Consider the following 57,257-nt stretch of genomic DNA (forward strand, 5'->3'; position numbering starts at 1 on the left):
TCATTGTAATTTAATATGCTGTTGGCAATTACAAGATCCTGTCCATGCGGGCCAAAAGCTCTGCCTTCTTTAAGATAACTCTCATATCGATTATCTTTTTTCGCATAGTATATTGCTCTGCTATTCATAACACCTAGGCCAAATCCCTGTATCTGCTCAGCTAAAAGCTTACCCTCTGCTGCCAGATAAGCCGCCTTACATAAAGGATCCACCGGATCTGATACCACAGCAAATAGGCCTTTAAAATCTTTATCTGCTGCAATCCTTGCATATTGATCTATAATTTTCTTATTACTTTCAAATTGAATCATCCTTACATCCTGCACCTTTTCGTCTACTGTTGGAACAGCTTTTGATGCACAAAATATAAAAATATCACAATCAAATAATTCTTCCATTGTAATAATTTTAACATCAGGAAATTTTATTGAATCAAATGGAAATGCGATTTGATTCATTTCCATCTCATATCGCTGGGACATTTGAGGGTTCATATCACAAATCCCTACACTTTCTACAATGTCACCGCCCATAAGCTTTAACCCTGTTAAAAGCATTCCTCCTACATCTCCTAATGCTAGAATATTAACTGTTTTTTTATCTTTTAATAAAAATGGTACATAACCCTTAAAGCTAGTTCGATTATCTAAATCCGTTAATTTATACACCTTTGCATACTCCTATCATTAAATAATGTTCTTCAGTCGCATTAATTTTTCAATATCATTAGATAAATATATAGATGGTGCCAAATTTTCATCATATCTAACACAATAACCCTTATCCGGGCATCTTGGAGAATTGATTACTTCACCTAATCTACTCAATGTAAGATTCTTTTCAAATGCCTTTTGAAATTCTTGCTCAAGTACCTCTAAAATCTTTTTTGTACTTTCTAAACAGGTTAATGAAAAGTCAAAAACCATCTTCTTATTTTCTTCAGCTAGAAATGAAGGTAGTGCATACGGTAATATCAAATTAATAGATGGCAGTAAATTTGCATTAAAAGAATATTCTCTCTCTACACTATCTCCTCCAATAAAAGGATACATTGCATCATCTACAAACCAGGTTTTGAGATTAGGAATAAAGTAAGCACTGTCTACATTTCTTCCCTGAATAGCCATTAAATCCTTTCCTCTGCCAGAAAGTACGCCTACAATTATTTTCTCTACCTTTACACCCTTTCGCTTAAAAATCGGGTCCAATTCTTTTAATCTATGTCCTTTATGAAGCAAATCATCTACTAACATAATCGGTCGGTTAAATGATTCTATGGTTCCTATCTGATTTTCTAAAGTTGTGTAGTTAGGATATTCTCTAATTTTAAAACCTTTTATTTCTGCATCAAACACCTTTTCAGTATGAAGCGTCTTGGTTACCGTATTGGGAACCGCTTTTCCATCAAGTATCTTGCCAAAAGGTACACACATATATGGTCCTAAATTTCGAATCTTCGTTGCTTCTCTAGGTACACCATTTACTTCTGTAATCATATCTACCAATTTATGATGCATAATAGCAGAATTAAATGACAAAACAAGATTGCCTTTATATATCTTTGTCAACGACTCCTGCATAATTTTATGCGCTTCTTTCAAAACTTGTAAAACTCTTTCGTTTTTATTAAAAGGACTCTTTATTCTCATCTCCATATTTTCAAATAATATGACCGGAGATTTCATATCTACAAAGTAAATATTTGAATTGCACTGATTTTCCGCTATTCTAAAGAATCCTTGGCGTTGCAAGACATCCTCTAGTTTTTTATTTTTTATACTTGACTTGCAAAATGCTGGATTATAAACTGCATACGTAAACCCTCTGCGTAAACAATTTGCAATAGTTTCTGTCAATAGTATCTGTTCTAACTCTTCAATTATATTTTTATCACTTATTATTACTGCTCCTAGTACGATTATTTTGCCAGAGGAGTGTTCTCTTATATAAGACGCTATTCCTGAATTGTTAAACTCACTGTACAGGTTCACCGTATCAAGTTCATGAAACAGAGCTATACCTAATACCTTGTTATTATCACTTCTATTCCTTATAACTATTGAATTTACTGATTTATACTCTAAATAGTTAAGCAGGTCATCCTTAATTTCTGAAATATCACCCATTACCTCTTTAACATCATAAAAAATCTCAGAATTGTTATTTTCTGTTATATCAAAACTTATAGAAGAAGATCTAATAATACTTTTGTATTGTGGTTCTCTTAAATATAAACTGTTCTTATAAATGTAATTCTGTGCCACAGTATCAATTAAATTAGAAATATCCCTGTTATTGTCTATATTCTCTCTAATTCTAGTAGAACTTATGTCTTCTAAGTGTATAGGCAGTTTTAGTTCTATAACCTTTCCCTTTATCTGTTCATATTGGTGAATTAAATCTTCTGCTTGAATGTTTCCTTCCTCTACACTTGCTCTTTTAAAAACAATATGATTCATATGATGGATTGAATATGGCTCTATTTCTTTCATGTAGGAAGATGCATTTACAATTACATCACTTCCCACCACCATATATAATTCCTTATTGGCAAATATTTCAGTTAGTTGCTTTAAATCATTAGGATTAGCAATATTCACAGAAATGTTGTCTGGGAATAAATAAACATCACTTTCATCTGCTATAGACATACTTACAATTTGTTTTCGAATGATACGGGGCTGCGTTTTTTTGGACCATGAAAATTCATCTAATGCCAAATAAACCTCAAATCCAAGCTTCTTAATTTCTTGCACAATGCCTTTGTGACTAAGAGAGAATGGGTCAAAAGTTCCTGGGAAAAAGGCAATTTTAGTGATATCCCTAAAATCAAAATCTCCATACTGCATAACATAATCTGAAATGAAACGGTATAAGTGATTTAAAGCTGCAGCATTATTATAAAATGCCAATTCATTTTCCTTCTTTTCTGCAATAATGGTTACTATTTTTTTATACGTTTTTTCAAAAACTGTCCTTTTATCTTCAAGTAACAATTCATTATTTCCAAAGATGCTCTGACCAATAACAAGGAATGCTTCCTGACTTACTATTTCGTCATAATTAGCCAACCCTCTAACCAGCATGCCCAGCATTAAATCTCTGCGTCTTTCATATGTCTCAATTGATTCTTCAAACCTATTTTTATAGGATGGGTACCTTCTAATCATTACAGCCAGTGTATCTAACGTTACAGAAGCAATTCTTCTGTTGGTACTATCCTCAAGCTTTTTTAAGTCATGTATCAGCTCCTCAAGTTCTCTTGGATGCAGGTACATAGCCAGTTCACCTAAATATTCTGGAATGTACTTTGAAAATTGATATTCTCCAATTTCAAGTCCCTTTGTAAGTTCTATAATGATTTCATTCCTTTGATCTAATGTTAAAAGTTTAATAACCTGTAGTAACCCTTTTCCGGCACTGTGTCTTACAGTAACCCGTTCGCTTACCTTGATTAAATTAGAAAAGTGAGTTGCAATATGAAGTTTTTCTTCATATCTGCCCATGCTTAATTTGTCTAATAAAAACTCAATATTTACTGCTTTAATAACCCAAGGTGTTCCCACTTTCAAGTTTTCTAAATATATATCAGATTCGATTTGATTTTCATTATATAAAGTCTGCCCATACCTGCTATAATCTTGTGTATATTCTCCTATAGCTGCTAATATTTTATATTTTAAATAAACTATTGAAACTAAATCCTCGCTTACATTATCCATGATTTTAACCGCATATGGCTTAATCTTGCTCATTATGCTTTTTTCAGAAAATGTAGTAACCGCATATTTTGCAAATCTTAAGGCACCTATCTTTATTTCTAAGGGTCCTCTTTTAGATAGTTCCGCACCAAAATTCATCAGCTTAACCAAACTATTTTCACTACAGTTATTTAGAGGTACAACTAAAACAGCAGCAAGCAGTGTAAACGCAGTACCATCATCAATACTAATATTTTCAAAATAAGAGAAGAACACGCTGAGATATTTTTCTCGTTCTCCTTCAGTTCTGCATTTTTCCAATAAAGTAGCAATGATAGATTTCAGACTATATCCAATCCAACGTTTGTGTTGTTCTGTTACTTTATAATCTGGAAATACAATCTCCTCTAAAAATTGTTTCCAAAGATCTAATGCTGTAAGTTCTCTAGTATCAATATGTGCATCTACAGGAAGTTCCTTTCTAAATTCCTCATCATAATTTACTATGATGGCAGCCATAATGCCAGCAGCCTGCCTTCTTATATCTCCCTCCCTGTTCATAAGCAATTCATACAAGAAATGCAAGGTAGAAAGTTTTTGCTTCTGGGTCATGTACGTGGAATATTCGCTGAATATATTTAAATATGCTCGTATATTTTTCCATTGTTTTTCACTTCTTGCCTTCTCTAAAAGATTTACAAATGAAGTTTCATTATTTAGTTTGCTCATTAATGAAATATTGTGTTCTATTGCAAGGAATTTCAATTTTTCAATAGTTTGTTGTGAACTTAAAAGAGGCGCTCCTGTTTGATTTACGCTTATTAGTGTATTTGAATCCATTTCAACAGAAACACCTAGACTTTTGATATATTTTTCAAAATCAGTTAGTTTCGAATATACTCGAATGTATCTCTGCCTCTTTGCTTCATCAACATTATCTAATTTGTTTAGAATCACATCAAAAGAAGCCTTAAGTGAATAAAAATTCACTATTTCATTTCCATTTTCATCTCTACTACTCTTAACTCTAAAGTCTGCATAAATTAATACAAGCGATTCTACAGAAAGGTTTTCCAACTCTAAATCCCATGTAGAATGATTTGCAGCAATATGTCCAATTATTGGCATATTATTTTCTTTAAACAACTGATTAGAGTAGTAGTAATGTAAATACGGTATTTTCTTAACTTCACTAGGTTTACACCCATATTTGCCTAAGTCATGTCCAGCCGCAGCTCCTGAAACAAGCGCTATATCGATTGGCACACAAAGTTGTTTAAGTTGTCTTGCTATATGCATTGCAAGAAAATGTACTCCTGCTATATGTCCGCCAGTATTAAAGGCTGTTAGTTCCTTAAAAATCAGCATAAATTCATAAATATACTTTTCTTCCCAGAACTTTATGAACTTATTATATTCATCCTTTATACTGCACTCTTGTAATTCGTCATCATTGAGAAATTCAAAATTTTTTGCAGGGTCAAATTTACTATTTTGATTTTGCCAATTTATAAAAATACGAATTATTCGAAGAAGCACTGCTGCTCCAATGCTCTTTTTTATTTCTTGTCCGGTTGGGAACAAGTTCTCTACTATACTGTTTTTAACAAACTCAAGCCACCCCTCACTAGGTGTTAATTCTATTGCTTCAAGAGTAGACTTACTAACCTCAAGTATTTCTTTGCAGGTTATTTCTTCTAAAGACATTAAATGACCAATATTATCCAGCCAGTTGTGCTCCTTTAGCAAAATAACCATTTTCTTTTTTGATAGCTCTATTTCTTTTAAAAAGGACTTGTCGGTTAATGACATTTCTAATTGTTTATATATTTCCATAATTGCTTTCTTAGGCATAGGCTCACCTCTTCTGCTCTTGTAATTCAAACGTTTTATTTAAATTATATTATAACACCATTCTGGTAATTGTACTACTATTGTCACATCTTTAAATATTGCGTTTTTTCTGAATATTGAAACTTTGCTTTTTGGTCACTTTTTAGGGATAATTTCGTTGACTACAAATTGCCGAAGTGCTATATTGAAACTAAGTTGAGTACTTAAATTATTAATGTGAGAAGAGGAGAAAAATTATGTCAAATTATGTTGAAAGAGTTATCGCCCAGTGTATTGAAAACAACCCTGGCGAAGTAGAGTTCCATCAGACAATTGAGGAAGTACTTTCTTCATTAAAACCTGTTATGGAACAGCATCCTGAATACGAAGCTGCTGGTCTTCTTGAAAGATTAGTAGAACCTGAAAGAGGAATTACTTTCAGAGTAGTATGGACAGACGATGCTGGTAAAGTACATGTTAACAAAGGATACAGATATCAGTTTAACAGTGCAATCGGACCTTACAAAGGTGGTTTAAGATTTGCACCAACTGTATATCCTGGAATCGTTAAATTCTTAGGTTTTGAGCAGATTTTCAAAAACAGTTTAACTGGTCTTCCTATTGGCGGTGGTAAAGGTGGTTCAGATTTTGATCCAAATGGAAAATCTGATGCTGAAGTCATGAGATTCTGTCAGGCATTTATGACTGAATTATATAGACATATCGGTGCTGAAACTGACGTTCCTGCTGGTGACCTTGGTGTTGGTGGTAGAGAAATTGGTTACATGTACGGTCAGTATAAGAGAATCGTAAATAGATCTGAAGGCGTTTTAACTGGTAAGGGATTATCTTACGGTGGATGCTTGGGAAGAACAGAAGCTACTGGTTTTGGTATTGTTTGGTATGCTGAAGAAATGCTAAAAGCAAATGGTGAAGACTTAAAGGGTAAGACCGTTGCTATTTCTGGTTTTGGTAATGTATCTTGGGGTACTGCTTGGAAGTTAAAGGATTTAGGCGCTAAATTAATCACTATCTCCGGTCCAGATGGATATATCCTTGATGAAGCTGGAATCAACACAGATGAAAAAATTGCTTTCCTTCTTGATTTAAGAGCATCTGGAAAGAATATCTGCGCACCTTATGCAGACAAGTTCCCAGGTTCTAAATTCTTCCCTGGTGAAAAACCTTGGGGTGTTAAGGCTGACTTATATATCCCTTGTGCAACTCAGAACGAAATTCGTAAGGAAGATGCAGAAGCGTTTGTTAAGAATGGTGTTAAGTTCGTTTGTGAGGGATCAAACATGTCTTCAACTAACGAAGCTATTAAGATTATGCAGGATGGCGGAATCATTGTTGGACCTTCAAAAGCTGCAAATGCAGGTGGTGTTGCTACATCTTGTATCGAAATGGGACAGAATGCTGGTCACACTGTATTTACAACTGAGCAGGTTTACGAACAGCTTCACAATATTATGGTTGGTATCCATAAAGCTTGTGAAGAAGCATCTCAGAAATACTATGGAAAGTATGACTTAGTAGCTGGTGCTAATATTGCTGGTTTCCAGAAAATTGCAGACGCTATGATGTCTCAGGGTTTAGTATAAACACTTTCAAACAAATAATATAAAAAAAGAAGTCTACGATTTGACTAAATCGTAGACTTTTTTTTTATAATTACTGTTAATAGGCAATTTTGAGGAGTTCTTTGTCAAATGGTGATATGAGAAGATTGACGCACATTCAAATGCACGAACGCAAATGAGCGTGCCCCATATAGAAGCACGCTCACATTTATTTTTATTTATAACTATTTAAGTTCTACAATCAATTCGCCTGCTTTTACCTGCTGGCCTTCTTTAACGTAAACTTTATCTACAGTTCCTTTCATTGGAGCTATAATGTTAGTTTCCATCTTCATAGCTTCAATAACTGCTACAGGCTGTTTCTCTTCAACCGCTTCGCCTTCCTTAACAAGAACCTTAATGATACTTCCAGGAATATTAGCACCGATCTGCGCAGGATTATCAGGATCAGCCATAGGCACTGATGCTTTAATCACACCCATATTTTCTAGATCCTTATCCTTAATTAAAACAGAATGTCTGTTACCATTCACTTCAAATACTACTTCTCTTAATCCTTCTGAATCAGGGCTCTTAACTTCCACTAGCTTTATAACAAGTATTTTACCTTCTGCAATCTTGATTTCACAAGTTTCACCCTCTGCAAGACCGTGGAAGAAAATGTCACTACCCATCATTCTGAAGTCGCCATCTTTTTTGATGCTGTTAATATAATCCACAAATACTTTTGGATATAAAGCATAGCTCATTACTTCCTGATCAGTACCTTCAAGACCAAGTTTTTCTACAAGACCTTTTCTTATATATTCAAAATCCTCTGGTGGTAAAAGTTCACCTGGTCTGCAAGTAATTGGCTTCTTATCCTTCAAAACAATCTTCTGTAACTTTTCTGGGAAGCCACCCTGAGGCTGACCCATCATACCTTCAAAGTAAGATACAATTGAATCAGGGAAGTCGATATCAGCAGCTTTCTCATAAATGTTTTCAGGCGTCAAATCATTTTGTACCATGAAGATTGCCATATCACCAACCGCCTTTGAAGAAGGAGTTACCTTAACGATATCCCCAAGCATTTCATTAACTGTCTTATACATATCCTTCACAGCTTCAAACTTATGCCCTAAACCAAAGCTTTCAACCTGAGGTTTAAGATTTGAATACTGACCACCAGGTATTTCATATTTATATATTTCAGCGGTACTTACCTTAAGATCTGATTCAAAACCATTGTATACTGGTCTTACTGCATTCCAGTAGTTTGAAATTTTCTGGATTCCATCAAGATCAATACCTGTACTTCTTTCCGTGTTTTCAAGTGCTGCAACTAAAGTATTAAGCGCTGGCTGGCTTGTAAGCCCTGCCATACTGTTAAATGCAGTGTCTACAATATCAACGCCCGCTAATGCTGCCATTAAGTTTGTAGCCCCACCATTACCACTTGTGTCATGTGTATGAAGATGAATTGGAATTTCAATTTCATTCTTAAGGCTTTCAATAAGCTTCTTAGCTGCCATTGGCTTTAACAAACCAGTCATATCCTTAATTCCTAAGATATGTGCGCCTCTCTTTTCAAGCTCTTTAGCCATATTTATATAGTACTTTAAGTTATATTTCTCTTTTGTTTCATCTAAGATGTCACCTGTGTAGCATATACAAGGTTCTGCAACCATACCCTGTTTAAGAACTTCATCTAGAGCAACTTCCATGCCTTCAATCCAGTTTAGTGAATCAAATATACGGAATACATCAATTCCTGCCTGAGCTGATTCTTTAACGAATTCACGGATTACATTGTCCGGATAGTTCTTGTATCCAACAGCATTAGCACCTCTAATCAGCATTTGGAATAAAATGTTAGGAACTTTTTCTCTTAGTGTCGCTAGTCTTTCCCATGGTGATTCTTTAAGGAATCTATAAGATGTATCAAAAGTAGCGCCACCCCACATTTCTAGTGAGAATAAATTCTGACCATACAGAGCAGTAGCTGGAGCAATCTTTTCCATGTCTATGGTTCTTACTCTTGTAGCCATCAGTGACTGCTGAGCATCTCTCATAGTTGTATCGGTTAAAAGAAGTTCTTTTCTTGAACTGATCCACTTAGCAAGCTTTTCAGGCCCTTCTTCATCTAGTCTCTGCTTTGTACCTCTTAATTCATTTATAACATCTGATTTTATCCTTGGGAATACTGGTACGTCAAACTGCGGTTTTTCACCCTTTGTTTCATTTACAAATTTATTTCCAAGGAAGTTTAATATCTTAAGCTCTGGATCATCACCATTAATTTCAAATAAATCTGGATTATCCGCAATAAAACCAGTATCACATTTACCTGCTCTGAAAGTTTCATGATTTAAAACGTTCATGATAAATCCTATATTGGTCTTTACACCCTTAATCTTAGCTTCATCAAGAGCTCTAAGTGCTTTAGCAATAGTATCCTCAAAAGTTCTTCCCAATGCAGTTACTTTTACAAGTAAGCTGTCATAGTAAGGTGTAATAGTAGCACCTGAGAAACCATTACCACCGTCAAGTCTGATACCAAAACCTGAACCAGTTCTGTAGATATCAATGACACCAGTATCAGGCGCAAAACCATTGTTTGGATCTTCAGTTGTAACTCTGCACTGAATTGCGTGACCTCTTGGCTGTATATCATCTTGACTCTTAATATTAATCTTATCTGAATCTAGTCTGTAACCTTCCGCTGCTAAAATCTGTGATTGAACCAAATCAATTCCTGTAACCATTTCTGTTACAGTGTGCTCTACCTGGATTCTTGGATTCATTTCAATAAAGTAATGCTGTCCAGTGCGATCTACTAAAAATTCAACTGTACCTGCACTTCTGTAATTTACTGCCTTTGCAATCTTAAGTGCATCTGAACAAATTTTTTCTCTCTGCTCTTGAGTAATACAAATAGCTGGTGTAAATTCTACAACCTTCTGGTGTCTTCTCTGAATAGAGCAGTCTCTTTCATGAAGATGAACTAAGTTTCCATAATTATCTCCAAAGACTTGCACTTCAATATGCTTTGGCTTTTCAAGGTATTTTTCAATGAAAATGTCATCAATCCCAAAAGCTTTCTTTGCTTCACTCTTTGCACTTCTAAATTCAGGTAACAGTTCTTCAGCAGTACGAACAATTCGCATACCTCTTCCACCGCCGCCTGCTGCTGCCTTAAGCATAACAGGGAAACCACATTCTTCTGCTATTTTCTTAGCTTCTTCCTCATTCTCAATGGCTTTTTCTACACCTGGAATAGTTGGAACACCAACTTCATGGGCAACAATTTTAGATTTGATTTTATCTCCAAGTCTGTCCATCATTTCATGTGTAGGCCCAATAAATATAATACCTTCTTCTTCGCACTTTCTTGCGAATTCAACATTTTCTGAAAGGAATCCATATCCTGGATGAATTGCGTCAACACCCTTTGCCTTAGCCAATTCAATAATCTCATTAATGCTTAGATAAACATCAACTGGTGATTTGCCTTTACCTATCTGATAAGCTTCATCTGCTTTCGTACGGAAAAGAGAATTTCTGTCTTCTTCCGAATAAATAGCTACTGTTCTAATGCCGAGTTCTTTACAAGCTCTAAATACTCTGATTGCAATTTCACCTCTGTTTGCAACCAAAACTCTTTTAAACTTCTGCTGCTGCATTCTAAAATCTCCTTATAACTAAATAACTCAAATAATTAATAACTTTATAATTTAGAAACAATTTGTGTAATATCACAACTTTTTCAATGTAAATCCTTTTATTTACATTATGTTTTTGTTTTATCTCACAATATTCCCTTAACATACAAACTAATTATACGAACTTTCGTATTCCCTTGTCAATGTATATTTATCATTAAACCAATCGTTTTTGCGTATATGTCGATAATTTTTTTCTATGGATGTCATAAAAAAACTTTATTTTTTGTAATGAACTTCTAATTGTGGATATGGAATTGAAATTCCGGCTTCATCAAAAGCTAATTTAACACTTTCTTCAAGAAAATATTTAACATTCCAATATTCTTCTGTTTTACACCAGACTCTTAAATCAATATTCACACAGTTATCTCCATGCCCTGAAACACCAACAAAAGGTTCCGGTTCTTTAAAAATTTCTGAATTTGCTTCAGCTACTGCCAGAAGCAATTCCTTTGCTCTCGATATATCATCATCGTACCCGATACCAAATTTGCAATCTACCCTTCTAGTCGCCTCCGATGAATAGTTTACCATAACTGCATTCGTAATTTTTCCATTGGGTACACTAACTACCTTATTATCAAAAGTTTTTAATATTGTATATAGCAAATCAATTTTCTCAACTATTCCTGCAACCTCTATAATATCAATATAATCTCCTCTTTTAAAAGGTTTTGTCACAAGAATAATAATTCCACCTGCAATATTCCCAAGACTGTCCTTTAATGCAAGTGCTATAGCCGCACCGCCTGCGCCTAAAACTGCTATAAATGTTGATGTAGGAATTCCCATTACTCCTAAAATTGTAACCAGTAAGATTACCCACAAAATAACTTTAGTGGAATTTTCAATAAATGTATGCAATGAAGAGTCCAAAGCTGTTTTATTCAGCGCACGTCTGGTTATACCAAGGGCAATTTTTATCAATACAAATCCGATTATCAAAACCAGTAATGCTTGTCCAAATAATTCTCCAAAATCAATCATTTTTTCTACTGCTTTTTCTGAAAACATAAACATCTCCTATATAATTGTAATCTGACACATCTTCATTGCCTCAATTGCATTATTATGGCTTTGCGGTGTCACTCCTGCACAACAAGCTGAATCTACAATAATGGGAGTCTCCCAAAATCTTGTCTTTAGGTTCATCGCATTACTTATCACACAAATATCTGTGCATAATCCAATTAAAGTAATGCTTTCTATAGAATCCTTCTGTTCTTCACCTATTATTTGTATTAATTCCATGGAACCAAATGTAGGTTTATCTATTACTATCACTTTTTTTCCTTCGCTGGCTGCCATTATTTCAGTTTTGATTCTCCAGCCATCCGTGTATTCGATACAATGTTTTACTGGCAAATTCTTACCCTCCATTGTTTCTAAATAATTTTCCTTATGGGTATCTCGTGTGTAATATATTTCACCATCAAAATCCCTTATTTTTTTCTCAACCTTACTTACTATAGCCTGAGCTTCTGAAGTCCCTAAAGCACCATCTATAAAATCGTTCTGCATATCCACGACTACAAGTATTTTTTTCATTACGAGATCTCCTATTTCATTAATTTTCTTGCTGTGTCCATAAAATCAAGGCTGCCAACTGTTTGTACTCTTCTTTTCCAGTTTTCTGGTATCAACATTGCCCCAGAATAGGCCCCGCAGATATTTCCACAAATCGCGCCATTGGTATCCGCATCATCGCCGCAGTTTACAGCAGCTGGTATGCCTTTTTTTGCATCTCCATCTACCGCATAGAATACTCCCAAAGCCAAAGGAACAGATTCATAAACATACATACTTGCTCCTATATACCCAACTAATTCATCTAAGATAAATTCAATTCCTTTATCTCTATTTTCATCCACAATTCTCTTTGCTAATAGTATTCTTTTTGACACCATAGGTGCCGTTATGTCTTTACCTATTTTTTCGCCATAAACAGCTGCATCATATGACATATCTATAACCTCTTCTGTAGTATAACCGCCATAGACGCCTGCCGCAACTGCTATTGCAACAGCACAGGCTCCTGCCACACAAGGTCTGCTCCCATGGCTTGGCATGGAAGACTCTGCTGCTGCCCTCATACAACCTTCTAAATCATTCCAATATTTTACACCAATAGGTGCAGCTCGCATGGCACTTCCATTAGTAGCACTGTCTCCTGATGTTTCCTCTGGATTCCTACCCTCAATTAATGCAGTTAAGTATCTTCTTGTAGAAGGACCGATAACCGTAGTTTCAAGCATTTTTTGCTCAATAGCCCATTGCTTCATAGCTTGATTAAAGGGGTCTATTTTAAAACTGCCATGATTTATTAATACATTACTAATAATAACACTTTCCATTGTGTCATCAGTAATTTCTCCTGCCTGTAACCCCCCATGATAACTTTGTTCTTTAGCCTCAGGGGCAATAAAATCATTAATATAACCATAAGTATCTTTCATTTTTTCTCTGGTAAAAAATGATGCAGGCATCCCCATTGCATCACCAATTGCTCCTCCTACCAAAGCTCCATAAGCTCTATCCAGCATCTAAGCCCTCCTTTTTATTCCAGATTACTTTTTTAGTATATCCTCTATATTCCAAAATCCATGTGGTCCATTTATTCCAACTGTTATTGCAGAAGTCTGACTTCCTAGCCTTACCGAGTCCTGCAAAGACCTTCCTTCTGCTAATCCAAACAGTACGCCTGCCGCAAAACTGTCTCCTGCACCAGTTGTATCAATTACATTTACCTTTATTGGCATATAATCAAAAGTGCAGTTCTTTTCATATACTGTTCCGCCATGTCCCCCCCGTTTAAGAATTACAATTTTTTCGTCATCGACCCATTCTTTGATTTCTTCAAATTCACTGCTATTTGGAGTGACTACGTTGCTTATATATACCATCCGCATTAAGATATCCTGATTGATACTTCCAACTAAAGGACTCGGGTCAAACAGGATAAATCCACCTCTTTTATGAAAATCCTCTAGAACCTGCATGATTTCCTCTACTTCGTCATTTAATAAAAAATACCCTGTTACCGCAGCATATTTAATATCTTTAAGTCCATCAGAGAGAATTTCTTTTGAAAAATCTAATTCCATTCCTGTCTTCGTGAGAAAAGTTCTCTCACCATCTGCTTCAAGGAGAACAATACAATATCCAGTAGTTCCTTCTTTCTGCATAACATATCGAGTAGACAATTGGTGCTCATTCATATATTTAATGATTGATTGTCCTATCTTATCTTTCCCTATGTACGAAACAATGTGCGCCTGCCCCCCAAGGTTATTAAAGGTAGCGGCCATATTTACTGAACAGCCTCCCACACATTCAAATTCATTGTTAATAAAACCATCCTGGCCTCTTTCTGGTAGTTCTTCTAGTTCCAAATACTTATCCAAAAGTAACCCACCAAATATTACACATTCAATCATAATTATGCCTCCAGTGAAATTTGTGCTAATTCATCCCAGCCAATATATACAGTATCACCTTTATTAATCTGGCCCTTTTCCGAAGTGTTTTGCTGCTGCGCTATTATTACTTTATCTTCTACTTGTATTGTATAACTAGTAATGCTGCCTGAATAAGTTATAAAGCTTACCCTCCCTATTTTCTTTGTATTATCCATTCTCTCCTTTGATACGCTTACCTTTTCAGGTCTTACTGCATACAATTTCTGATTTCTCTCAAAGAAATTAGCCTTTCCTAAAAAGCTTGCTACAAAAGTATTTTTAGGCTTTTCATAAACTTCAAAGGGAGTTCCCATCTGTTCAATGATACCATTATTCATAACAATTATATAGTCCGATAAAGTCATGGCCTCTTCCTGATCATGAGTTACAAAGAAAGTGGTCACCCCTGTTTCTTCTAAAATCTTTCTTAATTCTAATTGCATTTCTACTCTCAGTTTTTTATCTAAAGCGCTTAAACATTCATCCAAAAGTAAAACTCTCGGTTCAATAACCAAAGCCCGTGCCAATGCTACTCGCTGTTGCTGCCCTCCTGAAAGTTGTTTTGGTTTTCTTTCAGCATAATCCTCCATATGAACCATTTCTAATGCTGCGTTTACCTTTACCCTAATTTCATTTTTAGAAAGTTTACGTTGTTCAAGTCCGTATGCAATATTCTCAGCTACGGTCATATGTGGAAATAATGCATAACTTTGAAAAACCATCCCTATGTTTCTTTTGTTAACACTAATTCCAGTTATAGGCTGGTCATCAAAGAATATTTCTCCTGCCTGTGGCACTTCAAAACCTGCAATCATTCTAAGAATTGTAGTTTTACCACAACCTGAAGGTCCTAATATAGATACCAAGGTTCCATCAGGTATTTCTACTGATATATCATTTACTACTATATTATCACCAAATAATTTAGTCAAATTATTTATTGTAACCTTTGCCATTATTACGAATTACCTCCTAAAACACTTTTAAAACTTTTACCCATAATTATGCCTACTACAGCAAGACAAACTAATGATATTCCAATTATTATAGTAGATATTGCATTTATTTCTGGTGTAAACCCAAACTTTATAGAGGATTGAATTTCAATAGGAAGTGTTGAAACTCCAGCCGGCATCAGAAAGTAACTTATTGCGAAATTATCAAAGCTTATCATAAAAGACAAGAATCCCCCTGCCACCATAGCCGGTGCTATAGCAGGAAGCGTTATTTTCCTAAAAGTGGTAAGTCCGCTTGCTCCAAGAGATAAACTCATTTCTTCAAGGGCAGGATCTATAGACTGTAATCTTGCTTGCAAGACAAGCATTGCATAAGGCAAAGATATAACTACATGTCCTATAACTACAAAAAATAAATCTTTATCTAAATCTATAAATCGAATCATTAACAACATGGAAAGACCCATAATCAACCAGGGAATACTCATTGGCATCATCATTATACTTCTGCAGAAACTTTGTGTTTTTCTTGATAGTGCTTTCACCCCTAGTATGAAGAACGTGGCTAATATTACACAGATTATTCCGGTTACTATTGCCAGATAAAAAGAATTTTCCGCCGCACTTAATAGTATACTGTTTTCCGCTAACCCTTTATACCACTTTGTACTGAACGTAAAAGGCAGTGAATTATATCTGGACTCGTTAAATCCCATTATCATAAGTACAACTATTGGAGTATATAAAAATAAAATCATTATTAATACATAGAGTTTCATGCAAATACTTTTTATCATGTATCATACCTCCTGCCTAAGTGATTAATCCCCGCCATACTCAACAGAACCAATGCAAGAAGTATAAATGCTACGGCTGCACCAAAATTCCAGCCATAAATTTCAAAGAACTGATCCTCAATAACCGTTCCAATAACCGTTCCATTAACTCCTCCTAAAATTCTTGGTTCTACGAAAGTGCCAAGGCATGGCACAAACACAATCATAATTCCTGTGACTACTCCAGGTATAGACATAGGTACTACAACTCTGAAAAATGTAGTTAACTTTGATGCACCAAGGCTGCTGCTTGCTTCAAGAAGGGAATTATCCAAGCGTTCTAAAGCCATATAAATAGTTATCACCATATAAGGAAAAAATGCATGAATCAGACCTATTATAACTGCCGTTCGAGTATATAAAATACCTATATTTCCATCTAATATCCCCAAACTATTCATCATTCTGTCAAATACCCCGTCATCCTGCAAAAATATAAGCCAGCTGTACACTCTGACAAGTTGATTTGTAAAGAATGGTATAATTAACAAAACCATTACGATATTCTTAAGGCCTTTTAATTGTTTTGCCATTATGTATGCCAAAGGATATGCAATAATCAGGCTTATCACTGTAACCAGCAGGCTATTCACTATAGTTCTCCAAGTTAATGTCAGATAAAATGTCTTAGTGAAAAACCTTGTATAGTTTTCCAGTGTAAATCCGGGTCCACTGTCACTTTGGAAGCTGTATGCAAACATGATAAAAAGCGGTAATATGGCAAATATAAAAAGTACCGCCATTCCTGGCAGCGTCATTATTTTTTTATTATTTTTCAAAGCTGCTCCTCCTCGTACTAATTTAAGAAAGGGCTCTCTCTATTGAGACTGCCCTTTCTTATTGAATAAATTAGTTTGCCTTGACTTCTGTCCAAAGCTCGTTCCAAGCATTCTTGACTTCATCTGTTCTATATTCCATAAAATATAAACGGTTCAGTGATGCTTCATCCATTGCTGCAGATGCTGCATACTCAGGATCAATGGATTCTGCCGCTGCCTGATTTACAGGTGCTGGTCCGCCACCTGCTGCCCAATTATATTGGAAATCTTTACTAATCATCCAGTCAATAAAAGCATATGCCAAATCTTTGTTCTTGCTGCCTTCTGAGATTGCCCAATTGTCCACCCAGCCGATCGCACCATCTTCAGGAACTACAAAGCTTATTGGCTCACCTTCCTGCTTCATAGAAGCAGCTTGTCCTGACCACATTAAACCCAAATCAATTTGCTTTCCTGCAAAAAGTTTAGAGAATTCATCCCCTGTCTTCCAATATGTTTTATTTAAAGCTTTCTGTTCAATTAGCTTTTCTTTAATTGCTTTTAGATCTGACGGATTATTTGGATCCTGCCCTAAAGCAATTGCTGCTGCCATAACTGCATCATTATAGTCATCTCTAAATGCAATTTTACCAGCATATTTCTTGTCAAATAATGCAGCTATTGACTTTGGAGCTTCCTTAATTACATCTGAATTATAGGCGATGGCAGTTGAACCCCACACAAATGGAACTGCGTACATCTTGCTATCTTTAAAGCATTCTTTCTGCGTTTTAAACTTTTCAAACATTCCATCAAAATTTTTCAGTTTTGAAGTATCAACCTCGGATAAAAGTCCTTCATCTATTGCAGCTGGAAGTATGGAACAATTGGGAAGGCATACATCAATCTCCCCTGCTTTTGAAGTTCTTAACTTTGTTAAGAGTTCTTCCTCACTAGACATATATGTGTTTACTACTTCACAATTATATTTCTTTTCAAAAGCTTTAATAAAATCGGCATCATCTGAGCCATAATCTTTCCAATTTACAACATATAGTTTTGCCTTTTCTCCATCCGCAGTACCTTTATTTTCAGAGTTACTACCGCAAGCTGCCATCGAAAGAACTAATGAAAGCACTAAAACTGCAGTTAGTATTTTTTTTAATTTCATCTTAACTCTCCTCCATTTTTACATGTTAAAGCAAAGCAAGTGTATATACACCTGTCTTGCACGATTTATTTTTAAGATTACCATTAATAAATTGAAAAATCAATCAAAATTTACCAATGTCTCAATGTATACAAGATTTTGCTCATCCGCCTAAAGTCTTATCTTGATTCTGATACCATGCAATTCCCCTATAAAATTGTTCTTCAGTAAATTCAGGCCAGAACTCATCTAAAACAAAAAAATCCGCATATACAGATTGGATTGGAAGAAATCCACTTAATCTTCTCATTCCACCCCATCTCATAATTAAATCAATCCTAGATATATCCCTTGAGGCAAAACCATTCTCACACATTAAGTCCCAATCCCAGCCATAATTAACTAAAAAATTCACCTTGATTCCGCCATGTCCAAATTTAGTTCTTTGTAAAAAAGGCTTTAACTCTTCTGGGAAGCAGGTAGATTTATCATTGCCCATAACTAAAAGTTCCGCATCTCTCTTAGCAAGTTCCAATACCGCATCCACGCAAGCTTGTTTAAAGGCTATTTTTTGCTCAGCTGGCCTTTTCGTATTATCCACGGTAAAACCATAAAGTGTAAGTTCCTCTACCCCCATATCTTTACACAATTCATAAAGTTTAAATCCTGGATTTATTCCATGTTGATATCCATCTTTTTTTTCTAAGCCACAGTTTAAAGCCCATCGCCTGTTCCCATCCGGTATTACTCCAATGTGCCTGGGTATCCTTTTAAAATTCTGCTTTTTAAAATTTATCAAATTATCCAAAATCATAATCCCCTTTATCCATTATCCATACGATAAAAATCTGCAAACTGAAATTTGCGCTTTTTGGCATCTGACCTTCCTGCAATTTATTTCATAAATTGGGATAGGTCATAATACGATAAAAATCTGCAAATTAAAATTTGCATTTTTTGGCATCTGACCTTCCTGCAATTTATCTTATAAATTGGGATAGGTCATAAAAAGTATTATGTTGTTATTTTGGTAAATTTATTCATATTCTATAATCTAATTACCTTGATTTAAGCACAAATTCAATGAAAATATTGGTGCCAATTATTATTTTTCTCTTCCAATCCATAAAATAATACCGAGACCTAAAACAAAGGTTACTACACATTGTAAGATTTCTGTCCCAATCGGCATTCCAGGAAAAACTTCAAGCAAAGACCCTATCATAAATCCAATAATTAACATATATGTAAACTGCGGATGTCTTTTCATCTCACGTTCAATAACTCCTGCAGTTAAAAATGTGCCTGCAATCGTTCCAATTATTAAAGGAATTAAATAATCAATATCAAAATTTCTAATTGCTTTCAGCGTCAAATCATACATACCTAACATCAGTAATACATAAGATGCACTAATCCCAGGCAAAACTAATGCTATAGCTATAACCACACCCGCAACGAGCAGCATAAAAAAGCTATATAAGTGAAATCCTGGTTCAAAGTCTAGTAATCCCTTGGGGAATAAAGTAATCAAATAAGCAATAGCAGCGCCCACAACCGCTGCCCCCTTATTTACCTGTTTCACTTTATTGGCAGTGGCCTTCTTGTATAGGGGTGGGAAGCTTCCTAAAATGGCACCGAGGAATAAAAACATCATGGGTTTTTGCCAAGATGTAACTGCATTCAGCATAGGTCCTGATAATAGAACAACGCCTAAAATTCCTGCAATTCCATATTGAAATAAAAGCAGCCCATTAGCCTTCAAGTCCCTTTTCAATGTACTTATGGCGTGAATCAAATCATCATAAACACCTAAAATAATAGCCATAGTACCACCACTAACCCCTGGGATCAGCATAGATGAACCAATAATAAACCCTTTCACAAATCGTATAAAAATATTGTCATTATTATTTTTTTGAATAATTTTCATGTCTTTCCTCTACACTTTTAAAATTTTCTTTATATAAATATAATAACATATAAGTCATATCTAATTATATTAAAAATAAATGTATCGAATTTTTTTGCTTAAAAAAATCAGATTACCCTGGCAATAAAAGCAATGCTCTGTGCTGCAGGAACTAACAATATTTGTGCAAATAAAGTTCCAATTATAAGCCCAAAAACAATAAAGACAAACAATACACCATTTGTATCATCTGTCTTTATTTGAATTTAATATATATTTAACTTAACAAAGTATCTATTTATCTTCCAGATCTACGTCTCTCAAGTTCATTTAAAATCTTTTTTCGAAGTCTGATATCATCTGGAACAACTTCAACTAGTTCATCATTGTTAATGAACTCCAAAGCCTCTTCCAATGTGAATTTTCTTGGCGGGGGAAGCTTAATTGCATCATCTGTACCAGATGCACGCGTATTCGTTGCTTTCTTTGCTCTACAAGGATTTACAATCATATCGTCATTTCTGCTATTCATTCCAATAATCATACCTTCATATACTTTAACACCCGGTTCTATAAACAGCTGAACTCTTTCCTGTACTCCAAATAAAGCATACCCTGTAGAAGTGCCTTCTTCTTGTGCTATAGCAACGCCATTACCTCTTTGAGGGATTTCTCCCTTATACTCATCAAAGCTGTCAAAACGTCTAACCATTGTTCCTTCACCATGAGTATCGTTGATAAACTCACTTCTGTAACCAAGAAGACCTCTCGTAGGTACCAGATATACAAGCTTTGAATATCCGTTATCACCTGACATTTCTTTCATGATACCTTTTCTAACATTTAGCTTTGAAATAACACTACCTGAATACTCATCAGGAACGGATATTACAACCTCTTCCATAGGTTCCATCTTTTTTCCATTTTCATTCTTATGCATGATAACCTCTGGCTTTGATACAGCCAACTCGTAACCTTCACGTCTCATATTTTCAATTAAGATTGAAAGATGAAGTTCTCCTCTTCCTGAAACCTTAAATACATCATTAGACTCAGTTTGCTCCACAACAAGTCCAACATTGACTTCCAGTTCCTTTTCCAATCTTTCCTTTATATGTCTTGTGGTTACGAATTTACCAACCTTTCCAGCGAAAGGTGATTTATTTACTATGAAGTTCATTGACAAAGTTGGCTCTTCTATGTGAATCATTTCCATAGGCTGTGGATTTGAACTATCACAAATAGTTTCACCAATAGAAATATCTGAAATTCCAGCTACAACAACTATATCTCCACACTCTGCTTCATCAACGGGAGTTCTCTTAAGACCCCTATACACAAATACCTGATTTATCTTTCTTGAAGCTATACTTCCATCTGCTTTTGCTACTGCTACAGTTTGTCCCGTTTTAATTTTTCCTTTTGTTACACGTCCAATACCTAATCGTCCTATATAATCGTCATATCCTAGAGATGAAACCTGCATCTGTAATGGTTCCTCATTCAAATCCGGGTATGCTTCAACATGCTTGATAATGGTTTCAAATAAAGGTGTAATGTCTCTGCCTTTATCACCCTCTGTATGCTTATCTAATTTTTTGTCTCCAGCTTCCACTTCAACATCTGCAACATCTGCAGGATCATATACAACAATACCCTGTCTGGCAATACCATATAATATAGGGAAGTCTAACTGTTTGTCATTTGCATTTAAATCCATAAATAATTCATAAACTTCATCAACAACTTCTTCAATTCTTGCATCCTTTTTATCAATCTTATTAATTAATAAGATTGGGTTAAGCCCTTGCTCTAAAGATTTGTTTAATACAAATCTTGTCTGCGGCATTGGTCCTTCACTAGAATCTACAAGTAAAATCACAGTATCTACTGTTTTCATAATTCTTTCCACTTCGGATGAGAAGTCCGCATGTCCCGGAGTATCCACAATATTAATTTTTACGTCTTCATGCATTACTGAACAGTTTTTAGAATAAATTGTTATTCCTCTTTCTCTTTCAATATCATCGCTGTCCATAACACATTCAACAACTTCTTCATTTGCACGGAAAACTCCGCTCTGATTTAAGAATGCATCTACCAAGGTAGATTTTCCTGCATCAACATGGGCTATAACAGCTATGTTGATAATCTTTTGTTTGTTTGTCATAATTAATCCTACTTTCTTAACTCTATACAACTTTATTTTTAAAGAACTTAATCTACATAATGTATTAAGTTCCACTTTTTACACAAAATGTAAATGCCCGTATCCCGAACCTTATTATTTTACCACAATATCAAATCAAAATCAACAAAATTCTTATCAGAAAAATAACGGTATAACCGTTATTTTAATTTCATTAAATCAATTGTCGGTTTTACTTGATAATACTCCTTTAAATTTTCATATTCATCTTGAGCCTTTTTCATCAATACAGTTTTCTGTGTACTCTTTCCTTTTACTGCACGAATCATAATATTTTTTGAAGTATGCTCCAAGCTTGTAAATTCAATCATTGTCACATCATATCCACAAGACTCCAGTTTTAATCCTCTTAGTCCATCAGTAAGCAGTTCTGTAAATCTGTCTTTCAAAATTCCATGTTTGTACATTGGTTGATGGAGAGCATTTTCAATTTGACTGAACAGTTCATGCTGGCAGCAGGGAACGGATAGAATAACTTTCGAATTCCAATTAACTGCGTTAATCAATGCATAATCTGTTGCTGTATCACAAGCGTGAAGTGTGACTACCATGTCTGCATGATCACTAGTATAATCTGCGATATCCCCCATTAAGAATTTCAGTTCTAGGTATCCAAGTTCTTGGGCGGTTTTATTGCAGAACTCTATAACATCTGCTTTTAAGTCCAGACCTATTATCTCAACATTACGTTGTTTTAGAATCTTAAGGTAATAGTACAATGCAAATGTCAGATAAGATTTGCCACAACCAAAGTCAATAATCTTTAAAGGCTTGTCCTTCTTTTCTGGTAAATATTCCATAACATCTTCAACAATTTCCAAATACCTGTTTATCTGTCTAAATTTTGCATAGTGTTTTTGAAAAACTTTTCCGTCTCCTCCCATTACACCCAGCTTTATTAAAAATTCACATGGTTCCTTATCTGGAATAATATATTTTTTTTCTTTGTTATGCTCCAAATTTAAGGATTCTCTTTTTTCCACTTGTTGTCTTATTATTTTAGGCTTTTCAGGTTTAGATACCAGAATCTGAATATCTTCTGTAGTAGTTTGTACATTAATTTGCTTGAATTCTTCACAAATCAGTTTATGACATAGCTGCAGCACTTCTTTTCCTGACAGATTTTCATGAGTAACTTTTTTCTCAAAATGATATTCTACCTGAAACATTAATTTGCATTGAAGGCATGATTGGTCGTATGGTAACCCTTTTACAAAGGTTGGATTTTTTCCTGATATTTCCCAATATAACTTTAATCAGATTATCTGCATTATCTTCACTATATATTTCCTTAAGCAATTCAATAAGCTTATCCATCTTACACCACTTTCTTTCATTTCTCCTTGCGGCAATTTATAACCAAATTAATATTATACCAAAAAAATTTAAAACCGCCAATATATTTGACGGTTAATACTATTAAAATGGATCAACAAAAGGAATTCCAAAATACTCTGCTAAAGAAAAAGCAAAATTTTCCGCAATTGCTTCAATATTGTTGGCTATCCAATTAGCATCCTCATAATTGTCATGATATGCAAGTTCTATCAAAATAGCTGTGGCTCTGGTCCTTCTTAATTCAGCAAGAGTAGTATTGGGAATCGTTGTCACTAAATCAGGGTTTGGGTATATATCTGCTAAATTCTTTGCAAATATATTCGCCGCCTTTTCGCCGGCAAGGCTGAATGCATAGTAGTAAACATCTGGTCCCTGTAACATCCCAGCTAAATTTTCGGGGGAAGCATTGGAATGTAAGGCTAAATGCAGGTCATAATCTCCTGCATTGGACTGTGCAATGGCCTGAGCTAAAGAATCATTTGGATTATTTCGACTGAAGGAAATGTTACTTGCCCTTAAATAAGGAACCATAGCATCCACTATGAGATTCATGTAATACTCTTCACTTCCTCCAATAATATATTCATTATAATCTTGAACCGAAGGGCTTAAATATACACTTGGCATTGATGTATTATCCATATATCCTCCTAACTTATGCAAATGTGCATAACTATCAATATATAACATATATATGCCAGAGTTATTTATTTTGTACCTTATATAAAAAAAGTGCAAATAACGAAATCATAGATTTCTATTTGCACATGTTGGCTATTTGATAATCTGAACTTTAGCCAACTATTTATGTGCTTTTTTTGATATTCCGTCAATATCGCAAGCGATATTTCCTACATAATAAAAAGCCTGTGAAAAATTATCACAGGCTCTGCTTTTCTATTGTTTCTGTGGTCTAAAAATCATAAATAATACGGCACTAATTCCCATTAAAATGGGATAATACAGATTTGGTATAATGTCTAACGGAGTTAGACCTACTAACGCAGCTGCTGTAAGAAGCTGTGCTCCATAAGGAATTAAGCCTTGTCCAACCGAAGCAAATATATCAAGAATAGAAGCAACTCTCTTCGATTCCACTCCAAATTCATCACCAATTTGTTTTGCAATAGGACCTGCCATTACAATAGCAACCGTATTGTTAGCTGTACAAATATCAATTAAAATTGAAAGAAGGGCAATACCAAATTCTGCTCCGCGTTTTCCTCTGGTTCTTTTCTTAATCATATCAATGATTAAATCTATTCCACCATTTTCTTTTATTAATGAAACTATACATGCAACAATGATTGAAATAATAGAGATTTCAAATAAGCCTTTCATTCCTTCTCCAATAGCTGAAAAGCTTTCAATTAAAGTAAAGCTACCGTAGGAAACACCAACTATTACAGAAAGTATAATGCCAGCGATTAATACTAAAAATACATTTAATCCAATTAATGCACCTATTAAAACAACTAAGTACGGAATAATCTGCACAAAATTATAATCATACGTTTCACTTATTTTATAGGTAAGCCCCATTGTTCTTACATAAAAAATAATAACGGTAAGTATAGCTGCCGGTAGAACAATAAAGAAGTTTTGTTTAAACTTGTCCTTCATTTCACACCCCTGGGTTCTTACCGCAGCAATTGTAGTATCTGAAATCATAGATAAATTATCACCAAACATAGCTCCGCATACAACAGCTCCTATACATATTGTCATTGGAAACCCTGTTTGCCCTGAAATTCCTGTTGCAATTGGTGCAAGGGCCGAGATTGTGCCCATTGAAGTGCCCATTGAAATGGAGATAAAACAGCCGATTAAAAATAATCCTACCACCATAAATTTAGAGGGAATAATGGATAAACCAAAGAATACAGTGCTATCCACTCCACCTGCTGCTGAAACTACACCTGAAAACGCTCCTGCTACTAAAAAGATTAAGACCATGGTAATTATGTTTACGTCTCCCGCTCCCTTTGAAATGATAACTAGTTTTTCGTTAAAGGAAAGAGCCCGGTTCTGTAACATACCAACAAATAAAGCAGTTAGAAAAGCAACTAATGCGGGCATTCCATAAAAATCCCCACTAATAATGCCTACTCCAGCAAATAGTACGATAAATACGATGAAAGGTAATAATGCCAATCCTCTGTTCTTTTTCATAAAAATTCTTCTCCTAAATTATTATTTTTGACAACACAATAAAATCCATTCTATCATAAACCACTATAAAATCAAGTTTTTTAGATATCCTCAATTTGCCAGTCAATGGGCTCTATCCCATTTGCCATCAAAAATTCATTTGCCTTACTAAAGTGCTTACACCCAAAAAATCCGCGGTAAGCAGATAACGGACTTGGATGTGGAGCCTCCAAGATTAAATGTTTCGGATTTGTCAACATTTTCTTCTTTGACTGTGCCGGCCTTCCCCATAAAAAGTATACAATAGGTCTGTCCTGCTCATTCACTGCCCTGATAACTGCATCTGTAAATTGTTCCCAGCCTTGTCCTTGATGAGAGTTGGCTTGATGTGCTCTGACTGTTAGTACCGTATTTAACAATAAAACTCCCTGATCCGCCCATTTTTTTAAATATCCATTATTGGGAATTTTACATCCTATATCAGCATGTAATTCCTGATAAATGTTAGCGAGCGATGGTGGAATATCTTTTTGACTTGTAGGAACAGCGAAACTAGTTCCGATTGCTTGATTTTCATTGTGATATGGATCTTGTCCAATCAATAAAACCTTTACATTTTTTAAAGGTGTAAAATGAAAAGCATTATAGATATCATCCGCTGCGGGATAAATTTTTCGAGTTTTATATTCACTTATTAAAAACTGACGTAGCTGTAAATAATATGGTTTTTGGAACTCTTCTCCAATTTCTTCCAGCCAGTCATTGCTAATCTTTGACATAGTTTACGCTCCAATTCTCAATAAAATATCTTTCATACAATTTGACTTTAAAAATATTATACCATTTTATTTTATGATATAATAGGGAAAACGCATTTGACCTGTCCCAATTTATGAAGCAAATCACTGAATATTGGGCAATCGTATATAAAGGATTAAATCATATATGAGTACTATATATTTATCAAGTAACGCAAACATAATATTACAAAACTACCTTGAAAGCCAAGGACATCATCTGATTTTGATAGAAGATACGGGGGATGTCTATCCAGAGGTAGCTACCCATCCGGATATTTATATGTGCAAATTAGGCGCCGACCCTGGAGATCCAGTTTTTCATGAAGAAGGTCAATTAGGTCTTGGTTATAAATACCCTGAAAACGTAAAATATAACGCAGTGTGTATGGGTTACAATTTTATTCATAATTTAAAATATACCGCCCCTGCTCTGCTTGATAAAATACAGCAGTTAGGATATAAAACAATCCATGTAAAGCAGGGTTATACCAAATGTAATATGATAGTTATAAATAATTATGCTGCTATTACTTCTGATGAAGGTATCTATAAATATGTGAATAATCACATCAATGTTCTTTTAATCAAACCCGGGTACGTAAAACTTGGTAATTTCCCTTATGGTTTTCTCGGTGGCGCTTCTGGGAGAGTTGGAAATGAAATCATTTTTAACGGCAATTTAAAATCACACCCTGACTACAGAAAGATTTCAGACTTTATAACATTACAAAATCTAAAAATAAAATACTTTGAAGAATACCCGCTTGAAGATATTGGTTCAATCATTGAATGGAGAGATAAATGAAAAAACATGCTATTATACCTATTTTTATTCCGCATGAAGGCTGCCCAAATGACTGTGTTTTCTGCAATCAAAAAAAAATTACTGCAAGGCAGAAACCCGTTCATGCAGAAGATGTAAAAAATATTATAGAACAATACCTGCCTACATTAACTGGTAGAGGCCTAGATACCATTGAGGCCGCCTTTTTTGGAGGCAGTTTTACAGGCATTCCAATAGAGCAGCAGCGTGCTTATCTTGCGGTTGCAAAAGAATATAAAGACAAAGGTCTCATTGATAAAATTCATCTCTCCACAAGACCTGATTATATAAATGAAGAAATTCTGGACAACCTAAAACAGTATGGTACAGATATTATAGAGCTTGGAGTTCAGTCCTTTGATGATGTGGTACTTAATGCCTCAAACCGAGGACATAACAGTGAAATAGTATATAGAAGCTGTGATTTGATTAAGTCCTATGGTTTTGATCTCGGTATACAGTTAATGATCGGTCTTCCTGGTGATACACACGAAAAATCTCTTTATTCAGCAAAAGAAGCAGTAAAAATAAAACCATCTGTTGCTCGTCTTTATCCGACCATTATTATTGATGATACTGAACTTCTAAACATGTATAAGCGGGGAGATTATCGGCCTCTTTCACAAGAAGAAGCTATTTTTACTACAAAAGAAATGTACAAAATATTAAATAATGCAGGCATAAACATTATACGTGTTGGTCTTAAAAGCACGGATATCATTAATGAAAACGGTGCCATTACAGGCGGTACTTATCACCCTGCATTTAGACAACTGGTAGAAGCAGAAATTGCTAAGGAAATTCTTGAGAATAAGCTAAAAATCCTTTTAGACTCTGACCCACAATCCATGCACATTTCTGGCATCCAGAGACCCCAGTTTACTTTTCAAAGCAATGAGAAATGTTTTTCTAACATGATCGGTAATAAACGCAGTAACAAGGAATACTTTGCCAAAAAGTATCCTGATATAGAAATTCAATATACTGAAAATACTTTTCTTGCAGATAACCAGTATACTGTGGTAAAATAATAAATTAATATTAAAAATTTGTTTATAATCACAAAAGGAGGATTAAATATATGAAAGCAGTAGTAACAGTAATAGGAAAAGACATGGTAGGCATATTGGCGAAAGTCAGCACTACTTGTGCAGAAGCTAATGCAAATGTAGTAGAAGTAACACAATCAGTATTGCAGGAATACTTCGCAATGGTAATGCTTATTGATATATCACAAATGAACTGCGAATTGGATGCATTAAGAGATAGTCTACAAAAAAATGTATCAGGCATGACGATACACGTAATGCACGAAGACATTTTTAATTCCATGCACAGAATTTAATTTATGGGGAGGTACAGTTAATGCTGAATATGACAGACATCATGGAAACCATCACCATGATACAAGACGAAAACTTGGACATACGAACGATTACTATGGGTATATCACTACTTGACTGCTGTGACAGTGATATTGATAAATCTTGTGAAAAGGTTTATAACAAAATATATAACTACGCGAAGGACTTAGTAAAAACTGGAGAAGATATAGAAAAAACATATGGTATTCCTATCGTGAACAAAAGAATTTCTGTAACGCCTATTGCTATGCTTGTTGGAGCCTCTGGCGGGGATCCTGTTAAATATGCTAAGACTTTAGATAAAGTTGCAAAGGAAGTAGGCGTAAACTTTATTGGCGGTTTTTCTGCTCTAGTACACAAAGGTTTCTCTCCTGGAGATAAAGCATTGATCGAAGCAATTCCAAGAGCACTAGCTGAAACCGATTTTGTTTGTTCCTCTATAAATATTGGTTCCACAAAAGCTGGTATAAACATGGATGCTGTAAAACTTATGGGAGGCGTAGTTAAAGCCGCTGCAGAGGCAACTAAAGATAATCAGTGCATTGGTGCTGCAAAACTTGTAGTTTTCTGTAATGCTCCTGAAGACAATCCTTTTATGGCAGGCGCTTTCCATGGTCCTGGAGAACCTGACTGTGTTCTAAATGTTGGTGTCTCAGGTCCTGGCGTAGTACGTGCGGCACTTGCAAAGATGCCTGACGATGCAGATTTAACTGAAATTGCTGATATGATTAAGAAAACAGCCTTTAAAATTACTCGTATGGGACAACTGGTTGGTACGGAAGCATCAAAACGTCTTGGTGTACCTTTCGGCATTATCGACTTGTCTTTAGCGCCAACACCAGCAATTGGTGACTCTGTTGCTTATATATTAGAAGAAATTGGTCTTGAGCAATGTGGTACGCACGGCACAACAGCTGCACTTGCTATGCTTAACGATGCCGTAAAAAAAGGTGGTGTAATGGCATCATCAAACGTAGGTGGTTTATCTGGTGCATTTATTCCAGTTACAGAAGATGCTGGAATGATAGCAGCCGCAAGAGCTGGCGTTCTGTCTATTGAAAAGCTTGAAGCAATGACTGCTGTTTGCTCTGTTGGTCTTGACATGATTGTTATTCCTGGAGATACTCCTCCTGAAGTAATATCTGCCATCATAGCCGACGAAGCAGCTATAGGCATGGTTAACTCGAAAACTACTGCTGTAAGAGTTATTCCTGCTGTAGGTTTAAAAGAGGGAGAAGAATTAGACTTTGGTGGACTTCTAGGAAATGGTCCCGTAATGAAGTTAAACCCTAAATCTCCTGCTAAAATGATTAACCGAGGAGGAAGAATTCCTGCGCCTCTTCAGAGCTTAAAAAATTAATAGATATAAATTAAAAATGCTAAGGATTTTATCCTTAGCATTTTTGCAGAGTAAATTGTTTATTTATAGTTAACCCATTAGGAAATCTAAAATATTCCAACCAGTAGAAGCTCCTACCTTATATAATTCTGTGTAGCCACACTGGGTACAACTAATAGTCACAAATTTCTTATTCTGAACATCAAAAATTTTAGCAAAATTTCCTCCTGTAGCTTGAAACTGATCATGCTCATATTGCTGACATCCACACTTAGGACATATATATTGTTTCTTTTCCATTATTGAATTCCTCCTTTATATATTTTAAGGTAATTATATTCTTATTTATCGGATCATTATATCACCTTATTCTTAATGAATTATTAACAGCAGGTTAATATTACATGAACATACATAAAAAAATCGGAATAAATATTGCGGGTAAATAATTCATAACTTTTAACTGAGTAACCCCTAAAATATTTAAGCCTAACGCTATAATAAGTAATGAGCCTACGCATGTCATTTCTGCAATAACATAATCCCCTAAATACGGAGATACATACTGTGCAAGCAGTACTATACTTCCTTGGAAAACTAATACAAAACCTGCTGACAGCAGCACTCCAACTCCAAGAGCAGATGCAAAAATAAGCGACGAAATAAAATCTAAAAAAGATTTTGTCATAAGCATTTCATAATCTCCCTGGAGTCCTGCTCTGAGTGATCCAACTATAGTCATAGCACCTACACAAAACAATAAACTTGCTGTTACAAAACCCTCTGCTACAGAAACCTCATCTCCTGACTTTTTAAATTTACTTTCTAATTTTTCTGCAAAATTATTTAGTCTTTTATCTAAATCCAGACCTTGCCCTATAATAGAACCAATAACAATAGATAAAATTAAAACTAAGGTATTTTGCCCTTTTAAAGAACCTGTAATTCCGATATAAATAGTACACAGTGCCAAACCTTTCATGACAATGTCTCTTATGCTATCAGGAATTCCTTCTTTTAAAATCAATCCAACCGTACTGCCCACTAGAACTGCTATGGTATTTATAATAACTGCAAACATTAATTTTGCCTCCTTTTATTTAAATCGTTTTCCACAGCCCATAAATGCTAGTATTTTAAACAATTCGTCACTTTTCCACATAGTTCGCAAAAATTGTATACAATTTTATCCCATGCTGCATGTGAATAACTTTTTCCCTTGACTCCATTGATTCTACTTTATTCTAGCTTTTTTTACATTTGTCAACAGCAAGTTATCCACAGATTTCTTTCATTCATTTTTACGATATTTTTTCAAAAAACACTTGACATTCGACAGCAAATTTTTTCCTTTATTTTATACTAATTTTCCTGCAATTTCTTCAATCTTTTTTAATCTATGATTCATACCCGATTTCTTTAATGGCGGCTCCATCATATCCGCTAATTCCTGTAACGTTGCATCCGGATTATCTAATCGAAGCAATGCAACTTCTTTTAATTTATCATTTAAAAAATCCAATCCTTTTCTTTCCTCAATTTTTCTTATGGCTTCAACTTGCTTTTCAGAAGCATTTAATGTTTTATCTAAATTCGCACTATCACAATTATTTATCCGATTTGTTTTGTTACGCATTTCTTTCATTATTCGTGTATCTTCAAACTTAAGTAACTGTCCGTGTGCCTTTAATATATTTAAAATGTCTACTATCTGCTCGGATTCCTTCACATAGACCACATAACTTTTCTTTCTTTTTACTTGCTTTGCATGTAAACCAACAAAGCTATTAATCAATTTTTTACAATCATTTGATAAGGTCTGAGTGCTGCAAACAAATTCCATATGATATCCTTTCTCTGGATCACTGATTGTACCTGAACCTAAAAAAACTCCCCTTAGATACGATTTTCTACAGCACTTGGTTTTAATTAATCCTTCATAAATCCCATCACTTATGAAATTCATTCCTTCTTTAACCATAAGGATTCCAGTTTCACGCAAAATCTGCTCACTGCGTTCCTCTGGACCTATAGTAAGTAAATACACATGCCCTTTTTTTAAAGTAGTGCTCTGACCTATTTCTAGATTTGCATCTACATCAAAATAGTCCTTAATTATTTTTTTAAAATGTCTGGCAGCTGCAGGATTCTCTGTAGTTATTATAATTGTAAATTTGCCGCCACCAGCAAGTCTTATACTTCCACACATACGAACAAAACCTGCAATCTCAGCAAGCATGCAGCATTTTTTTCCTTGCTCTAACCGAGCCAGTTCATTTTTTGTATCTACTGAAAATGACATATTACCCCTCTAACTAAAAAATGTGGCTTCCGCCCCTCTGCACTTCCTTTTTTATATAATAGGAACATTTATCAATATTTCCTATTATATAAAAAAGGAGCGCCACAAAACTTAATAGCCTGAAGCGCCCCATTAATTTATATTTATTTCTGCTTCATTCCTAAGATTTCTCTTGCTTCAGCAGGATTTGCGATTTCTCTTCCAAGAAGCTTTGCAATTTCTACTACCTTAGCAACCATTTGTCCATTGCTTTCTGCAAGAACACCTTTTTCCATGTAAAGGTTATCTTCAAAACCAACTCTTACATGTCCACCAAGTGAAATTGTAGCAGCAGCAATATGCCATGCATTCTTACCTAAGCCAGTAGCTGTCCAAGTTGAACCTGCTGGAAGACTTTCTGCCATAAATAATAGGTCACGAATTGTCGCAGTCATCTGAACTCCAAGTACAAAATCAAAGTGCATTGGATGTTCTAATAAACCTTTCTTATCTGCCTTTAATGCAGTATCAATCATGCCCTTATCAAATACTTCTAATTCTGGCTTGATTCCTCTTTCCTGCATAATTTTTGCAAAGTTAAAGATAGTGTTGTCTGTATTTACGAAGATATCATCTCCACCAAAATTGCAAGTACCACAATCTAATGTAGCAAATTCTGGAGTTGGATTAATTTCAGTCGACTGTAATCTTTCTAAGTCAGTCATACCAACTGCTCCGCCTGTTGAAGGCTGGATGATAGCATCTGGGCATTCTTTTCTGATAGCATCAACACATACCTGGAATCTATCCTTACTCTGAGTTGGAGTACCATCATCTTCTCTTACGTGAAGGTGAATTACTGAAGCACCTGCATCATAAGCAGATTTTGCTTCTCTAACAATTTCTTCCACTGTGTAAGGAACAGCAGGGTTCTGTTTTTTTGTTACTTCTGCGCCGCAAATAGCAGCAGCAATTATTAATTTTTCCATAAGTATTTTCCTCCTAAATTAATCAATAAATAAAAATTCAGCATAGCCAATCTCTCAGCATGAAACTAGCCAATATATAGTATACCACTAGAGGTCCCTATGCTCAATAGTTATTCGTAAACCTTGTTCTTTTAATTTTTTAGCAAACACATTTGCCATGGTTACAGATCTATGCTGTCCCCCTGTGCAGCCAAAAGCAAGATTTAGATGATACTTTCCTTCCCTTATATAACAAGGTATCATTTCAGTTATCATCTTATCAACATTTTCAATAAAGCTTTGACTTTCTGGAAATTTTAATACATAATCCTGAATTTTTTTGCTGTTTCCAGTTAACTTTTTTAAACTTGGTACATAATACGGATTTGGTATAAATCTCATATCAAAAACCATATCTGCCTCAAGTGGTATCCCATGTTTGAATCCAAAAGAAAGAATATTTATGATAAATCCGACTTCTTCACCTGTAGTAAAAATATCTTTTATCTCTTGTCTAAGTTTGGCTGACTTCATATTGGAAGTATCTATAACAAAATCGGATACACTCCTAATTTCCTTTAAAACCTCACGTTCTCTTCTTAAACCAGATAATGTTTCCCCACCTTCAGCTAAAGGATGTTGTCTTCTAGTTTCGTTAAACCTTCTTATCAGAACTTCATCCGATGCCTCTAAGAAAAGCACTTTATAATTGAGCCCCATCAATTTTAAGTCCTGCAAACAAGGTTTTATTTCATCAAAAAATTCGCCGCCACGAATATCTGTAACAAAAGCAGCTTTTTCTATGGAGCTTTTTTCGTTCATTGCTAAAGTAATAAAATTTTTAATAAGGGCTGGTGGCATATTATCGATACAATAATACCCTAAATCCTCCAAGCAGTTAGCTGCCTGAGATTTTCCCGCACCAGATAGCCCGGTTATAATTACTGCTTCCATTATAGCTCTATATCCTTTCTATATTTACAATTCTAGCTAAATCTATTCCAGCTTCTATAGCTCTGTCAAGACCTCCTTCAAAATCTCCAACCCTGCTAGGATGATGTGCATCACTACTAATTATAAAACCAACTCCAGTTAGTGCTGCTGTTTTAATCTCTTCAACGGTTAGATGATCATGCCACGTACTTATCTCCATCAGAGTTCCCTGTTCATCACAGGCTTTTGCTATTTCTAATATATCAAAAGGACCTTTATCCCCTGGGTGGGTTAATATCTTTAAATTATTTTCGTAAACTGCTTTCACTGCCATCTCTGTATTTTTAGCTCTAAGCCTTTTTACTGATCTGGTTTCTGCTGAATTATCTTTCCTTTTATGATTGTCCAAAAAATTACTAATGCAGTATCCATTTAGTACTCCATAGTGATACCCCCCAATAATCATATCGTACTGCAAAAATTCTTGTGGTGTCACATCCAGGCAGGACCCTTTGTTTATAATATTCGCTTCAACCCCCAAAGATATATGGATTTGTGGGAATTCTTTCTTTAAGCATTCAATCTCTGCTCTCATCTTAGGAACTGCGTTTCTTTTTATGCCATATGTTAAATGTCCTGGACCATGATCCGTTATAGCAATTTTATTTAATCCTCGGTCCAAAGCTGCTAATACATTTTCCTTTATTGTTCCTTTCCCGTGGGAATATACCGTATGAGTATGCAAATCATACGTCATTCTATATCCTTTGTACACTTTAATATCTTTGTCTTCTCTCACTAAACTGCCTCCCATTCTGTGCTTAATCGCCTAAGATTCTAACTTCTGGCTCCAATTTAACACCAAATTTATTAAAAACAGTATTTTGAATAAGCTTCATCAAGTTTAATATGTCTGTGGCTGTAGCTGTTCCATTATTTACAATAAATCCTGCATGTAATGGTGATACTTGCGCTCCTCCCACACTCAATCCTTTTAGTCCTGAATCTTGTATCAACTTTCCTGCAAAATACCCTTCAGGTCTCTTAAAAAAACTTCCTGCGCTAGGTAGATTAACTGGCTGCTTTTGATTTCTTCTATCCATAAGTGCCTTCATTTCTGTCGCAATTGCTCTCTTTTCTCCTGTTTTCAATTGAAAGGTAGCACTAATTATGATATCCCCGTTTTCTTGAAATGTACTGTGTCTATATCCCAATTGCATTTCTTCATTGGAAACTTCATAATCTTTGCCGCCATCTTTAGTTATAGCTCTTACTGATAGAATTATATCCTTTAATTCACCACCATATGCACCTGCATTCATAAATACACCGCCGCCTACACTACCTGGTATACCACTGGCAAATTCCAGCCCAGAAAGTCCATGCTCCATAGCTTCCTTTGCTACTGCTGAGATTTTTGAACCTGCATGCGCAGTAATTATATGATCCTTTACTTCGATTGAGTTAAAGTTTTCTCCTAATTTAACAATAACCCCTCTATACCCCCCATCCTTTATAAGAATGTTAGAACCGTTGCCTAATATAATATGAGGCACTTTTTCTTCTGAAAATAAGCGCAATACATTTTTTAGTTCCACTTCACTTTCAACTATTACCATTGCATCTGCATTTCCACCAGTTCTAAAGGATGTATATCTATTCATAGAAACATTTATATTTATACGTTCTGCTTCCATAATTTTTTCAATTTTTAAACATAATAATTCTATATTAACCTGTTTTTCAGATTTCATCTAGCCAGTTCCTCCCTGTTTCATCGTAATCACTTAAATCCTTATATAAATCTGTATTTAAAGGTAAATTCTTCTTTTTTAATTTATAATCAACTATTCTACTAAAGTATGCATAGATTATAGCAAAAATTGGTATTCCGACAACCATTCCGACAAACCCGAATAGTCCCCCCCCAATAAGTATTGCAAACATTACCCAAAAACTAGGAAGACCTGTAGAATCTCCCAAAATTTTAGGTCCTATTATATTACCATCTATTTGCTGTAATATTAATATAAAAATCACAAAATACAGCCCCTGAATAGGGCTTGCTGTCAAAATGATAATAGTCGATGGAATAGCCCCGATAAAAGGTCCAAAAAAAGGGATAATATTCGTTACACCTACTATCACACTTACCAGCATTATATAGGGCATATGCATGATTGTCATAACAACAAAACAAATCACACCCATAATTGCAGAATCTATCAGCTTACCACTAATAAAACCACTAAATGTTTTATTAATAAAACGAGCCTCTTGTATAAGCATACGCGCATTTTCTTTTTTTAAAGCAGCAAAAGTCAACTTTTTACTTTGTGCCTTAAATAATTCCTTACTATTTAAAAAATATATACAGATTATTATTCCAATAAGAAAATCTTTAAAGAATCTCATTATATCCATTAAACCTGTAGAAACCTGAGCAGCAACAGTCAGTAACCATGGCAGCACATCATTCTGAAGCCAATCATTTAATTTTAAAGTATAATCTCCCATAAACATTTTAAGAGCTGCATTAATGTCCCTGTTAGAAGATAATTTTGCCTCTGCCCAATTCAAAAGCTTTGAAAAACTCTCCGGTGCAGTTCTGACAACACTTATCAGACTGTCTAGCATCTGCGGCAGCACCATGCTGACTAAACCACCTACTACTATAAATGCTATAATCATTGTTATCGTCGTACTTAAAACTCTTGAAAAAGTAAGCGCTCTTGGCTTTCCTAGAAACCCATTTACATTTTTATATAAATGCCTTGTGAAAAAATTGTACACAGGACAAAGTAAATATGCAATAACCAATCCATAAACAAACGGCATCAGTATTTTAACGACAACATGAATGCCTTCTATGACCCCTGTCAACCGAAATATGGCGAAAAAGAATACTATAGTAGAACATAAAACAATAAAAGCTGTAAGTCCCCATTTTAAATAAGGACTGTTATAATTAATTTTCATAAATTACTCCACATCAAGTTAGATAAATATAGTAAATTTGTACTATATTAAAGTATATCATATTTTTTTAAATTCAACATTATTTTATATTCTAATCAAGCCTCTTTTTTATCTTAACTCAACTGTCAATTCTTTTATGAATGTATATTTTTTTATCTTTATTCGTGTTTTATAATTTTTTTGTATATTTATAGAATTTGCCCTTGATTTTTGTGTATAATCGTTGTATAATTTTTTCAATTAGTGAATAATTAATATATTTTATGTATAAATTTTAGGAGGCACAAAATGGCAAAGGAAAAAATAGTATTAGCATACTCTGGTGGATTAGACACCTCAATTATCTTAACTTGGTTAAAGGAAAACTATGATTGTGATATTATCGCAGTCTGCTGCAATGCAGGTCAACGAGAAGACTATGATGCAATTGAGAAGAAGGCATATGCAACAGGTGCTTCAAAGTCTTACATATTGGACATACAAGAAGAATTTGTTACTGATTATATATGGCCTACTTTAAAAGCTGGAGCGATATACGAAAATGACTACCTGCTTGGAACCTCTATGGCGAGACCTTTAATGGCTAAAAAGCTTGTAGAAATTGCAGAAGCTGAAGGCTCTTTCATTATCGCACACGGATGTACAGGCAAAGGTAATGATCAAGTTCGTTTTGAAACTACCATAAAGGCTTTAAATCCTGCAATTAAAATTATTGCGCCTTGGAGAACCTGGGACTTTCAATCAAGAGAAGATTTAATAGAATATGCAAAAGCACATCATATTCCGATTGCACAGACAACAGAAAAAATTTACTCAAGAGATGAGAACATTTGGCATATCAGCCATGAAGGTGGGAACCTTGAAAATCCTTGGAATGAACACAAGGATGATATTCATGTATTAAGTGTTCCTGTTGAGCAGGCTCCTGACGAACCTACTTTTGTAGAAGTAGACTTTGAACAAGGTATTCCTGTAGCCGTAAATGGTGAAAATATGTGTGCCGTAAAAATTCTTGAGACCTTAAATAAGCTCGGGAGCGCTAATGGCGTAGGTACTATAGATATTATAGAAAATCGTCTTGTAGGCATGAAATCCAGAGGTGTTTATGAAACTCCAGGTGGCACTATTCTTTATAAGGCACATTCCACTTTGGAAAAGCTTATTCTAGACAGAGATACTATGCAATATAAGAACATTGTAGCACAAAAATATGCACAGCTAGTATATGATGGTTTATGGTTTACGCCGGTTAGAGAAGCTATCGCTGCTTTTGTGGATTCAACTCAAAAGGAGGTAACCGGAACAGTTAAAATAAAGCTTTATAAGGGAAGTGCTATTCCTGTAGCCTCAAAGTCCCCATACTCTCTTTATAGCGAAGAGTTTGCAACATTCAGCAAAGATGAAGTTTATGATCAAAGTGATGCCGAAGGGTTTATCAACTTATTTTCTCTTCCTCTTAAAATCAGAGCAATTCAGAAGCAGCAGCAGACAGGTGATATTAAAGGCTGTGATTCTTTAGAAAAGAAAATCCTTAAGGGTGGAGATTTCATCCGCTAGTGCAAAAAAAGAACTGATTCCCAATAATCAGTTCTTTTTTATTTACTCATCCTCTGTTGTAATTTGCAGCAGAACATCAAGTTTATTAAAAATACTACGTTCAACAACTTTATAAAAAGGTTCTATATTTTTATTTTTTAAATAATCTAAGACTAAAGTATTATACTCAGATTCACTTAGGCGAAGTTCAAATATAGGGTATCCTTCTCTCATTAGACAATAATACATAACCATTCTGGCTGTAACTTCAGAATTATATTCAAATGGATAAATCTCTATTAACTTATTATGTAAATATGCAGCTTTTAAAATCGTATTTCCTTCCAATTGTTCGTCTGCATTGTATGTCCACTTAATGAGTTCTTCCATCTTTTCTCTAATTTCCTGCCAATGAGGTGGATTATAATCAAGCGTATATAATATAGGATTACTTCTACGCCAGATAGGGCCTTCTGCGCCTATGCTTACATCATGGATATCTTCAATGATCTTTAAACTGACATCACTTTCCATCTCAATAAGATTTTCCATAAAGGATAATGTTTCAATATAATTTTCAATTGCTAGATGATCATTTACTGTTGCTTCACCAACAAACTCTCCATCTAAAATTTGGTTGACTTGATCCTTACTTACAATACTTCCATCTAAGTGAAGTGTAGTATATATAAGTTCACAAAATTCCATTTTTTTAATTTGCTTTCTCATTTCTATGCTATACGGTTTTCTGTTATCTAGAATCGTTTTCTTATTTAAAATTTCTTGATACATATATAGACCTCCGCATATTAAATACTTTCTTTTGTATATATTAACACATTATGATACAATTACATATACTTAAATATTACATATCAATAAAAAGGAGTTACTATTATGCATGCATTTCAATTGCCAAACTATCTTTATGATGTAAATATAATTTCTGTTACCATTCGACTGCTGCTTGCAGTTTTATTTGGAGGTGTAATTGGTCTGGAAAGAGGAGCAAATAATCATCCTGCTGGATTTAGAACCCATATTCTTGTTTGTGTAGGCGCTACACTTGCCATGCTCACCGATCAGTATATCTGCCAATACTTAGCCACAAATGCAGATCCTGCCAGATTAGGCGCGCAGGTTATCACAGGCGTTGGTTTTCTTGGCGTCGGAACCATTTTTGTTACAGGAAAACATAAAATAAAAGGGCTTACCACTGCTGCCGGCCTTTGGGCTTCTGCATGCCTAGGTCTTGCCCTTGGTATAGGCTTTTATTCTGGCGCAGTTATTGCTGGCATACTTATTTTTATAAGTCTTGCGCTTCTCCCTAAAGTAGAAAATTATTTTTACCATAATACACGAATGATCAATTTATATGTAGAAATGGATTCTCTGCATAATTATAGAGACTTTGTATCCAAAATAAAAAATATGGGCATAACCGTTCTAGAAACTCATGTCAGCAGTTCTGGACCGGTTGCCACAAGTGGCATGGCATTCCACATTTCCATTAAGCTGCCTAAGTCACTTAGATTTGATGAAATCCGTGACATGCTATATGACTTTGAAGGCATGGTTTTATTAGAAGAAATATAAACGATAAGGTGAGGTGAAACTTTGAAACTGACTGATGCTAAATTAAAAAGCTTAATTGCTTTTATTTTAAAAAACAAAAAAGACTTAATTACTTTAACCGATTATTTTGAATACCAAGATATCGAAAATGGTATTTTAAAAATACCAGATTATTTTATTAATGTTGCCATAAAAGACAAAATTGTAAGTATTGAACAAATCCACAACTATTTAAAAGACTATACTGTTCTATTCCAAAGTGGATGCATTATGTTAGACCTAAGACTTCATTTAAAACAACTAGGGCCAATCTCTGCTAAATACATGCTATCAATAAAAGATTTTAGATTTTCAGATGATTTCACACGTATTTATGCTACGTTTCAAGAAGATGTTTCTTCTTTAGGCAATATCATGCAGTCTATGGCATTTAAGGCTGCCATTTCAGGAAGCACCGCACTTCAAAAGGCAGTGAAGCTAACAAATTGTGATTTTATTCTTATCGATGACCATAACATAATGATTGAATTAGGTAAATTTGATATCATCAAAAAAGTATCTGAATTCTTTGAGATAAATTATATTGATAGTACAGACGGCTGCCTGAAATTTAATTTTTACTACTCAGGAGGAGAAAAAGATTGAGATTATTTGTAATAAGTGATACACACGGAAAATTAGATAAAGTTTATGAAGTATATGAAACACTAACTTCTGTTGATGCCATTATCCATTTAGGAGATTATGTGAAAGATGCTGAAGAACTACAAAATGAACTTGGTGTAGATGTCATTTCTGTAAAAGGCAACATGGATGGGTCCTATAGCGATAGGGACTTTAAAATATTAACTACAGAGTGCGGGAAATTTTATTTAGCTCATGGTCATATGGAAAATGTAAAAATGAAATATCAAAATATTTTTTACAGAGCCGAAGAACAAGGTTGTATGGCTGCTCTTTTTGGTCACACACATAGACCAGTTTTTGAAGATTATAATGGAATCTATTTAATAAATCCTGGCAGTTTAAGTCATCCTTCAGACGGGACGCAAGGTTCATACGCAATTATAGACACCTGTCCAAATGGAATTACTGGCTCCATAGTTTATTATTCAAAAGCTAAAAAAAATACCACCTCAAAACCTACTAAAGTTCAAGGTGGATACATACGCAGTCTTTTAAATTATAGCGATAGATTTTAATTCTATTGCTATATTTATATTGATGTATCATTTTTCAATATTTCTTCAATACTTTGCCGTAATTCTATAAAAACCTTTGCGATTTCCGGATCAAAATGACTTCCACTAGATTCTTGTATAATTCTAAACGCTTCTTCACTATCCATTGCTTCTTTATAACATCTTTTAGACACTAAAGCATCAAATACGTCGGCTACAGCCATAATTCTTGCACTTAAAGGGATTTTTTCTTCCTTTAAACCGTGCGGATATCCATTTCCATTCCATTTTTCATGATGATAAGTAGCAATATCAAAAGCAATATCAATAAATTCCTTTTTCTCAATCTTTCCCATTGTGGAACTTATAACATTCCCTCCCTGTTCAGCATGCTGCTTCATAATGTCAAACTCTGCTTCTGTAAGTCCACCTGGTTTTTTCAAAATTATATCAGATATACATATTTTTCCAATGTCATGCATAGGGGCCGCCTTACAAAGATTTTCAATATATTCATCGCTTAATATGTCATTAAATTTGCCATCGCTTCTTAAAGCCCTAGCTATTAATTCCACATATTGGCTTGTCCGTTTTATATGCCCGCCCGTACTGTCATCACGGCCTTCAATAAGATTTGCCATACTTATTATAACCTCTTGCTGAATGGCCATCAGTTCTTGTTGTTTACGCGCCAATTCTTCAGTCTGCTGAAGAATTTTCTGGGATTGGTTTTTTACAGCCTCTTCTAAATTCTTTCTGTATGTTTGTAATTCTAACGTTCTGTTAATTCTATTTTTTATAACTTCTGGAACAAAAGGTTTAGGAATAAAATCTACCGCTCCCATCTTGAAACATTTTGCTTCAATTTGTGGTTCCACATTCGCTGTTAAAAAAATTACAGGTATATCTTTCCATTCTTCACGTAGTTTTAGTTCCTCCATTACTTCAAATCCACTCATTTCAGGCATACTAATATCCAATAAAATCAAATCCGGTATTGCCTGAGTCAAAAATTGTAATGCTTTCTTTCCCGATAATGCTGCTCCGACTCTATATTCATTTTCTAAAATAGTCTGAGCAATTTTTATATTTGACCTATTATCATCTACGATTAAAATCATTTGCTGCATATGCCATCCTCCAGAACCAAATTACAAGTGTACATACTTATCAAAATTATATCTGCTGAAGCAAAATACTTATCACCTTTTTTGCTTCCTTATACTCAAAGTCCTCTAAATTTTCACAAATATCAGCCATATATGGATTTAGCTGTTCCCCTTTGTAAGTATAGTTAAAAAGTTTATCTATGATTTTTTGTGCCTCTATAATTTCAAAATTACTAATCTTCTCATCCAGTTCCAGCAATATCTTTTTTAGGAACTCTTTCTCTACTTCCTTTTTAGGCATATTTTGTTTTGAATTTTCTTGGTTTTCATTACAATTTTGGTTTTTGTCGACTTTATCTAAATATTTAGCAATGTCAGAAATCACCTTGTCATATAAATATAACATTTGTTCATGGTTATGTAAAATATAGGCCGTATCCATAGACTGTCCTGCAGATTCTAAAAGTCTTGCTTTTTCAGACAGTACCTCAGCCCCAATTCCTAAAGATGTACTCTTTAATGCATGAACCAATATTGTATACAGTTCCCAATCCTGGGCATTATAAGCTGCTTGAATTTTATCCATTGACTCTTGTCCAATATTTATATATATTTCTAAAAGAACTTGATAATTTTCTACGTCATCACCTGAATAAGACATGCCCCTTTTAACATTTATATAGTCACCCAGCTGCTTGTTTAGGGTTTCATTATTAGTTTCTTTATTATTTGCTTCTAATTCAGCAGTTTTATGGACTAATTCAGATGGTAAGTATTTAATTAACATCCGTTCTAATTTATTTCCTTCAATAGGTTTAGAAATATAATCAGTAAAGCCATAATCCAGGTACATATTCTTTGCATTTGAAATAGCATTAGCCGTTAATGCTATTACTGGCGAAGACTTACACATATTATCCTTTAAGGATTTCATTTGTTCAAAAGTTTCCACTCCATCCATCTCAGGCATCATATGATCCATGAATATAATATGATAAACATTTTGCGTTATCTTGTCTAAGCATTCTTTTCCACTAGTTACTGTATCAATTTTTAGTTCAGTATTCTTTAAAAGCCCGGTAACTACAGCAAGGTTCATCACATTATCATCAACAATCAGTATTTTACCCTCTGGAGCAATAAAACTTTCCTTATAATATTTTCTCTGTTCAATACTCTTTTCATATTTTTCTTGAAAATCACCAATTGCCTCAGAACCTACAATTTTCTGTGGAATCTTAGCGGTAAATATTGATCCTTTTCCATAAACACTTTTAACACTTAGTTGACCATTCATTATATCTAAAAGGCTCTTTGTGATATTTAATCCTAAACCGGTACCTTCAATGCTGCGATTCTTTTCTGTATCTAAGCGCGTAAAAGAAATAAATAATAGATTAATATCTTCCTCTTTAATTCCTATACCAGTGTCTTCTACTTTAATAATCAATTCTATATTTTCACTATCTATTTTGTTCCAATTAATATGCAATGTAACAGTACCCTGCTGAGTATATTTAACAGCATTGGTCAATAGATTTGCAATAATCTGGGTAATTCTTCTTTCATCTCCCCATAGCCTATGTGGAATGTCTTGTGCAATATCTAATTTCAAAGAAAGATTTTTCTCTTCAACTTTGTGAGAGATCATATTTACTAAGTCACTAAGCATGGAACTTAATTCATATTCTATTGGTGCGATTTGTATTTTACCTAACTCAATCTTTGAAAAATCTAAAATATCATTTATCAAGGAAATTAGCATCTTTCCTGCATTTTGTATATTCATTGCGTACTTAGTAATGTTCTCATTTGCTGTTTCCCTTAAAATCAGTTCATCCATTCCTAACATGGCATTTATAGGCGTTCGAATTTCATGTGACATGTTCGCAAGAAAATCTGATTTAGCCTGAGATGCAGATTCGGCCATACTTACTGGTTTAAGCAGAGCTTTTACAACTACGGATATACTAATTATACTTATAATGAAACACAATAAAGTCATTATTAATGTATATTCAATTAATAAATTTTTGACATCCTTTGCCCATACACTTTCTGCGATAGCAATTCCCACATACCAACCACAGCATTCTACATTACTTACAAAAAATGCCCTGTTTTGTCCATCATAGTCACTAATCCAGAGTAATTCTTTTAAATTCGATTTATTTTCTATTTTCTTTGTTAATGCTGCATAGGGATTTCCTTTTAAATCCTGTAATGCAACAGGAGCATCATCAACATATCCGTACTCTTTATTTGGATGTACTACCAATCCATTATCACTATCCAGTAAAAAACCATAACTATCATTAGGAACATTCATAGCATTAATTGTTTCAATCATTTGGTCTACAAAAATATCAATTGCAAGTACCCCAACAAGTTTTCCATCAATAACCACTTCCCTTGAAATAGTTATTATTTGCCTTCCTGTATCCGTATCATTATATGCTGTTTGTATAGCTAACTTATGCGTTGAAGTTGGAACTGTATACCATTTTCTTTGAGTATAATCCATACTGCCATCAGGCACAAAGTCTGTAGCACATACCATATAACTATCTGGATATTGAAAAAATAAATCATAAACGGAGTTATCTAAATTTGAATTTTTTAAAAGCCGATTAAAATATGTATGTAAATATTCTCTATCTAAATTTTTTACTAAAACCATGGATTCAGCTACTGTATTCAAGAATACAGCCTTTTCCCATATCCAGTTATTAATTTGATTCGCATAATCAGAAGCTAAAATGACTGCATTTTCCGTACTTTTTTCTTTTAATTCACTAGACGCAGCAGAATACCCTACTATTGAAGTCACAGTTATGCAGATAAAACAAATTGAACATACGATGATTATAAACTTCTTTTGTACACTCATATTGAACCTCTTTATACCTTCTCGTCATTAGTGAAATTTCAGCCTGCCATATTATTTTTTATTATACCATTAACTTACATTTAGTACTATATTTTCTTTTTTAAATACGTATTTTTTTAATTGCTTACCTAAATAAAAGCACCCATCAACGTTTGGTATTGATAGGTGCTTTTATAAGTTATCTTGCTAAGCATTTTAAATAATTCTCAGATATTCTATTCCAATTTATTACATTAAACCAATCATCAACATAATCAGCTCTTTTATTATAATGCTTTAAATAATAAGCATGTTCCCATACATCTATATTTAAAAGCGGGCATAAATATTGTGTAAAAGGAGTATCTTGATTTGCTGTAGTCATAATCTCTAAGCCTTTATTCTTATTCATAACCAGCCATGCATACCCAGACCCAAATACAGATAAAGCCGCATTTTTAAATTGGCTTTTAAACGCTTCATAACTTCCAAATTTTTTGTTTATTGCTAATGCCAAATGTGCTGTTGGCTCTTTATCACTCAGATTATCAAACTGACAAAAATAAAATTCATGGTTAAAAACGCCCCCTGCATTATTTTTTATAGGTACTTGTATTTCTTTTGGAAACATACCTATGTTACATATTAATTGACCTAATGTTAAATCCTGCAGTTCAGGATAATCTTTTAGAATATTATTTAAATTGTCAATATATGTTTGTAAATGCCTATCATGATGCAGTTCCATGGTCTTTGCATCAATATAAGGTTCCATCGCGTCATATGGATAAGGTAAGGGTATGTTTTCAAACTTGTAATGCTGATTCATTATTCCACCTCGCATTCCTTGTTTTTATTGATTAAGCAACTGCTAGTTGCACCTCTTAAATCTTATTATTTGTTTAAGATATTTATAACTTAAATTCTTTTAATATAATATTCACTATTATTGTTATTTTCCTTTTATTTCTATCATATTTCCAAATTATTACTTTACATATTTTACCTCATATATTATTATAAAGTAGTATAATTTTACAATATTATTCAAATATGGGAATCTATTTATTTTCTATATTCAGGATAATTTGTAATAGTGTGTTATTTTAGGAGGAAATCATGAAAAAAAAATTATCTTTATTACTCGTATTAGTACTTTGTTTTACACTTTTTTCTTGTGTAAAGCAGCCAACACCAACAGATGTTGCTAACTCGTATTTATCAGCCATAAAATCCAATGATACAGAACAATTGACTAAATTATATGCGGGAGATATTTCTACCGTAAGTTTTCAAGCTGCCTGCGATGATATGTCTGATTCATTTAGTAAAGAATTGGCAAAAAACGTAACTACTAAATTTACATCATTCGAATACAAAATTTCAAATGAAATTATTAAGGATGATAAAGCTACCGTTGATGTTACCATAAAAACATACAATCTAGGAGACGCCTTTAAATCTGCAATTAGCGAATATATTACAGAAGGCATATCTCTAGCTATTTCTGGTACTTCCGAAGAAGAAATAAATAAATTGCTGGAAGATAAATTAAGCAAAAAAATTAGTGAGGCTACTTTTGATTATGAAAGTACTGTTCCATTAAGTTTAACAAAAACTAAAGACGGATGGATTATAGATGAATATAGCGATGATTCAGAATTCTTAAACGCACTAACTGGTGGAATTATAGATACTTCAAAAGATATGGCAGAGTCTTTTGGCGATAGCGAAACAGAATAACTGATATGTAAAAGCCGCTCTTAGTTTAATTGCTTTAGAGCGGCTTTACATTATTCTTAATTAAATAACAATAAAAAGGAATTAAAATGTTCTTTGATCTTTGTCATCATCCATTTTTTCTTTCATTTCGTGAACTTTCTCTTCAGTTTTATCTAAAATATCTTCTCCCATTTCTTTAAGAGATTCTGAAGTAACTTTTCCTAAATCTTTTATTTTCACGTCACCTAAATTCATATTTATCACCTCTGTTATATTATGGGCAACTTTAAGCAAAATATGTACAGTCTGCAAATTACTTTTCAAGAATTTAAAAGTTCTAGCAAGTGACACTGGGAATTATTTCAAATACATAACTTAGGAGTATTACTCCACCAGTCTGGTTATTGTGAGTGGTACACTTTGCCCAACCTGCGCGTTATATGACAGGTTGATACCACCATTGCAGGTAACCAAGTCTCCAACAACACAACCATAAAAAACTCCACTACTTCCATTTAATCTTATGGTTCCACTTGGTGCATAAAGAATACCATTAACATTACCATTACCGCCATTAAAGGTAATGTTGCCATTTGCTGAATAAAAACACACAGAAGATGAGGCATTCATATTAACATTACTACCGTTAAACACCATATCACCCGTTGTAATAATACTTCCGGTAGTGTTAATACCGCTTCCATTTACCGCTAAGTTTCCATTAATAAGAACAGTAGGATACATGGTAAGCAAATTATTAATTTGTCCATCTGACATAGTATATTCATTGCTGCCATCTTTATAAGATGCTCCAAAAACATTGATTAAAGTACTTTGATCAATTGTAGTAGCTAAATTTATTACATCTGAAAAATCAGGCATAAAAACATAAGAAGAGCCTTCTATTTTTCCTCCGGATGCATATACCTTGGCATCAATGGTATTCACAGCAGTTACTACACCAGTTACCGTGGCTGCATTCTTAATACTATTATTTGAATGTACATTACCGTTAATTATGTTTTCACCTTTAAACTGCAGTAAGTCCATTTCACTTCCAGAAAAAAGTGTATAATTAAAAGGATCAAAAACACTACTAGCCTGTGCAGCTGCAGTCACGCTCACTGTGGTATTATCACCACTTTGAAATATTTTTGCAAAAGTATATTCAACGGGGTGTCCTGCTGAAATTCTTATTTGTTTATTTGAATTTAGAAATTCTATTTGTTGTATGTCCCCTTCAAGAAATCCGTTTTGTTCAAAATAAATAACCGCCATCTGTCTTGCTGTTGATATGTTGTCTGGTAATTCCTTTGCCCCAGCAAGACAAGCCGCATCTAACGCATTTTGAAGTGCCTGTTTTTCAAGGGCAATCCTCCCTAAATCAATTACTATGGCAGAAAAAGCCATCAACACAGCCATAGATATTGCTGCAATAATAGACACAGAACCCTGTTCTTGTGAGAATACCTTAGCAAACTTAAAGACATTCATTGGTCAGTCACCCTCTCATTTTTTTGTTCTTTAAGTTCTTCTGTCTTATTCTTTGTTTTTAGTTTCATCTCTAATATAATATTGTTAGAATTGGCCTCATCTAACTTTCGTTCTGTAATGATTTTTTCAACAGTAATATCAGACTTTTCATGAATTAAATTAATTGTTTTTGTAGTACTCTCCTGAAGTTCTTTGGTGAGGGTAGTATTTGCAAACAATAACTTTTCATTTTGTTTTTGGAGTTCTTCAACGGTTTTATTTAAATCATTGAGCATCTGCTTTTGCAATTCAATCTCTGCTCTTAAAGTAACTATTGTTTCCTCTTTTATAAGGTCTTCCGAATTAAGTGTGGACATAACTTCTGTCTGAGTCGTTAGCTGATTAGTTAATTCATTAATATGGGAAGTCAAATCTGCAAGCTCACCTTCAGACTGTAATACCTTTAAATATTTAATTTCTTCTTCCTTGTCCTCTATGTTAATCGTAAGTTCTACAACTTTATCTCGTAATTCCTTGGATTCTTGTTTCTCTGCAATAATCATTTCTTTTGCTGCTGATATTTCATGCTCAAACCTCTTCAGCTTCTCAGTCATGTCATTTGCAGAATCATTTAAATGTTTGATATCATTCTCCAGTGAGGTGTTCTTAAAATAACTTTTTTTAAGTTCTTCCTCTAACGCTGCATTTTTATTTTTCAATGCAATAATGTCATTCATTGTTAAATTAGATTCATCTAGCTGAATAGCCGCTATGGATTCTGTAAGATTTTTATATTCAGCTTCCCTTTTATTTAGCTCATGTTGTAATTTTTCATTGCTTTTATTGAGTTCCTCTTTTTCATTATATACTGTTTGCAGATTTCGGTAAAAAGTATCTGCTGTTGTTTGCTGTTGTTTACGCAAAACATTTAGATATTCTAAAACAGACTGCTTGCTATAACCACCTAATTTTGTTTTTAAATATTGATTCATATCAATTTCTTCAGTTTTTAAACGTAATGTCTCAATCATACTGATTTCATCCATTTTGACTGTCATAATAATTCACCCCTTCCTTCTCCGCTTTTCAATTTAAAACAATAGCGTCTCCCACTTTTACCCTTGAAGCTGCTCCTTCTTTAAGTTCAAGGATATGCACAGTTTTTCTAAAGTGCTTTCCGATGCTCCATGGTTTTAACGTTTCAATTCCCAACACTTCCATATTCCTAGAAATATAAATTACATCAATGGATATTCTCATAAAAAAACAATGTATTGACGGGCACCTCAAAAGAAGCAATCCTTCCCCATTTTCTAGACTTTTTTTACCCATAAGCCCTAAAAAGCGATTGATAAAATTATCTGCGATGCGAACCTTTTCTGCTAAAATATAATCATTACAATATACAATCATAGTACTCCTTATCCAAATTGTTCCATTACTTTTACAACTGCCGGACCCATTAAAATAATAAAAATCACCGGGAAGATAAAAAAAACCATAGGCAATAGTATCTTTATAGAAATTTTTTGTGCTCTTTCCTCAATCTTATTTCTTCTGTTTTGTCTCATGGCAGCAGCTTGAGCGCGAAGGACATTTTTTATAGATATCCCAAGTTCACCAGCCTGTACAATTGCTCCAACGAATGTCTTCACTTCATTGATATCACAACGCTCACCAAAAATTAAAAGAGCTTCTCTTTTTGATCTTCCCATGGACATTTCCCTATACGTTATGGTTAGTTCATCGATAAGTGGTCCCTCTAAATGCTCTGTCACATGAAAAATTGCCTGCTCAAATCCAAGACCTGCTTCCACATTAACACTGAGAAGATCTAGAAGCTCTGGTAACTGCTGTTCCATGGCTTTATATCTTTTGCTCATTCTATTTGCTAAATGAAAGCGCAACACAACATAGCCTACATAAATTCCTACCAAACCTGAAATCAAACATCGCAGAATACTTTGCTGAAAGGAGAACGAAACTGTAAAAGCAACTAGTGCAACACCTAGCGTTACAGCGATACGTATCATTTGATATTCGTGTACCTCCATTGTTAACCCAGCATGATAAACATTTTTTTTAAGTTTATCATTTTTGAAGTTTCTAAAAAAAAACCCGTGACCTGAATTTTTAATAATAGATTTTCTTATTTTGGTTATAAAAGGTTTGATGATTAATTTCATTATACGTTCTAAAAATGGCAAATTAAGCTCTTCATCATGAATATAGCTTTTTTGAAAGGTGCTATTTATACCTTGTAGGCGCCTTTGTACTGCATCAAATTGCTCACCATAAGGTCGTAAAGCTATGAACATGCAACAAAAGATAAAGATTCCCAAGAAAATAACAATAACATAAATCATATGCCCTCCCTTAATACTCAATATCTACAATTTTATTTATAATAATAAATCCAATCATCTCCATCATTACAGAAACGCCTATCATTATCTTTCCAATTGAAGCTTCGAAAAATGACTTAAAATACTCTGGGTTTAAAATCATAAGCAGCAGTATAATGAAAACTGGAAGTAATCCTATAACAATGCCTGACATTCGTCCCTGTGCAGTCAATACACGTACTTCCTGCTTAATTCGTATTCGATCCTTTATTGTATCGGAAATAATATCTAATATTTCCGATAAATTCCCTCCGACTTGCTCTGATGTCATAACTGCTGATACCAGTAAACCAAGATCATTATTTTGAACACGATCCACCATGTGATGAAGCGCATCACTTTTATTTACTCCAAAACGCATTTCCCTGAGAGTTTTTGCAAATTCAGTGGAAATAGGTGGTTGCATGTCATTTGCAATGCTTTCCATTGATTGCATAAAAGTAAATCCTGATTTGATACAATTGCTCATGACAACCAAGGATTCGCCCAACTGCTTATTAAACTCTGTTTGACGTTTTTTTCGTGCTTTTTGTACGAAAAAGGGCGGGATCAAAAATCCTATAATTGCAACTCCCAATGCTGTGATTACACTTATACCAGAAAATAAAATAATCAAAATAGGTAAATAGGTCATGGTAATCCAAATATAAATAAACTCTGAGGCTCTAAGTTTAATTCCGGACATTGCCAAATAGTCACTAAATTCTTTGCTGGCAATTTTAAACTTTCTATTTTTACTCTTCCTATAATTTTTTAGATTTTCTTTAAAGTATTGATCTTGAATATCCAAAATGCCTTCTGTATTCAGGTACTTTTTTAATCTTTTGTCTACAAGTTCTTTGCCAGAAGGTTTCTTAATTAAAAGAATCACCAAGTATACGGATACACTTGCAAAAAACGTGATAAAATAAAGTATCATGATATAACCTCATTTCTTAAACCAATTATCTCTTACAAGAACTCCGTTGGACGTTAATTTTTCCAAAAATGTAGGGCGTATTCCCGTAGAAACGAAATTCCCTGTAATTTTACCTTCAGAGTCTAGCCCTTGCTGCTTGAAAACAAATAAGTCCTGAAGGGTGATGGTATCCCCTTCCATACCCACTACTTGAGTGATATTAATAACTTTACGAGTTCCGTCTTTCATCCTTGCCTGTTGAACTATTACATCTAAGGCAGAGGCCACTTGTTCTCGAATAGCCTTAATTGGTAATTCCATCCCTGACATAAGAACCATCGTTTCAAGTCTCGACATAAGATCTCTAGGATTATTTGCATGGGCTGTTGTTAAAGAGCCATCATGCCCCGTATTCATAGCCTGCAGCATGTCCAGTGTTTCACCAGATCTAACTTCACCTACCACAATACGATCCGGTCTCATACGCAATGCATTTCGCACCAATTCCCTTATTGTAATCTGACCAGCGCCCTCTAAATTTGCAGGACGACACTCCATGGTAACCACATGGTTCTGGCGAAGCTGGAGCTCTGCAGCATCCTCAATTGTAACGATTCTATCTGTATCAGGAATGTAGCCTGATAAAACATTCAGTAGTGTTGTTTTTCCACTTCCTGTTCCTCCTGAAACAATAATATTTAGCTTACCTTTTACACAGGCTTCTAGAAAAGACATCATCATTGGAGATACAGAAGATTTTTGTATTAAATCACTTACTGTTAAAGGGTTCTTGGAAAATTTTCGAATGGTTATCGTAGGTCCATTCAGTACAATGGGTGGAATCACAGCATTCACTCTGGAACCATCTGCAAGTCTTGCATCTACCATTGGACTTGTTTCATCAATACGCCTTCCCACAGAAGAGACAATACGATTTATTATATTCAACAAGTGTTGATTATCCTTAAAAACAGTGGAACTCAGTTCCAATTTTCCTCGCCGCTCAACATATACATTATAGGGACCATTCACCATAATTTCGCTGATATCAGGATCCTCCAAAAGCGGCTCTAGTGGACCAAGCCCTACAACGTTGTTATAGATTTCCTTCTGTATTCGGGAACGGTCAGCCCTTGAAATTCCACCGCTGCTTGCATCAATTAACCCTTCTATTGACTTTAATAGATATTCCTCCTGATTTCCTGTAATATCATTGCCGTTTGCTATCTCATGGTTGATCAGTTCAATAATTTCAGTATGGACTTTTTCCTTTAAGTCTGAATAATCATCCACAAATTGTGCATTATTTTTGTTAAAACTATGTATCACCTCATTAGTAGCTTCAGCCTGCTGTCTTATTTTCTGTTTTTCTAATTTTTCCAGTAGACCCATAAATATCCTTCTCTCTAAACAATTTCATTCCTTCTTTTAAATAATCGAAAAAGCTTTCGTCCTTCTCCAAAAGCTTTTATTTTTTTATTAGAGCTGAACTGAATGTCAAAGTTATCTGCACCAGAAATCAAGGCACCCGCCACAATGGACACGGACTGGCTAAGTGTACTTCCAGGTGAACTAATCACAAAAGGAACGCCCCTATTGAGTGCAGTAACTGCAACCTTGTAGTCACTGGGGATTTTAGCCCATATGGGGCATCCAATAATTTTTTGTACATCTTCAACAGTAATAGAACTCATATCTACTGCACGATTGACTATAAGCCTTACCTTATCTCTTTGCTGAAGAGAATCCATCAGTGAAAGGCTTAGTTTAGAGTTTTTTAAAATAGATATATCAAGCCCTGTAACAAAGAGAATAGTAGACGAGGACTCAATAGCAGTAATGGTTACATCAGTAAAAGAAGGTGGTGTATCAATAATTACGTAATCATAATACGTGCGCAGCACACTAAGCAGACTTTGTACCTTTTCAGCAGATACTAACTCAGCATATTCGGGGCTTTTAGGCGCGCACAATACATGGACACCGCTGGAATGCACTGTCATATAACTTCTAACGGAATCAATGTTCGGTGTAAATACCTGCTGGACAAATTCAGATATAGTATCCGAAGGTTCTATATCAAGAAATATATGAATATCTCCAAACTGCAAATCCAAATCGATTAGTGCAACTTTCTTACCCTTTTCTGCCAGTTTCACCGCAAGGTTTGTAGCAATTGTGGTTTTCCCTAAACCTCCCTTAGCGCCAAACACCGTTACAACCCTTGACATCCATGCAATATTTTGCTTTTCATTCAATGAGTTGATACGTATTGATTCGTTGTGGTATACCGACTTTATATACTCAGCAAATTCTTTTGGGGAAGTAGGAAATTCTATAACGTTATGAGCTCCAACTTTAATTGATTTTTGCAAAATATCCACATCCATGTATTCAACAAGGAGGATAACATGTGTTCTTGGTCTATTCAAAATGATACGCTCGGTTAGGCTTAATACATCCGTATCTCCGGCGCCAAGAAACATGATTACCATATCTGGAGATACATTTTCAATTTTATTCAAAGCTTGAGCTCCCCCTGGTGAATCACCAAGAACCACAATCTCTTCATCATCGATCATACGTTTCATTGCGTCAAGATTTTTTTCAAGTTTGCTGATAACCAGGACATTAATCTTCATCATTCTTACTCCTTTCTGTAAAATTCATAGAATTATAATTGTTTGGTTGGCAAATTAGCCATTTTATTATCCAAGGGTGACCTTAGCGTAGCACAAAGGCGACCTGTATATTCATAAAAGCTCAGTTCCATAACCTGCTCTGGTGTAACCTGAAGAGTAATGGTTGAATAAGGGTTATCCTTTTCTCCTAGGCTCTCTTTGCTTGTTAACATAGAGTCTACCGCTAGCACACTCACATCTTGAACGATGAGTTTGGTAAAAGCTGTTTCTTGCTGATTATACTGAGCAATAATATCCACATGATTCCCTGGTTTAATCATATATCCAACTCCGGAGACCCCATCAACCGCAATTGTAATAGCACGCATCCCGGGCTTTAAAATATAACTCAAGTTAGTGCCTTTTGCATCACCTGCCATTATCAGCTTAGAACTAAGTATCTGCTCTCCAGCAGTAATTTCAGATTTGGCTACTTTTCCCAATACCAAAGAAGTGTCTAAAATGGCTTTCGTCAAAATGGCTTCCTTATGTACCTGGGACAATTTAATCATATCTTTTGTAATTGGTGTATCAGTGGGAATATCCTTAGCTGCTACAAGAACACCTATCTTTTCGATTTCCTTGTGATTACTAAGGGAATTTAAAAAAACAAATAGCAAGGATGCGGTCAGCAGTGCTGCAATCAATGCTAATAATTTTACTTTTTTCAACGTTTCACCTTCCTTAATACTGTTTTTTTCTATTCTATTCTCATCGTACATTGAGAATACAAATTAATATATCCGCTTCCATCGTCTAGAAAACCAAAAAAAGGCGTAAGCAATTGTACTTTTACGGTAAGATCAATTTTTATTTCTTCTGCTTCCGGCAAGGTAATTGCTACATAAAAATCACTTGAATAATTTTCTATTATATTATCTGTTTGATTTTCAATATTGGTAATTCCATCATCTTTATAGTGGACAGCTGCATATCTAGCGGCTTCTCTGCAAGCATTGTTTGCCAAGATTTGATTAGAGAATATCCATCCAAACTCACAAATACCGCATAGAAGTAATAATAGGATAGGCAGTACCATTGCAAATTCTACCATTGCCTGCCCTTTTTCATTTTTAATATGCAACTTCTCTCACCACCTCTCAAATTGCTTTGTTTAGTTTAGCATATTATATTTTATGCTAGGAATAAATGGCAGCCCCATCCTTGGGATAAGGTCTGCCATTTCTCACAATCATAAGCTTATTTGATTTCTGGTAAAACTTAAAGGCTACCAGTAATATTAGTAAATATACCTGCCACCGCAGTTCCTAATGGAGTTAAAGTAAGAATAGCAACAATTGCAACTGCCGCAATAATCAAACCATATTCCACCATTCCTTGACCACTTTCCTCATTTTCAAACCAGTTACGTAAATTCTTCATTTTATCTCCTCCTTTTAAAAAAGCACAAATCTTATTCTTCTCTTATAGTAGATAATTACAACAATTCCTCCTTTCCTGACAAGTTATATATCTACCAATTTTTGTTTATTATTTAAATTATTTAAAAGATAAAAGTGTATCTTTTAGAAATACACGTTATCTTTGAAATTAATAATATAAATTAAAGCACAAATAGTTCCAAATATAATAAATGGAGCGAATGCAAACGTGCTGCGTACAGTCAGTTTCTTCATTGCAAGCCCTCCAAGGCAGAAAATAAGTAATGCTATACTCATACCAATTAAGGCAATGTTTATGTAAGGATATCCAAGTATCAAACCCATTGCTGTAATCAGTTTTACATCACCTGCACCTACTTGTTCAAACCCCACAATTCTTGCAACTAAGATAAACAAAACTCCAACTGCAACCATACAGAAAAATGAATAGAGGATTGATATCCATCCAAATTTTATTATTTGAAAGGGTATACCTAAACTAACTATCAAAATTACCAGCTTATTTGGTATTAGACGTATCTGCAGGTCTATTACAGAAATAAGAATAGCAACTGTAAAAATCAGCGCTACCAGAAAAGCTATAAAGGCATTTTCTAGTTTAATTCCAGCATACAGCCATAAAATTTCATTCAATATTACAATTAATCCACAATGATTTATCTCCAATCTTCGATTTAAGGTCAGAGTATGTGTCTTGTGGTTTTTTAAAATAATGTTTATATTGGATATAGCAGGTATTGCAATACCTGTTCCAATGCCTAAAATACCAAAGATTATCACTATGTAGATATTTATCATAAACCCCCCGTTAATATTGGAAACAAAATGCATAAAAAAACACGCTTCCTTTTTTGTAGTATTAAAGGCGCGTGCAACAAAAACTACCATATAAAAATAATTAATTTTACATGACATGTAGTCTTTTTAAAGTGTCTGCAACTGGCTGGCATAGTGATAAAATCACCTTAGCCCCTATAGCTTTGCGTCATCGTCTTTCGACGATTATGCCTTTAAAAACATATAATATATTCAGTTTTATACTTTGTTAATTACCGTAAACAATTAACAGATTAAATAAAGATATAAAAAAACATACCTCCTTAACGTAATTAAGAAGCAATATACTTTAATATAGTGCTTATTATACAGACAAATTTTGGTTAGTCAATAGTCCAATATTTACCAAGTAATTTTAATTTCAAATAAAAGTGACTCACTCAGACAATTTAAGACATAAAAAAAAATGCATATCAATTGATATGCATTTTCCTTTGGTGCGCGATGAGGGACTTGAACCCCCACGGTCGCCCGCTAGATCCTAAGTCT

General features: G+C 34.4%; 54 protein-coding genes and 1 riboswitch (1 of these 55 only partly in view). Of the genes, 10 read left to right on the forward strand and 44 right to left on the reverse strand.

All coding sequences use genetic code 11. The features are described from left to right. Together RTW14_RS15850 and RTW14_RS15855 are read right to left on the reverse strand one after the other, a co-directional pair. On the reverse strand, positions 1-668 hold the 5' portion of the coding sequence (locus RTW14_RS15850) for a lactate dehydrogenase (protein WP_312653210.1). 298 nt of this gene lie to the left of the window's left edge; 668 of the gene's 966 nt are visible here — the first part of the coding sequence; the start codon lies at positions 666-668; the stop codon falls past the left edge of the window. An 18-nt stretch (positions 669-686) separates the two neighbouring features. Continuing rightward, positions 687-5,555, reverse strand: a complete 4,869-nt coding sequence (locus RTW14_RS15855) for a nicotinate-nicotinamide nucleotide adenylyltransferase (RefSeq protein ID WP_312653212.1) — start codon at positions 5,553-5,555, stop codon at positions 687-689. Positions 5,556-5,791: 236 nt separating this feature from the next. Here RTW14_RS15855 and gdhA point away from each other — a divergent pair, with 236 nt between their 5' ends. Continuing rightward, on the forward strand, positions 5,792-7,138 hold the full coding sequence (gene gdhA, locus RTW14_RS15860; RefSeq protein ID WP_312653214.1) for an NADP-specific glutamate dehydrogenase: 1,347 nt from the start codon (positions 5,792-5,794) through the stop codon (positions 7,136-7,138). Positions 7,139-7,341: 203 nt separating this feature from the next. On the opposite strand, the gene RTW14_RS15865 is transcribed toward gdhA, so the two are convergent. The 18 genes from RTW14_RS15865 to RTW14_RS15950 form a co-directional block, all read right to left on the reverse strand. Then, positions 7,342-10,782, reverse strand: coding sequence for a pyruvate carboxylase (locus RTW14_RS15865; RefSeq protein WP_312653216.1), 3,441 nt, complete (start codon positions 10,780-10,782; stop codon positions 7,342-7,344). Positions 10,783-11,040: 258 nt separating this feature from the next. Next, a complete protein-coding gene (locus RTW14_RS15870) occupies positions 11,041-11,838 on the reverse strand; it encodes a mechanosensitive ion channel family protein (protein ID WP_312653218.1) in 798 nt (265 codons plus the stop codon). 9 nt (positions 11,839-11,847) lie between these two features. Beyond that, a complete protein-coding gene (locus tag RTW14_RS15875) occupies positions 11,848-12,372 on the reverse strand; it encodes a cysteine hydrolase family protein (protein WP_312653220.1) in 525 nt (174 codons plus the stop codon). Positions 12,373-12,383: 11 nt separating this feature from the next. Next, the gene (locus RTW14_RS15880; RefSeq protein ID WP_312653222.1) at positions 12,384-13,367 is read right to left on the reverse strand and encodes an ADP-ribosylglycohydrolase family protein; all 984 of its coding nucleotides are present in this window, start codon (positions 13,365-13,367) and stop codon (positions 12,384-12,386) included. Between the two features lie 24 nt (positions 13,368-13,391). Continuing rightward, complete coding sequence (locus tag RTW14_RS15885; RefSeq protein ID WP_312653224.1) at positions 13,392-14,261, reverse strand: carbohydrate kinase family protein; 870 nt, start codon at positions 14,259-14,261, stop codon at positions 13,392-13,394. A gap of 2 nt (positions 14,262-14,263) precedes the next feature. Beyond that, entirely contained in the window at positions 14,264-15,238 is a 975-nt protein-coding gene (locus RTW14_RS15890) for an ABC transporter ATP-binding protein (protein ID WP_312653226.1), read from the reverse strand. A 2-nt stretch (positions 15,239-15,240) separates the two neighbouring features. After that, the gene (locus tag RTW14_RS15895; RefSeq protein ID WP_312653228.1) at positions 15,241-16,035 is read right to left on the reverse strand and encodes an ABC transporter permease; all 795 of its coding nucleotides are present in this window, start codon (positions 16,033-16,035) and stop codon (positions 15,241-15,243) included. Further along, positions 16,032-16,853, reverse strand: coding sequence for an ABC transporter permease (locus tag RTW14_RS15900; RefSeq protein ID WP_312653230.1), 822 nt, complete (start codon positions 16,851-16,853; stop codon positions 16,032-16,034). The genes RTW14_RS15895 and RTW14_RS15900 overlap by 4 nt, the downstream gene beginning before the upstream one ends. 70 nt (positions 16,854-16,923) lie before the next feature. Beyond that, positions 16,924-18,003, reverse strand: a complete 1,080-nt coding sequence (locus tag RTW14_RS15905; RefSeq protein WP_312653232.1) for an ABC transporter substrate-binding protein — start codon at positions 18,001-18,003, stop codon at positions 16,924-16,926. Positions 18,004-18,145: 142 nt separating this feature from the next. Beyond that, entirely contained in the window at positions 18,146-18,790 is a 645-nt protein-coding gene (locus RTW14_RS15910; protein WP_312653235.1) for an undecaprenyl diphosphate synthase family protein, read from the reverse strand. Between the two features lie 297 nt (positions 18,791-19,087). Further along, positions 19,088-19,915, reverse strand: a complete 828-nt coding sequence (locus RTW14_RS15915; RefSeq protein WP_312653238.1) for a DUF368 domain-containing protein — start codon at positions 19,913-19,915, stop codon at positions 19,088-19,090. Between the two features lie 107 nt (positions 19,916-20,022). Then, complete coding sequence (locus RTW14_RS18880; protein WP_312653239.1) at positions 20,023-20,127, reverse strand: hypothetical protein; 105 nt, start codon at positions 20,125-20,127, stop codon at positions 20,023-20,025. A gap of 65 nt (positions 20,128-20,192) precedes the next feature. Then, positions 20,193-22,064, reverse strand: a complete 1,872-nt coding sequence (gene typA / locus RTW14_RS15925) for a translational GTPase TypA (RefSeq protein WP_312653241.1) — start codon at positions 22,062-22,064, stop codon at positions 20,193-20,195. 179 nt (positions 22,065-22,243) lie between these two features. Further along, positions 22,244-23,272 (reverse strand): class I SAM-dependent methyltransferase, encoded by a 1,029-nt coding sequence (locus tag RTW14_RS15930; RefSeq protein WP_312653243.1) that lies wholly within the window; start codon positions 23,270-23,272, stop codon positions 22,244-22,246. Beyond that, entirely contained in the window at positions 23,247-23,420 is a 174-nt protein-coding gene (locus tag RTW14_RS15935) for a hypothetical protein (protein WP_312653245.1), read from the reverse strand. Before RTW14_RS15935 ends, RTW14_RS15930 begins: the two co-directional genes overlap by 26 nt. Positions 23,421-23,522: 102 nt before the next feature. Then, positions 23,523-24,083 (reverse strand): N-acetylmuramoyl-L-alanine amidase family protein, encoded by a 561-nt coding sequence (locus RTW14_RS15940; protein WP_312653247.1) that lies wholly within the window; start codon positions 24,081-24,083, stop codon positions 23,523-23,525. Positions 24,084-24,338: 255 nt separating this feature from the next. Next, complete coding sequence (locus RTW14_RS15945) at positions 24,339-25,613, reverse strand: Na+/H+ antiporter NhaC family protein (protein WP_312653249.1); 1,275 nt, start codon at positions 25,611-25,613, stop codon at positions 24,339-24,341. An 80-nt stretch (positions 25,614-25,693) separates the two neighbouring features. Beyond that, complete coding sequence (locus tag RTW14_RS15950; protein WP_312653252.1) at positions 25,694-26,371, reverse strand: uracil-DNA glycosylase; 678 nt, start codon at positions 26,369-26,371, stop codon at positions 25,694-25,696. A gap of 166 nt (positions 26,372-26,537) precedes the next feature. Between RTW14_RS15950 and RTW14_RS15955 the strand changes: the two genes are divergently transcribed. The 4 genes from RTW14_RS15955 to RTW14_RS15970 are packed head-to-tail and all read left to right on the forward strand — an operon-like array spanning position 26,538 to position 29,939. Then, complete coding sequence (locus RTW14_RS15955) at positions 26,538-27,197, forward strand: DUF6873 family GME fold protein (protein WP_312653254.1); 660 nt, start codon at positions 26,538-26,540, stop codon at positions 27,195-27,197. After that, positions 27,194-28,246, forward strand: a complete 1,053-nt coding sequence (locus tag RTW14_RS15960; RefSeq protein ID WP_312653256.1) for an elongator complex protein 3 — start codon at positions 27,194-27,196, stop codon at positions 28,244-28,246. The genes RTW14_RS15955 and RTW14_RS15960 overlap by 4 nt, the downstream gene beginning before the upstream one ends. Positions 28,247-28,296: 50 nt before the next feature. After that, positions 28,297-28,560, forward strand: coding sequence for an ACT domain-containing protein (locus tag RTW14_RS15965; RefSeq protein ID WP_312653258.1), 264 nt, complete (start codon positions 28,297-28,299; stop codon positions 28,558-28,560). Positions 28,561-28,580: 20 nt separating this feature from the next. Further along, complete coding sequence (locus tag RTW14_RS15970) at positions 28,581-29,939, forward strand: PFL family protein (protein ID WP_312653260.1); 1,359 nt, start codon at positions 28,581-28,583, stop codon at positions 29,937-29,939. A 69-nt stretch (positions 29,940-30,008) separates the two neighbouring features. Here the strand turns inward: RTW14_RS15970 and RTW14_RS15975 are convergent, their stop codons facing one another. The 8 genes from RTW14_RS15975 to RTW14_RS16010 form a co-directional block, all read right to left on the reverse strand. Beyond that, positions 30,009-30,218, reverse strand: coding sequence for a zinc ribbon domain-containing protein (locus tag RTW14_RS15975; RefSeq protein WP_312653262.1), 210 nt, complete (start codon positions 30,216-30,218; stop codon positions 30,009-30,011). Positions 30,219-30,318: 100 nt separating this feature from the next. Next, positions 30,319-30,999 (reverse strand): DUF554 domain-containing protein, encoded by a 681-nt coding sequence (locus tag RTW14_RS15980; RefSeq protein ID WP_312653264.1) that lies wholly within the window; start codon positions 30,997-30,999, stop codon positions 30,319-30,321. 276 nt (positions 31,000-31,275) lie between these two features. Next, complete coding sequence (gene whiA / locus RTW14_RS15985; RefSeq protein ID WP_312653267.1) at positions 31,276-32,220, reverse strand: DNA-binding protein WhiA; 945 nt, start codon at positions 32,218-32,220, stop codon at positions 31,276-31,278. 143 nt (positions 32,221-32,363) lie between these two features. Beyond that, positions 32,364-33,188 carry a 3-keto-5-aminohexanoate cleavage protein gene (locus RTW14_RS15990; protein WP_312653269.1) on the reverse strand — a complete coding sequence of 275 codons (825 nt, stop codon included), beginning with the start codon at positions 33,186-33,188 and terminating at the stop codon, positions 32,364-32,366. 87 nt (positions 33,189-33,275) lie between these two features. Continuing rightward, positions 33,276-34,121, reverse strand: a complete 846-nt coding sequence (gene rapZ, locus RTW14_RS15995) for an RNase adapter RapZ (RefSeq protein WP_312653271.1) — start codon at positions 34,119-34,121, stop codon at positions 33,276-33,278. A gap of 7 nt (positions 34,122-34,128) precedes the next feature. Then, positions 34,129-34,899, reverse strand: a complete 771-nt coding sequence (locus RTW14_RS16000) for a PHP domain-containing protein (protein ID WP_312653272.1) — start codon at positions 34,897-34,899, stop codon at positions 34,129-34,131. A 22-nt stretch (positions 34,900-34,921) separates the two neighbouring features. Then, positions 34,922-35,854 carry a UDP-N-acetylmuramate dehydrogenase gene (gene murB / locus RTW14_RS16005; RefSeq protein ID WP_312653273.1) on the reverse strand — a complete coding sequence of 311 codons (933 nt, stop codon included), beginning with the start codon at positions 35,852-35,854 and terminating at the stop codon, positions 34,922-34,924. Beyond that, entirely contained in the window at positions 35,844-37,079 is a 1,236-nt protein-coding gene (locus RTW14_RS16010; protein ID WP_312653274.1) for an AI-2E family transporter, read from the reverse strand. The genes murB and RTW14_RS16010 overlap by 11 nt, the downstream gene beginning before the upstream one ends. A 288-nt stretch (positions 37,080-37,367) precedes the next feature. Here RTW14_RS16010 and RTW14_RS16015 point away from each other — a divergent pair, with 288 nt between their 5' ends. Further along, positions 37,368-38,636: an argininosuccinate synthase gene (locus tag RTW14_RS16015; protein ID WP_312653275.1), complete on the forward strand. Its 1,269-nt coding sequence runs from the start codon at positions 37,368-37,370 to the stop codon at positions 38,634-38,636. Positions 38,637-38,678: 42 nt separating this feature from the next. On the opposite strand, the gene RTW14_RS16020 is transcribed toward RTW14_RS16015, so the two are convergent. After that, a complete protein-coding gene (locus tag RTW14_RS16020) occupies positions 38,679-39,407 on the reverse strand; it encodes a Fic family protein (RefSeq protein WP_312653276.1) in 729 nt (242 codons plus the stop codon). 105 nt (positions 39,408-39,512) lie between these two features. Between RTW14_RS16020 and RTW14_RS16025 the strand changes: the two genes are divergently transcribed. From RTW14_RS16025 to RTW14_RS16035, 3 genes are read left to right on the forward strand one after another with little or no spacing between them, the layout of a single operon-like run. After that, positions 39,513-40,211, forward strand: coding sequence for an MgtC/SapB family protein (locus tag RTW14_RS16025; protein ID WP_312653277.1), 699 nt, complete (start codon positions 39,513-39,515; stop codon positions 40,209-40,211). Between the two features lie 21 nt (positions 40,212-40,232). Beyond that, positions 40,233-40,835, forward strand: a complete 603-nt coding sequence (locus RTW14_RS16030; RefSeq protein ID WP_312653278.1) for a hypothetical protein — start codon at positions 40,233-40,235, stop codon at positions 40,833-40,835. After that, entirely contained in the window at positions 40,832-41,392 is a 561-nt protein-coding gene (locus tag RTW14_RS16035) for a metallophosphoesterase family protein (RefSeq protein ID WP_312653279.1), read from the forward strand. Before RTW14_RS16030 ends, RTW14_RS16035 begins: the two co-directional genes overlap by 4 nt. A gap of 14 nt (positions 41,393-41,406) precedes the next feature. On the opposite strand, the gene RTW14_RS16040 is transcribed toward RTW14_RS16035, so the two are convergent. The 3 genes from RTW14_RS16040 to RTW14_RS16050 form a co-directional block, all read right to left on the reverse strand. Next, complete coding sequence (locus RTW14_RS16040) at positions 41,407-42,501, reverse strand: HD domain-containing phosphohydrolase (protein ID WP_312653280.1); 1,095 nt, start codon at positions 42,499-42,501, stop codon at positions 41,407-41,409. Positions 42,502-42,547: 46 nt separating this feature from the next. After that, positions 42,548-45,370, reverse strand: coding sequence for a hybrid sensor histidine kinase/response regulator (locus RTW14_RS16045; protein WP_312653281.1), 2,823 nt, complete (start codon positions 45,368-45,370; stop codon positions 42,548-42,550). A 178-nt stretch (positions 45,371-45,548) separates the two neighbouring features. Continuing rightward, complete coding sequence (locus tag RTW14_RS16050) at positions 45,549-46,178, reverse strand: superoxide dismutase (protein WP_312653283.1); 630 nt, start codon at positions 46,176-46,178, stop codon at positions 45,549-45,551. 290 nt (positions 46,179-46,468) lie between these two features. On the opposite strand from RTW14_RS16050, the gene RTW14_RS16055 reads away from it, so the two are divergent. Then, positions 46,469-47,092, forward strand: coding sequence for a DUF4878 domain-containing protein (locus RTW14_RS16055; RefSeq protein WP_312653285.1), 624 nt, complete (start codon positions 46,469-46,471; stop codon positions 47,090-47,092). 81 nt (positions 47,093-47,173) lie between these two features. On the opposite strand, the gene RTW14_RS16060 is transcribed toward RTW14_RS16055, so the two are convergent. The 12 genes from RTW14_RS16060 to RTW14_RS16115 form a co-directional block, all read right to left on the reverse strand. Further along, the gene (locus RTW14_RS16060; protein ID WP_312653287.1) at positions 47,174-47,326 is read right to left on the reverse strand and encodes a hypothetical protein; all 153 of its coding nucleotides are present in this window, start codon (positions 47,324-47,326) and stop codon (positions 47,174-47,176) included. A gap of 129 nt (positions 47,327-47,455) precedes the next feature. Further along, on the reverse strand, positions 47,456-48,565 hold the full coding sequence (locus RTW14_RS16065; RefSeq protein WP_312653288.1) for a TadE/TadG family type IV pilus assembly protein: 1,110 nt from the start codon (positions 48,563-48,565) through the stop codon (positions 47,456-47,458). Next, entirely contained in the window at positions 48,562-49,602 is a 1,041-nt protein-coding gene (locus RTW14_RS16070) for a hypothetical protein (RefSeq protein WP_312653289.1), read from the reverse strand. Before RTW14_RS16070 ends, RTW14_RS16065 begins: the two co-directional genes overlap by 4 nt. Positions 49,603-49,630: 28 nt before the next feature. Beyond that, the gene (locus RTW14_RS16075) at positions 49,631-49,957 is read right to left on the reverse strand and encodes a DUF192 domain-containing protein (protein ID WP_312653290.1); all 327 of its coding nucleotides are present in this window, start codon (positions 49,955-49,957) and stop codon (positions 49,631-49,633) included. 8 nt (positions 49,958-49,965) lie between these two features. Then, complete coding sequence (locus RTW14_RS16080; RefSeq protein ID WP_312653291.1) at positions 49,966-50,910, reverse strand: type II secretion system F family protein; 945 nt, start codon at positions 50,908-50,910, stop codon at positions 49,966-49,968. Positions 50,911-50,920: 10 nt separating this feature from the next. Continuing rightward, the gene (locus RTW14_RS16085; protein WP_312653293.1) at positions 50,921-51,868 is read right to left on the reverse strand and encodes a type II secretion system F family protein; all 948 of its coding nucleotides are present in this window, start codon (positions 51,866-51,868) and stop codon (positions 50,921-50,923) included. A gap of 9 nt (positions 51,869-51,877) precedes the next feature. Next, entirely contained in the window at positions 51,878-53,239 is a 1,362-nt protein-coding gene (locus RTW14_RS16090) for a CpaF family protein (protein ID WP_312653295.1), read from the reverse strand. 14 nt (positions 53,240-53,253) lie between these two features. Next, the gene (locus tag RTW14_RS16095) at positions 53,254-54,492 is read right to left on the reverse strand and encodes an AAA family ATPase (protein WP_312653297.1); all 1,239 of its coding nucleotides are present in this window, start codon (positions 54,490-54,492) and stop codon (positions 53,254-53,256) included. A 29-nt stretch (positions 54,493-54,521) separates the two neighbouring features. Continuing rightward, on the reverse strand, positions 54,522-55,199 hold the full coding sequence (cpaB, locus tag RTW14_RS16100) for a Flp pilus assembly protein CpaB (protein ID WP_312653299.1): 678 nt from the start codon (positions 55,197-55,199) through the stop codon (positions 54,522-54,524). A gap of 29 nt (positions 55,200-55,228) precedes the next feature. After that, on the reverse strand, positions 55,229-55,612 hold the full coding sequence (locus RTW14_RS16105) for a TadE family protein (protein ID WP_312653301.1): 384 nt from the start codon (positions 55,610-55,612) through the stop codon (positions 55,229-55,231). A 137-nt stretch (positions 55,613-55,749) separates the two neighbouring features. Then, on the reverse strand, positions 55,750-55,911 hold the full coding sequence (locus RTW14_RS16110) for a Flp family type IVb pilin (protein WP_312653303.1): 162 nt from the start codon (positions 55,909-55,911) through the stop codon (positions 55,750-55,752). Positions 55,912-56,054: 143 nt separating this feature from the next. After that, positions 56,055-56,729: an A24 family peptidase gene (locus tag RTW14_RS16115; protein ID WP_312653304.1), complete on the reverse strand. Its 675-nt coding sequence runs from the start codon at positions 56,727-56,729 to the stop codon at positions 56,055-56,057. Positions 56,730-56,862: 133 nt separating this feature from the next. Beyond that, positions 56,863-56,950, reverse strand: a riboswitch (cyclic di-GMP riboswitch). Positions 56,951-57,257 lie beyond the last annotated feature (307 nt).

The organism is Aminipila sp., from assembly GCF_032051575.1.
Lineage (GTDB): Bacteria > Bacillota > Clostridia > Peptostreptococcales > Anaerovoracaceae > Aminipila.

Excerpts from the sequence above, each read along its gene's own strand:
- RTW14_RS15855 (WP_312653212.1), bottom strand. The coding sequence starts at position 5,555 with ATGCCTAAGAAAGCAATTATGGAAATATATAAACAATTAGAAATGTCA.
- gdhA (WP_312653214.1), top strand. The coding sequence starts at position 5,792 with ATGTCAAATTATGTTGAAAGAGTTATCGCCCAGTGTATTGAAAACAAC.
- RTW14_RS15865 (WP_312653216.1), bottom strand. The coding sequence starts at position 10,782 with ATGCAGCAGCAGAAGTTTAAAAGAGTTTTGGTTGCAAACAGAGGTGAA.
- RTW14_RS15870 (WP_312653218.1), bottom strand. The coding sequence starts at position 11,838 with ATGTTTTCAGAAAAAGCAGTAGAAAAAATGATTGATTTTGGAGAATTA.
- RTW14_RS15875 (WP_312653220.1), bottom strand. The coding sequence starts at position 12,372 with ATGAAAAAAATACTTGTAGTCGTGGATATGCAGAACGATTTTATAGAT.
- RTW14_RS15880 (WP_312653222.1), bottom strand. The coding sequence starts at position 13,367 with ATGCTGGATAGAGCTTATGGAGCTTTGGTAGGAGGAGCAATTGGTGAT.
- RTW14_RS15885 (WP_312653224.1), bottom strand. The coding sequence starts at position 14,261 with ATGATTGAATGTGTAATATTTGGTGGGTTACTTTTGGATAAGTATTTG.
- RTW14_RS15890 (WP_312653226.1), bottom strand. The coding sequence starts at position 15,238 with ATGGCAAAGGTTACAATAAATAATTTGACTAAATTATTTGGTGATAAT.
- RTW14_RS15895 (WP_312653228.1), bottom strand. The coding sequence starts at position 16,035 with ATGATAAAAAGTATTTGCATGAAACTCTATGTATTAATAATGATTTTA.
- RTW14_RS15905 (WP_312653232.1), bottom strand. The coding sequence starts at position 18,003 with ATGAAATTAAAAAAAATACTAACTGCAGTTTTAGTGCTTTCATTAGTT.
- RTW14_RS15915 (WP_312653238.1), bottom strand. The coding sequence starts at position 19,915 with ATGAAAATTATTCAAAAAAATAATAATGACAATATTTTTATACGATTT.
- typA (WP_312653241.1), bottom strand. The coding sequence starts at position 22,064 with ATGACAAACAAACAAAAGATTATCAACATAGCTGTTATAGCCCATGTT.
- RTW14_RS15930 (WP_312653243.1), bottom strand. The coding sequence starts at position 23,272 with ATGTTTCAGGTAGAATATCATTTTGAGAAAAAAGTTACTCATGAAAAT.
- RTW14_RS15935 (WP_312653245.1), bottom strand. The coding sequence starts at position 23,420 with ATGGATAAGCTTATTGAATTGCTTAAGGAAATATATAGTGAAGATAAT.
- RTW14_RS15940 (WP_312653247.1), bottom strand. The coding sequence starts at position 24,083 with ATGGATAATACATCAATGCCAAGTGTATATTTAAGCCCTTCGGTTCAA.
- RTW14_RS15945 (WP_312653249.1), bottom strand. The coding sequence starts at position 25,613 with ATGAAAAAGAACAGAGGATTGGCATTATTACCTTTCATCGTATTTATC.
- RTW14_RS15950 (WP_312653252.1), bottom strand. The coding sequence starts at position 26,371 with ATGTCAAAGATTAGCAATGACTGGCTGGAAGAAATTGGAGAAGAGTTC.
- RTW14_RS15955 (WP_312653254.1), top strand. The coding sequence starts at position 26,538 with ATGAGTACTATATATTTATCAAGTAACGCAAACATAATATTACAAAAC.
- RTW14_RS15960 (WP_312653256.1), top strand. The coding sequence starts at position 27,194 with ATGAAAAAACATGCTATTATACCTATTTTTATTCCGCATGAAGGCTGC.
- RTW14_RS15965 (WP_312653258.1), top strand. The coding sequence starts at position 28,297 with ATGAAAGCAGTAGTAACAGTAATAGGAAAAGACATGGTAGGCATATTG.
- RTW14_RS15970 (WP_312653260.1), top strand. The coding sequence starts at position 28,581 with ATGCTGAATATGACAGACATCATGGAAACCATCACCATGATACAAGAC.
- RTW14_RS15975 (WP_312653262.1), bottom strand. The coding sequence starts at position 30,218 with ATGGAAAAGAAACAATATATATGTCCTAAGTGTGGATGTCAGCAATAT.
- RTW14_RS15980 (WP_312653264.1), bottom strand. The coding sequence starts at position 30,999 with ATGTTTGCAGTTATTATAAATACCATAGCAGTTCTAGTGGGCAGTACG.
- whiA (WP_312653267.1), bottom strand. The coding sequence starts at position 32,220 with ATGTCATTTTCAGTAGATACAAAAAATGAACTGGCTCGGTTAGAGCAA.
- RTW14_RS15990 (WP_312653269.1), bottom strand. The coding sequence starts at position 33,188 with ATGGAAAAATTAATAATTGCTGCTGCTATTTGCGGCGCAGAAGTAACA.
- rapZ (WP_312653271.1), bottom strand. The coding sequence starts at position 34,121 with ATGGAAGCAGTAATTATAACCGGGCTATCTGGTGCGGGAAAATCTCAG.
- murB (WP_312653273.1), bottom strand. The coding sequence starts at position 35,854 with ATGAAATCTGAAAAACAGGTTAATATAGAATTATTATGTTTAAAAATT.
- RTW14_RS16010 (WP_312653274.1), bottom strand. The coding sequence starts at position 37,079 with ATGAAAATTAATTATAACAGTCCTTATTTAAAATGGGGACTTACAGCT.
- RTW14_RS16015 (WP_312653275.1), top strand. The coding sequence starts at position 37,368 with ATGGCAAAGGAAAAAATAGTATTAGCATACTCTGGTGGATTAGACACC.
- RTW14_RS16020 (WP_312653276.1), bottom strand. The coding sequence starts at position 39,407 with ATGTATCAAGAAATTTTAAATAAGAAAACGATTCTAGATAACAGAAAA.
- RTW14_RS16025 (WP_312653277.1), top strand. The coding sequence starts at position 39,513 with ATGCATGCATTTCAATTGCCAAACTATCTTTATGATGTAAATATAATT.
- RTW14_RS16040 (WP_312653280.1), bottom strand. The coding sequence starts at position 42,501 with ATGCAGCAAATGATTTTAATCGTAGATGATAATAGGTCAAATATAAAA.
- RTW14_RS16045 (WP_312653281.1), bottom strand. The coding sequence starts at position 45,370 with ATGAGTGTACAAAAGAAGTTTATAATCATCGTATGTTCAATTTGTTTT.
- RTW14_RS16050 (WP_312653283.1), bottom strand. The coding sequence starts at position 46,178 with ATGAATCAGCATTACAAGTTTGAAAACATACCCTTACCTTATCCATAT.
- RTW14_RS16055 (WP_312653285.1), top strand. The coding sequence starts at position 46,469 with ATGAAAAAAAAATTATCTTTATTACTCGTATTAGTACTTTGTTTTACA.
- RTW14_RS16060 (WP_312653287.1), bottom strand. The coding sequence starts at position 47,326 with ATGAATTTAGGTGACGTGAAAATAAAAGATTTAGGAAAAGTTACTTCA.
- RTW14_RS16065 (WP_312653288.1), bottom strand. The coding sequence starts at position 48,565 with ATGAATGTCTTTAAGTTTGCTAAGGTATTCTCACAAGAACAGGGTTCT.
- RTW14_RS16070 (WP_312653289.1), bottom strand. The coding sequence starts at position 49,602 with ATGACAGTCAAAATGGATGAAATCAGTATGATTGAGACATTACGTTTA.
- RTW14_RS16075 (WP_312653290.1), bottom strand. The coding sequence starts at position 49,957 with ATGATTGTATATTGTAATGATTATATTTTAGCAGAAAAGGTTCGCATC.
- RTW14_RS16080 (WP_312653291.1), bottom strand. The coding sequence starts at position 50,910 with ATGATTTATGTTATTGTTATTTTCTTGGGAATCTTTATCTTTTGTTGC.
- RTW14_RS16085 (WP_312653293.1), bottom strand. The coding sequence starts at position 51,868 with ATGATACTTTATTTTATCACGTTTTTTGCAAGTGTATCCGTATACTTG.
- RTW14_RS16090 (WP_312653295.1), bottom strand. The coding sequence starts at position 53,239 with ATGGGTCTACTGGAAAAATTAGAAAAACAGAAAATAAGACAGCAGGCT.
- RTW14_RS16095 (WP_312653297.1), bottom strand. The coding sequence starts at position 54,492 with ATGATGAAGATTAATGTCCTGGTTATCAGCAAACTTGAAAAAAATCTT.
- RTW14_RS16110 (WP_312653303.1), bottom strand. The coding sequence starts at position 55,911 with ATGAAGAATTTACGTAACTGGTTTGAAAATGAGGAAAGTGGTCAAGGA.
- RTW14_RS16115 (WP_312653304.1), bottom strand. The coding sequence starts at position 56,729 with ATGATAAATATCTACATAGTGATAATCTTTGGTATTTTAGGCATTGGA.